This window comes from Mycoplana sp. ABR4_002 (assembly GCF_056159645.1).
In genome coordinates this window covers 3,520,263-3,576,951 of the sequence record NZ_JBSWVO010000001.1, presented here as the reverse complement: position 1 = coordinate 3,576,951, position 56,689 = coordinate 3,520,263, and the positions used below count along the sequence as shown (strand labels likewise).

Annotated in this window: 51 protein-coding genes (2 of these 51 only partly in view); 27 read left to right on the top strand and 24 right to left on the bottom strand. The window is 65.6% G+C overall.

Annotated features, from left to right (window positions below):
* The 6 genes from ACXAGF_RS16955 to ACXAGF_RS16930 form a co-directional block, all read right to left on the bottom strand.
* Positions 1–525, bottom strand: partial view of an MFS transporter gene (locus tag ACXAGF_RS16955; protein WP_475018549.1) — the 5' end (the start) only. The gene continues 1,077 nt to the left of window position 1, outside the view; the window shows 525 of its 1,602 coding nt (coding positions 1–525); it begins with the start codon at positions 523–525; its stop codon lies beyond the left edge, outside the window.
* Positions 522–980 (bottom strand): DoxX family protein, encoded by a 459-nt coding sequence (locus tag ACXAGF_RS16950; protein ID WP_475018548.1) that lies wholly within the window; start codon positions 978–980, stop codon positions 522–524. Before ACXAGF_RS16950 ends, ACXAGF_RS16955 begins: the two co-directional genes overlap by 4 nt.
* A 13-nt stretch (positions 981–993) precedes the next feature.
* Positions 994–2,979 carry an amidohydrolase gene (locus ACXAGF_RS16945; RefSeq protein ID WP_475019332.1) on the bottom strand — a complete coding sequence of 662 codons (1,986 nt, stop codon included), beginning with the start codon at positions 2,977–2,979 and terminating at the stop codon, positions 994–996.
* On the bottom strand, positions 2,979–3,266 hold the full coding sequence (locus ACXAGF_RS16940; RefSeq protein ID WP_475018547.1) for a XapX domain-containing protein: 288 nt from the start codon (positions 3,264–3,266) through the stop codon (positions 2,979–2,981). The genes ACXAGF_RS16945 and ACXAGF_RS16940 overlap by 1 nt, the downstream gene beginning before the upstream one ends.
* A gap of 66 nt (positions 3,267–3,332) precedes the next feature.
* Complete coding sequence (locus tag ACXAGF_RS16935; RefSeq protein WP_475018546.1) at positions 3,333–4,022, bottom strand: hydrolase; 690 nt, start codon at positions 4,020–4,022, stop codon at positions 3,333–3,335.
* Between the two features lie 492 nt (positions 4,023–4,514).
* The gene (locus tag ACXAGF_RS16930; protein WP_475018545.1) at positions 4,515–4,937 is read right to left on the bottom strand and encodes a hypothetical protein; all 423 of its coding nucleotides are present in this window, start codon (positions 4,935–4,937) and stop codon (positions 4,515–4,517) included.
* Positions 4,938–4,987: 50 nt separating this feature from the next.
* On the opposite strand from ACXAGF_RS16930, the gene ACXAGF_RS16925 reads away from it, so the two are divergent.
* The 11 genes from ACXAGF_RS16925 to ACXAGF_RS16875 all read left to right on the top strand — a co-directional run bounded on the left by ACXAGF_RS16925 (position 4,988) and on the right by ACXAGF_RS16875 (position 19,682).
* Positions 4,988–6,952 (top strand): hypothetical protein, encoded by a 1,965-nt coding sequence (locus tag ACXAGF_RS16925; RefSeq protein ID WP_475018544.1) that lies wholly within the window; start codon positions 4,988–4,990, stop codon positions 6,950–6,952.
* Positions 6,953–7,390: 438 nt separating this feature from the next.
* Positions 7,391–9,469: a hydantoinase/oxoprolinase family protein gene (locus ACXAGF_RS16920; RefSeq protein WP_475018543.1), complete on the top strand. Its 2,079-nt coding sequence runs from the start codon at positions 7,391–7,393 to the stop codon at positions 9,467–9,469.
* Entirely contained in the window at positions 9,466–11,187 is a 1,722-nt protein-coding gene (locus ACXAGF_RS16915) for a hydantoinase B/oxoprolinase family protein (RefSeq protein ID WP_475018542.1), read from the top strand. The genes ACXAGF_RS16920 and ACXAGF_RS16915 overlap by 4 nt, the downstream gene beginning before the upstream one ends.
* Complete coding sequence (locus ACXAGF_RS16910) at positions 11,184–12,341, top strand: trans-sulfuration enzyme family protein (protein ID WP_475018541.1); 1,158 nt, start codon at positions 11,184–11,186, stop codon at positions 12,339–12,341. Before ACXAGF_RS16915 ends, ACXAGF_RS16910 begins: the two co-directional genes overlap by 4 nt.
* Positions 12,338–13,123, top strand: a complete 786-nt coding sequence (locus ACXAGF_RS16905) for a maleate cis-trans isomerase family protein (RefSeq protein ID WP_475018540.1) — start codon at positions 12,338–12,340, stop codon at positions 13,121–13,123. The genes ACXAGF_RS16910 and ACXAGF_RS16905 overlap by 4 nt, the downstream gene beginning before the upstream one ends.
* A complete protein-coding gene (locus tag ACXAGF_RS16900) occupies positions 13,120–13,608 on the top strand; it encodes a RidA family protein (protein WP_475018539.1) in 489 nt (162 codons plus the stop codon). The genes ACXAGF_RS16905 and ACXAGF_RS16900 overlap by 4 nt, the downstream gene beginning before the upstream one ends.
* 60 nt (positions 13,609–13,668) lie before the next feature.
* Complete coding sequence (locus ACXAGF_RS16895; protein WP_475018538.1) at positions 13,669–15,243, top strand: ABC transporter substrate-binding protein; 1,575 nt, start codon at positions 13,669–13,671, stop codon at positions 15,241–15,243.
* 60 nt (positions 15,244–15,303) lie between these two features.
* Positions 15,304–16,275, top strand: coding sequence for an ABC transporter permease (locus ACXAGF_RS16890; RefSeq protein ID WP_475018537.1), 972 nt, complete (start codon positions 15,304–15,306; stop codon positions 16,273–16,275).
* Positions 16,276–16,318: 43 nt separating this feature from the next.
* The gene (locus ACXAGF_RS16885) at positions 16,319–17,128 is read left to right on the top strand and encodes an ABC transporter permease (RefSeq protein ID WP_475018536.1); all 810 of its coding nucleotides are present in this window, start codon (positions 16,319–16,321) and stop codon (positions 17,126–17,128) included.
* A gap of 26 nt (positions 17,129–17,154) precedes the next feature.
* Complete coding sequence (locus ACXAGF_RS16880) at positions 17,155–18,810, top strand: ABC transporter ATP-binding protein (RefSeq protein ID WP_475018535.1); 1,656 nt, start codon at positions 17,155–17,157, stop codon at positions 18,808–18,810.
* Positions 18,747–19,682 (top strand): LysR family transcriptional regulator, encoded by a 936-nt coding sequence (locus ACXAGF_RS16875; protein WP_475018534.1) that lies wholly within the window; start codon positions 18,747–18,749, stop codon positions 19,680–19,682. Before ACXAGF_RS16880 ends, ACXAGF_RS16875 begins: the two co-directional genes overlap by 64 nt.
* A gap of 366 nt (positions 19,683–20,048) precedes the next feature.
* On the opposite strand, the gene ACXAGF_RS16870 is transcribed toward ACXAGF_RS16875, so the two are convergent.
* On the bottom strand, positions 20,049–20,636 hold the full coding sequence (locus tag ACXAGF_RS16870) for a TetR/AcrR family transcriptional regulator (RefSeq protein ID WP_475018533.1): 588 nt from the start codon (positions 20,634–20,636) through the stop codon (positions 20,049–20,051).
* A gap of 180 nt (positions 20,637–20,816) precedes the next feature.
* On the opposite strand from ACXAGF_RS16870, the gene ACXAGF_RS16865 reads away from it, so the two are divergent.
* Positions 20,817–21,365: a carboxymuconolactone decarboxylase family protein gene (locus ACXAGF_RS16865; protein ID WP_475018532.1), complete on the top strand. Its 549-nt coding sequence runs from the start codon at positions 20,817–20,819 to the stop codon at positions 21,363–21,365.
* A gap of 74 nt (positions 21,366–21,439) precedes the next feature.
* A complete protein-coding gene (locus tag ACXAGF_RS16860; protein WP_475018531.1) occupies positions 21,440–21,904 on the top strand; it encodes a nuclear transport factor 2 family protein in 465 nt (154 codons plus the stop codon).
* 97 nt (positions 21,905–22,001) lie between these two features.
* Here the strand turns inward: ACXAGF_RS16860 and ACXAGF_RS16855 are convergent, their stop codons facing one another.
* Entirely contained in the window at positions 22,002–22,907 is a 906-nt protein-coding gene (locus ACXAGF_RS16855) for a LysR family transcriptional regulator (RefSeq protein WP_475018530.1), read from the bottom strand.
* Positions 22,908–23,087: 180 nt separating this feature from the next.
* On the opposite strand from ACXAGF_RS16855, the gene ACXAGF_RS16850 reads away from it, so the two are divergent.
* The 3 genes from ACXAGF_RS16850 to ACXAGF_RS16840 all read left to right on the top strand — a co-directional run bounded on the left by ACXAGF_RS16850 (position 23,088) and on the right by ACXAGF_RS16840 (position 26,017).
* A complete protein-coding gene (locus ACXAGF_RS16850; protein WP_475018529.1) occupies positions 23,088–23,831 on the top strand; it encodes an oxygen-binding di-iron domain-containing protein in 744 nt (247 codons plus the stop codon).
* A complete protein-coding gene (locus ACXAGF_RS16845; protein ID WP_475018528.1) occupies positions 23,828–24,694 on the top strand; it encodes an MBL fold metallo-hydrolase in 867 nt (288 codons plus the stop codon). Before ACXAGF_RS16850 ends, ACXAGF_RS16845 begins: the two co-directional genes overlap by 4 nt.
* Positions 24,695–25,015: 321 nt before the next feature.
* Entirely contained in the window at positions 25,016–26,017 is a 1,002-nt protein-coding gene (locus ACXAGF_RS16840) for an ABC transporter substrate-binding protein (RefSeq protein WP_475018527.1), read from the top strand.
* A 125-nt stretch (positions 26,018–26,142) separates the two neighbouring features.
* On the opposite strand, the gene ACXAGF_RS16835 is transcribed toward ACXAGF_RS16840, so the two are convergent.
* The 9 genes from ACXAGF_RS16835 to ACXAGF_RS16795 form a co-directional block, all read right to left on the bottom strand.
* Positions 26,143–26,724, bottom strand: a complete 582-nt coding sequence (locus tag ACXAGF_RS16835) for a dienelactone hydrolase family protein (RefSeq protein ID WP_475018526.1) — start codon at positions 26,722–26,724, stop codon at positions 26,143–26,145.
* Positions 26,725–26,997: 273 nt separating this feature from the next.
* Positions 26,998–27,318: a 2Fe-2S iron-sulfur cluster-binding protein gene (locus ACXAGF_RS16830; RefSeq protein ID WP_475018525.1), complete on the bottom strand. Its 321-nt coding sequence runs from the start codon at positions 27,316–27,318 to the stop codon at positions 26,998–27,000.
* A 64-nt stretch (positions 27,319–27,382) separates the two neighbouring features.
* The gene (locus ACXAGF_RS16825; RefSeq protein ID WP_475018524.1) at positions 27,383–28,618 is read right to left on the bottom strand and encodes an NAD(P)/FAD-dependent oxidoreductase; all 1,236 of its coding nucleotides are present in this window, start codon (positions 28,616–28,618) and stop codon (positions 27,383–27,385) included.
* Between the two features lie 19 nt (positions 28,619–28,637).
* A complete protein-coding gene (locus tag ACXAGF_RS16820) occupies positions 28,638–29,573 on the bottom strand; it encodes a 3-hydroxyacyl-CoA dehydrogenase NAD-binding domain-containing protein (RefSeq protein WP_475018523.1) in 936 nt (311 codons plus the stop codon).
* The gene (locus tag ACXAGF_RS16815; RefSeq protein ID WP_475018522.1) at positions 29,573–30,328 is read right to left on the bottom strand and encodes an SDR family NAD(P)-dependent oxidoreductase; all 756 of its coding nucleotides are present in this window, start codon (positions 30,326–30,328) and stop codon (positions 29,573–29,575) included. The genes ACXAGF_RS16820 and ACXAGF_RS16815 overlap by 1 nt, the downstream gene beginning before the upstream one ends.
* A 15-nt stretch (positions 30,329–30,343) precedes the next feature.
* Positions 30,344–31,765 carry an aminobutyraldehyde dehydrogenase gene (locus ACXAGF_RS16810; RefSeq protein ID WP_475018521.1) on the bottom strand — a complete coding sequence of 474 codons (1,422 nt, stop codon included), beginning with the start codon at positions 31,763–31,765 and terminating at the stop codon, positions 30,344–30,346.
* Positions 31,765–32,694, bottom strand: coding sequence for a 3,5-dioxohexanoate:acetyl-CoA acetone transferase (gene kce, locus ACXAGF_RS16805; RefSeq protein ID WP_475018520.1), 930 nt, complete (start codon positions 32,692–32,694; stop codon positions 31,765–31,767). Before kce ends, ACXAGF_RS16810 begins: the two co-directional genes overlap by 1 nt.
* A gap of 174 nt (positions 32,695–32,868) precedes the next feature.
* The gene (locus ACXAGF_RS16800; RefSeq protein WP_475018519.1) at positions 32,869–34,005 is read right to left on the bottom strand and encodes an aromatic ring-hydroxylating oxygenase subunit alpha; all 1,137 of its coding nucleotides are present in this window, start codon (positions 34,003–34,005) and stop codon (positions 32,869–32,871) included.
* Positions 34,006–34,140: 135 nt separating this feature from the next.
* On the bottom strand, positions 34,141–35,151 hold the full coding sequence (locus tag ACXAGF_RS16795; protein WP_475018518.1) for a GlxA family transcriptional regulator: 1,011 nt from the start codon (positions 35,149–35,151) through the stop codon (positions 34,141–34,143).
* 292 nt (positions 35,152–35,443) lie between these two features.
* Here ACXAGF_RS16795 and ACXAGF_RS16790 point away from each other — a divergent pair, with 292 nt between their 5' ends.
* Positions 35,444–36,469 carry a GlxA family transcriptional regulator gene (locus tag ACXAGF_RS16790; RefSeq protein ID WP_475018517.1) on the top strand — a complete coding sequence of 342 codons (1,026 nt, stop codon included), beginning with the start codon at positions 35,444–35,446 and terminating at the stop codon, positions 36,467–36,469.
* Positions 36,470–36,900: 431 nt separating this feature from the next.
* Positions 36,901–37,407, top strand: a complete 507-nt coding sequence (locus ACXAGF_RS16785; RefSeq protein WP_475018516.1) for a thermonuclease family protein — start codon at positions 36,901–36,903, stop codon at positions 37,405–37,407.
* 229 nt (positions 37,408–37,636) lie between these two features.
* On the opposite strand, the gene ACXAGF_RS16780 is transcribed toward ACXAGF_RS16785, so the two are convergent.
* Positions 37,637–38,113 carry an Lrp/AsnC family transcriptional regulator gene (locus tag ACXAGF_RS16780; RefSeq protein ID WP_475019331.1) on the bottom strand — a complete coding sequence of 159 codons (477 nt, stop codon included), beginning with the start codon at positions 38,111–38,113 and terminating at the stop codon, positions 37,637–37,639.
* A gap of 103 nt (positions 38,114–38,216) precedes the next feature.
* Here ACXAGF_RS16780 and ACXAGF_RS16775 point away from each other — a divergent pair, with 103 nt between their 5' ends.
* On the top strand, positions 38,217–39,416 hold the full coding sequence (locus tag ACXAGF_RS16775) for a diaminopropionate ammonia-lyase (RefSeq protein WP_475018515.1): 1,200 nt from the start codon (positions 38,217–38,219) through the stop codon (positions 39,414–39,416).
* Positions 39,417–39,778: 362 nt separating this feature from the next.
* On the opposite strand, the gene ACXAGF_RS16770 is transcribed toward ACXAGF_RS16775, so the two are convergent.
* Together ACXAGF_RS16770 and ACXAGF_RS16765 are read right to left on the bottom strand one after the other, a co-directional pair.
* Positions 39,779–40,786, bottom strand: coding sequence for an amino acid ABC transporter substrate-binding protein (locus tag ACXAGF_RS16770; protein WP_475018514.1), 1,008 nt, complete (start codon positions 40,784–40,786; stop codon positions 39,779–39,781).
* A gap of 86 nt (positions 40,787–40,872) precedes the next feature.
* The gene (locus tag ACXAGF_RS16765) at positions 40,873–43,923 is read right to left on the bottom strand and encodes an aminotransferase class III-fold pyridoxal phosphate-dependent enzyme (RefSeq protein ID WP_475018513.1); all 3,051 of its coding nucleotides are present in this window, start codon (positions 43,921–43,923) and stop codon (positions 40,873–40,875) included.
* 126 nt (positions 43,924–44,049) lie between these two features.
* On the opposite strand from ACXAGF_RS16765, the gene ACXAGF_RS16760 reads away from it, so the two are divergent.
* On the top strand, positions 44,050–44,484 hold the full coding sequence (locus ACXAGF_RS16760) for an Lrp/AsnC family transcriptional regulator (RefSeq protein WP_475018512.1): 435 nt from the start codon (positions 44,050–44,052) through the stop codon (positions 44,482–44,484).
* Between the two features lie 16 nt (positions 44,485–44,500).
* Here the strand turns inward: ACXAGF_RS16760 and ACXAGF_RS16755 are convergent, their stop codons facing one another.
* Together ACXAGF_RS16755 and ACXAGF_RS16750 are read right to left on the bottom strand one after the other, a co-directional pair.
* On the bottom strand, positions 44,501–46,288 hold the full coding sequence (locus ACXAGF_RS16755; protein WP_475018511.1) for an SLC13 family permease: 1,788 nt from the start codon (positions 46,286–46,288) through the stop codon (positions 44,501–44,503).
* 262 nt (positions 46,289–46,550) lie between these two features.
* Positions 46,551–47,483, bottom strand: a complete 933-nt coding sequence (locus tag ACXAGF_RS16750; protein WP_475018510.1) for a LysR family transcriptional regulator — start codon at positions 47,481–47,483, stop codon at positions 46,551–46,553.
* Positions 47,484–47,574: 91 nt separating this feature from the next.
* Between ACXAGF_RS16750 and speB the strand changes: the two genes are divergently transcribed.
* The 6 genes from speB to ACXAGF_RS16720 all read left to right on the top strand — a co-directional run bounded on the left by speB (position 47,575) and on the right by ACXAGF_RS16720 (position 54,792).
* The gene (gene speB / locus ACXAGF_RS16745; protein WP_475018509.1) at positions 47,575–48,552 is read left to right on the top strand and encodes an agmatinase; all 978 of its coding nucleotides are present in this window, start codon (positions 47,575–47,577) and stop codon (positions 48,550–48,552) included.
* Positions 48,553–48,610: 58 nt separating this feature from the next.
* Positions 48,611–50,119 carry an aldehyde dehydrogenase family protein gene (locus tag ACXAGF_RS16740; protein ID WP_475018508.1) on the top strand — a complete coding sequence of 503 codons (1,509 nt, stop codon included), beginning with the start codon at positions 48,611–48,613 and terminating at the stop codon, positions 50,117–50,119.
* Between the two features lie 131 nt (positions 50,120–50,250).
* Entirely contained in the window at positions 50,251–50,418 is a 168-nt protein-coding gene (locus ACXAGF_RS16735) for a hypothetical protein (protein ID WP_475018507.1), read from the top strand.
* 1 nt (position 50,419) lies between these two features.
* Positions 50,420–51,883, top strand: a complete 1,464-nt coding sequence (locus ACXAGF_RS16730) for a purine-cytosine permease family protein (protein WP_475018506.1) — start codon at positions 50,420–50,422, stop codon at positions 51,881–51,883.
* 16 nt (positions 51,884–51,899) lie between these two features.
* The gene (betA, locus tag ACXAGF_RS16725; RefSeq protein ID WP_475018505.1) at positions 51,900–53,588 is read left to right on the top strand and encodes a choline dehydrogenase; all 1,689 of its coding nucleotides are present in this window, start codon (positions 51,900–51,902) and stop codon (positions 53,586–53,588) included.
* 685 nt (positions 53,589–54,273) lie between these two features.
* Positions 54,274–54,792, top strand: a complete 519-nt coding sequence (locus ACXAGF_RS16720; protein ID WP_475018504.1) for a transglutaminase-like cysteine peptidase — start codon at positions 54,274–54,276, stop codon at positions 54,790–54,792.
* A 43-nt stretch (positions 54,793–54,835) separates the two neighbouring features.
* Here ACXAGF_RS16720 and ACXAGF_RS16715 read toward each other — a convergent pair whose 3' ends face one another.
* Both ACXAGF_RS16715 and ACXAGF_RS16710 read right to left on the bottom strand, forming a co-directional pair.
* Positions 54,836–55,318, bottom strand: a complete 483-nt coding sequence (locus ACXAGF_RS16715) for a hypothetical protein (RefSeq protein WP_475018503.1) — start codon at positions 55,316–55,318, stop codon at positions 54,836–54,838.
* 209 nt (positions 55,319–55,527) lie between these two features.
* The gene (locus ACXAGF_RS16710; RefSeq protein WP_475018502.1) at positions 55,528–55,800 is read right to left on the bottom strand and encodes a hypothetical protein; all 273 of its coding nucleotides are present in this window, start codon (positions 55,798–55,800) and stop codon (positions 55,528–55,530) included.
* Positions 55,801–56,286: 486 nt separating this feature from the next.
* Here ACXAGF_RS16710 and ACXAGF_RS16705 point away from each other — a divergent pair, with 486 nt between their 5' ends.
* Positions 56,287–56,689, top strand: partial view of a sugar transferase gene (locus ACXAGF_RS16705; protein WP_475019330.1) — the 5' portion only. The gene runs 194 nt beyond the window's last position; the window shows 403 of its 597 coding nt (coding positions 1–403); its start codon is at positions 56,287–56,289; the stop codon falls past the right edge of the window.

Sequence of the window (56,689 nt, the reverse complement as noted above, 5' to 3'; positions counted from 1 at the left end):
CCCGAACCAGGCGAGCAATACACCGCCGATCGCGGGGCCAATCGCTCGCGCGATATTGATGCCGAGCGAATTCAGGGCTACGGCGCCTTTCACCTCGTGTTTGGGTACAAGTTCCGGAACGATCGCCTGCCATGTCGGCGCCATGAGGGCGGCGCCTATGCCGCCGACGAACGTCAGGGCAATGAGCGAGCTGATCGATTGCAGCCCGCTGGCAGACAGCAGCAGCAGCGTCGTGCTGACACCGGCGAGCATGAGTTGGATGACGATCAGCAGCTTTCTTCGGTCGAGGATATCCGACAGCACGCCCGCAGGGATCGCCAGAAGAAAGATCGGCAGCGTCGCCGCGGCCTGTACCATGGAAACGGCGGCCGGTGAGGCGGAAAGATCCGCGACCAGCCATGAACTGGCGACATCGCGGATGAAACTTCCGGTATTGCCGATGATGGTGGCAACCCACAGCACGGCGAAGACGCTGTGGCGCAGCGGCGCAAAGCCACTCGTCGAAGGGGCGGGCGAGTCGCTCATAAAACCCCTGCCTTGGCCGGACTGCTGTGTTCACGGAGATCGTGCCAGGCAACGACAACGAAGGCGCCGGCAAGGCCGAGATGCTCGAAGAAGGCATTCGTCGCCATCATTCTCTCCTGGCCGACTGGCAATTCCCAGAAACGCAGCGCCAGAAAGGTGGCCAGGACAGTGAATGCGGCAAGCGCGAGCGCCGCTATCCAGCGGAAGCGGCCCGTGAGGACGAGGGCCGACATCGACAGTTCGAAGATGATGACGACGACCGCGAAGACCGGTGCCGGCGACAGCCCGAAATGGTTCATCTCGGCGACAGCGCCATTGAAATCGAGGATTTTTGTGAGAGGCCCCTGGATATAGGCCGAGCAGAGCGCCAGCAGGGCGATGACGTACAGCCCGCGAGACGTCAGAAGTGGCTGGACCCATGCGGCAAGACGGCGTTCCATGGATATCGATGTCATCGATTTTTCTCCTTCAGACGGCCCAGCACGCGCAGCCCAGCGCCCCGAAGAAGCCCTTGAGATCGGAGATCGGCAGCTTCGATGCCCAGGCACCGGCGTGGTCGTGTCCATGGATGTTGCAGTTGTTGGCGCAGCCGCATGTCGAGAGTGCCGTGCGACGAAGCGAGCGGGCGCCTGCGCCCTCCGGCTCACCCCAGGCGGCATAGCCACCGAAGGTGCGCACCGGCGACCAGTCGGGCATGGCGGGCGGCACGTCGTTTTCGTTCAACGGCTCGAACGTGCCGGCACCGTAGACGATCTTGCCGCCCACCATCGTGAGTTCCGATGTCAGGAAGGAGATCTCGTCCTCGGCGCAGGCGAAATAGTCCTTGTCCGGTACGATGAGGTCGGCAAACATGCCCTTCTCGATCCGGCCCTTTTTTCCCTCCTCGTTGGAAAACCAGGTGACGTTCTCCGTCCACATCCTCAGCGCCGTCTCGCGGTCCAGGCAGTTGCGTTCGGGATAAATGCGCATGCCGCCGACGGTCCGGCCCGTCACCATCCAGGAGAGCGAAACCCAGGGATTGTATGAGGCAACGCGAGTCGCGTCGGTGCCGGCCGAGACATGGACGCCTTTCTCCAGCATCTTTGCGATCGGCGGAGTGGCTTCCGCCGCACCGATGCCGTATCGCTCCACGAAGTACTCGCCCTGATAAGCCATGCGATGCTGGACGGCGATGCCGCCGCCGAGTGCGGCAATCCGGTCGATCGACTGGTCGGAAATCGTCTCCGCATGGTCGAAGAACCAGTTCAAGCCTTCAAGCGGAATATCCTGGTTGACCTTCTCGAAGACGTCCAGCGCCCGGCTGATGGTCTCGTCATAAGTTGCATGCAGGCGCCATGGCCAACGGTTCTCCGCCAGAATGCGCACGACGCCTTCGAGATCGCCTTCCATTTCCGGCGGCATGTCCGGTCGCGGTTCCCGGAAATCCTCGAAGTCGGCAGCAGAGAAGACCAGCATCTCGCCGGCCCCGTTGTGGCGGAAATAATCCGTGCCCTGCTTGTATTTGACCGACTTTGTCCAGTTGAGGAAGTCCTCCTTTTCCTCCTTCGGTTTCTGGGTGAAAAGGTTGTAGGCCAGCCTCACCGTCATGTGGCCGTCGTCGGCGAGCTTCTGGATGACGGCATAGTCGTCGGGATAGTTCTGGTACCCGCCGCCGGCATCGATCACGCCTGTCACGCCGAGACGGTTCAGTTCGCGCATGAAATGGCGCGTCGAATTGACCTGGTAGTCAAAGGGCAGCTTCGGTCCCTTGGCCAGGGTTGCATAGAGAATGCCGGCGTTGGGTTTGGCAAGCAGCATGCCGGTCGGATTGCCGCTGGCGTCGCGCATGATCTCGCCGCCCGGCGGGTTCGGCGTATCCTTGGTGTAGCCGACCGCTCTCAGCGCTGCCGCGTTCAGCAGTGCCCGGTCGTAGAGATGGAGAAGGAAGACCGGCGTGTCGGGCGCCACGGCATTGATCTCTTCGAGGGTGGGCAGCCGCTTTTCGGCGAACTGGTGTTCGGTGAAGCCGCCGACCGCACGCACCCATTGCGGCGGCGGGGTGATCGCCACCTGCCGTTTGAGCATGTCCATCGCATCGGCAAGCGAGCGCACGCCGTCCCAGCGCAATTCCATGTTGAAATTGAGCCCGCCCCGGACAACGTGGGTATGGTTGTCGATCAGGCCCGGGAGAACGCGTTTGCCCTTGAGGTCGATGATCTTCGTGTCGGGGCCGGCGAGCGCCATCACTTCCTGATCGTCGCCGACGGCGAGGAACAGCCCATCCTTGATGGCGATCGCAGAGGCATTCGGGTTGCCTCGATCGAGTGTCGTGATCAGGCCGTGATGCAGGATGACATCGGCGGTCATGGAGGAATCTCCTGTGGAGGTTGCAGGCGCAGCGGCGCGCGCCGGAGCGAGCGACGCCGGCAGTACGAGGCTCGACGCGGCTCCGAGAAAGGTTCGGCGGGTTGGCATCATCCGACCTTTCTGTCCGTGTTGGTGCCGTCGGCTGGCTGCCTCTGCGCAGTGCCTGCCGGCAACTCGCCGAAGACGTGCGGCACGCAATGGCTATTGAACCACGACACGTTGACGGGCGCGCCGGACATCAGGCGCTTGACAAGCGGAACGGCCTGTTCGCCGAGGAGAATGCCAAGCAGCCCGACGAGTGCGATGACCGGCGGAGCGGGGGACCGGACGTTGAGCAGGCTGTAGACAATACCGACCAGCAAACCGGCGCCGATCGACATGAGATAGAGCTTCATCGGATCAACCTCGCTGAGATGGGGATGCCGCTCCGATTGGGGTTTGTCGGAGCGGCGCCATTGGACCTACCTGGCTGGGTTCGGTCCGATGCGCTTGCCGTGCGTGACGCGCTCGCCGGCCTTGTGGACCATGGTGTAGGCATAATCGATGCCCATGCCGTAGGCGCCTGAATACTCCTTCACCAGGGAGGTCACAGCATCATAGGTTTCCTTGCGTGCCCAGTCGCGCTGCCATTCGAGCAGGACCTGCTGCCAGGTCACCGGAATGACGCCGGCCTGAACCATGCGGTCCATCGCGTACTTGTGGGCGTCCGAGGACGTGCCTCCGGAGGCATCGGCTACCATGTAGATCTCGTAGTCGGCGACATCGTGGAGCGCCGAAAGCGCGAAGGTGTTGTTGCAGACTTCCGTCCACAGCCCGGAGACAACGATCTTCTTGCGGCCGTTGGCAGCGTTGCTGGCCAGCGCGTCGCGCACGTTCTGATCATCCCAGGAGTTCATCGACGTGCGTTCGAGAATGTCGTTCTCCGGGAAGACCGCGAGCAACTCTGGATAAGTGTGCCCCGAGAAGGATTCCGTTTCGACGGTGGTGATCGTCGTCGGGATACCGAAAATCTTCGCGGCCTTGGCAAGGCCGACGACGTTGTTCTTGAGCGTCTGGCGGTCAATCGACTGAACGCCGAAAGCCATCTGCGGCTGCTGGTCGATGAAGATCAACTGGCTGTTGGCAGGGGTCAGGACTTCGAGCTTGGACATTTGATATTCTCCTCTTCGGGGTGATTGGGGTTCTTGAAAACGGCCGGATTCCTCTCGGAACTTGCTATCAGCAAGCGCCGGTCTCTCGTATCCGTGCAGAACAGCGTCATCGTCGGCGAGTCGCGTCATGTCGAGGGCACAACAGGTCGCTCCTGCACTTCGAACAGCTTCCCAAGATTGTCGGCGTGTTGGGCCATATCCTTGACATCCCGAGTTTGATGCAATCCGAGGCCTGTCCAGTTGAGGGATAAGCTGGCGCTGGTAGGTTTGATACTAGTGGTGATTTGTGCGCGGAGCGACACCGGATCTGCCGTCGGGGTGCCGATCTTGCGGGTTCTTAATCCGCTGCATGGGATCAGCACTGCGAACCTCCTCAACAAGCGGGCAAGAGCGCGCCCGGGCAGACATGAGGCAGCAAAGAGCGTTCTGTCGCAAACTTTTCGGTGGTTTTGCCACCGGTTTCGGGCTGCCGACAAGTTCTGCCCCTTGATTTCATGTTGGCCACTGCGATGAGGCCGCGGTGAGCACTTTCTTGGCCCGCTTGGTCACGCTGACGCTATGACATGATGTGACGAAACCGGGCAGCGTGAACGTACTGCCGGCGTGGACGGTCCAAATGTCGGCGTCGTGATGGCGAAGCTTCGTAACGATATTCGCCCTGTGCTCCGTGTCGCGCGAGCGGCGATCGACGGTGCAAGGGGGAACATCGATGCGTTCGCGCGCCACATGCGCGAGAGGCTGCTGGATGCTGGGGCGCTGGTTTCGCCAGTTGCAGCGCCGGAACAGATCGCCACCAGCTTCCAACGGTGTTTCTCGGCAACCGACTTGCCGAGTTCGATCTGCGTTTCGGTCCTGTTCTCCGGCACGCTGGGCATGCGCCGCGCGCAGGGCAGCCGCAATCACGGTTTTCAGCACGGCGGTTCCGGGGTAGTCTCACGTGGCCCACTGGGGCAGGAGGGGCGGCGATGCGGACGGTTCGGTTCCCGATCTGGGTGGGTGCACTTCTGCTCGGCGCGGTGCCTGCCGCCGCCGAGGGTGATCTCTCCGGGCGCTGGACCGGGAGCTATCGCTGCGACCGGCAAGCCGAGGCCACGATGGTGCTCGAGTTCTCGACGGGAGGCGGCCCACTGAAGGAGGGGACGCTGAGCTTCGAGGTCGGCGGTTCGAAGGGTAGCTACGCCGTCACCGGGCGGATGCTCAGTCCCGTGAATTTTCGCATCGTGCCGAAGGGTTGGATCGAGCAGCCGGCCGGCGCCGTCGCGCTGGGGCTGAGTGGAAGCCTCGACCGCGACGGACAGGCGATGGACGGTAAGCTGCAGGGCTGCCGGCGCGGCAGTTTCCGCGCGGCGCGCGCGGGCGGAGCGGCCGCCGCGACCGCACCTGCTGATCGCGGCCCGCAGGGCGACGCGACCCCGCGCGTGGCCTTCGGCGGCGCCATCGGCGGCGCTTTGGGTGGCGCCACCTCGGCCGAGGCACAGTGCCGGGCGCTGGCCGCCTGGTACGCGCCGGTCGCCGCGCCCGGCGCCTTCGACGGACTGCCGGCGCACAAGATCAAGGAGAAGATCGCGCCGATCTTCACCGACGCAGCCTTCGTTCCGGTCTTCGGCGTGCCGCTGGCGCTGCTCGACCAGCGCGAAGGGCGGGCGGTGGCCGAGTTCCTGCGCCGGACCTGCTATGGCAGCTTCGGCATGGAGCCCCTGCGCAACGTCTTCGTCGACGTCTTCCGCTCGCCGATCCATGCCCGCGACATCCTTGCGCTGCAGGAACGCGCGGCCGAGGCCGACCGATGGACCGAGGCCACCCGCGGCGAACTGGCGGCAATTCGCGCCGCGGGACATAAGGCGCTGGGCCGGCTCAGGACGGTGGAGAACGATATAAGGCGAATGGCCTCGCGCGTGCCGTCCGAGACGGCGGCGGATCTGGCCGCTGAAGTGGCCGCGCTAGGCGCCGCGCTCGAGGCCGCGGCGCGGCAGGCCGAGGCCGACGCGCTGATCGCCCGGCTCGACGCGGTGGGGAACGACTTCGACCATCTCGGCACCGCGCTCAGGGTCGCGGACAAGGCGGTGGCATCCGGCATGTCGCGCGACCAGATCTACCGCGTGGTCGACGCAGCGCGGAGCAAGGCGGCCGATATCCTCGGCCCGAAACGGCGCGCCGCCGCGGCGCTGGCCACGGACCTGCCGGCGACGCTCGACGGGTTGATCCTGGCCCGTACCGTGCTCAATCCTCTGGAAGAGTACAGAGCGGCGATGGAGCGCAGCTTCGGCTCGCTCGATCCCGACGGGGAACTGCGGCCGCTCTACGAACGGCTGCGACAGATCGAGGGTGACGAGGCGGTTCTCGCCGAACTGCGCATCGCGCTTCATGCGGCGGCACGCGCGAACGACGGGCAGGCCGCCGTCGACCGACTTGCCGCGCAGGTTCTCGGCCCTGATTTCGCGACACGGAACCATGAGATCGCCGGAATGGTTGCCGATGCAAACGACATGGCCGAAGTCGCCGCCGTCGCCGTCGAGGACCGCTCGACGGGCGGCGACCCGGCCGAACCCTCGGCCGCGGAAATCGCCGCCTTCGCCATGCAGCGCGTGAGGGAGGCCAATGCGCAGATGGAGGCGGCCGAGCGGGCCTGCCTCGGCGAGCCTGTCGCCAATCCCGTGCAGGCGCTAGGCTGTCTGACCAACCCCGCGACCCTGACTGGCCAGCCAGGCCCAAGGGCGCGGTTGCTAAAGGTCACCAAGATCGGCTGCGAGACCGAGGCTGCGGGGCGGCAGTATCTGTGCACATTCGTGCAGGAGATCCGCATCGACGCTGCCGGCTCCATTGATTGGGGGGCGCTGACGCAACAGATGTCGAGCGGCGAAGCGGTCGACGCGCACTTCATCCGCGCCGCTGACGGCGGCTGGAGCATCCTGACTGGCGACCTGCGCTGACGCGCGCGGCTCTACGTGCTCCGGGGGAAGTGAACCTTGGAACGCGAGCGGCCGCCTACCGCTGCCTGACGAGGTGACGGCCAGCGAACAGATGACGACAAACGAGCCTGGCAGGTTTGTCGCGGTTGGCGACGCCGGCGTCAGCCAGGCACCGTATGCCCGGGGCCGGCTGGCGCTGCCCGGAGAGCCACTTCCTCGTTACCTGAGCCGCCTTCTCGTCTCAGGCTCCAGCCGCGCAGTTACACGCGTCGGACGGATACTCGAAGGCGCCGCAGGCGCGCTTGCCCGGCCGATGAGTTTTTGGTGCGGATTGCTCTCTATCTAGCTGTAATTTAAAAACTATCGAAATCTTCGATCGGGCGAAGAAAACGTTTTGTTTCCAATCCCGAGCCGTGTCCGCCCATATTCGCTGCAACGAATTTGGAGCACGCAATCACCGTGAAAACACATCATCAGAACCGACTGGCCGCAGACATCGGCGGTACCTTTACCGACGTCGTCCTCGAGACCCCGTCCCGGCGATATACGACGAAGGTTCCGACCGACATCGAGAACCCTGAGAAGGGCATCCTCGCGGGCGTTGCCGTCGTCCTGGGGCAGGCCAAGATGCGCGCTGCCGACGTTGATGTCTTCGTCCATGGAACGACACTGGCGACCAACGCGCTGATCGAGCGCAAGGGCGTCAAGACCGCCTTGATCACGACCGATGGCTTTCGGGACAGCCTCGAGATCGCATACGAGAGCCGGTTCGACCAGTTCGACCTCTTGATCGACAAGCCCCAGCAACTCATCCCCCGCGACCTTCGCTTCCCGGTGGTCGAGCGGATGGACGTCAAGGGGCGGGTTCTGTTGCCGCTCGATCGTGAAGCGGTGGCAGCGCTGGTGCCGGAACTGTCACGCCTGGGCATCGAAGCGATCGCGGTCGGGTTTCTCCACTCCTATGCCAACCCCGCGCATGAGCAGGCGGTCCGCGAGATCCTGGTGGCGGAGGGCTGCACCGCGGAAATCACGCTTTCCAGCGAGGTCTGCCCCGAGGTCCGGGAATACGAGCGCCTGATGACCACGGCCTGCAACGCCTATGTGCAGCCGATCATGGCTCGATATCTGCGGGCGCTGGAGTCATCGCTGAAGGAAAGCGGATTTGCTTGCCCGCTGTTCCTGATGACCTCCGGCGGCGGGATGACGACGCTGGAATCGGCGATCCGATTTCCGATCCGTCTGGTTGAATCGGGCCCGAGCGGCGGTGCGGTTCTGGCCAGCAAGATTGCCGAAAGCCTTGGCGAGCAAAGGGTCGTCTCCTTCGACATGGGGGGCACGACGGCCAAGATCTGCCTGATCGAGGACTACCAGCCCCAGACGGCGCGCAATTTCGAGATTGCCCGCGCCGCCCGTTTCCAGAAGGGCAGCGGCATGCCGGTCCGCATCCCCGTGGTGGAAATGATCGAGATCGGCGCGGGCGGCGGGTCGATCGCGCAGGTCGATCGCATGCGACGGCTGGCCGTCGGACCGGAAAGCGCGGGGTCGGTGCCGGGTGCCGCCTGCTACGCCAAGGGCGGTACGCGGGCGACGGTCACCGACGCCAACGTCCTGCTGGGCCGCATCGATCCCGATACCTTCGCCGAAGGAACGATGAAGCTGGATGTGATCGCCGCGGAACAAGCGGTCGGCAGCGATGTCGGCGCGCCGCTGTCGGTCGAGGTTCCGGAAGCCGCGTTCGGCATCATCGAGATGGTCGAGGAGAACATGGCCAATGCTGCCCGAATCCACTCGGTCGAGCATGGCAGCGACCTGTCGAAGTTCTCGATGATCGCTTTTGGCGGCGGCGGTCCGCTGCATGCGGTGCGGCTGGCGGAAAAGCTCGGCATCGGGCGGGTCATCGTTCCGCCGAATTCCGGCGTTGGCTCGGCCGTGGGTTTTCTCTGGGCGCCGATTTCATACGAAGTGGTGCAGAGCCGGTACATGACGCTTGCGCATTTCGACGCCGAGGACGCCAACCGCGTCATGACCCAGATTGGGAGCGAAGCGCGCGCAATCGTCTCGAGCGGCGATCCTCAGGCCGAACTCGTCGAGACGCGAACCGCCTATATGCGGTACGTCGGACAGGGCCATGAGATCCAGGTCCCGGTCCCGTCGCGGCGGCTCGAGGCAGCCGATGCCGCGGTCATCCAGGCCGCTTACGAGGAAGGCTACAGTCAGCTCTATGGTCGCACGATCCCCGAACGCGACATAGAGATTCTGTCCTGGTCAATCGTGGTCTCGACGGCAACCGAGGCGCCTCCCAGCGTGTCCGGCGAGGCTTCCGCTCACGCGGCGACGGCCCAGTCGTCGCGGCGCGTGTTCCAGCCCAGCCAGCGCAAGCACGCGGACGTGCCCGTCTACTGGCGCCCCGACCTGGCCGCGGGCGCAATTTTCCGGGGGCCGGCGGTGGTGGCCGAACCACAGACGACCACTTTCGTGACCGCGGCCTTTTCCGGACGCATCGACGCAAACGCCAACCTGATCCTGGAAAGGGCATGATCGTGGCTCGCAACGTACTTAGCGAAATTGAAAAGCAGATTCTCTGGAACCGTCTGATCGCCATCGTCGAGGAACAGGCCCAGACGTTGATGCGGACGGCGTTCAACCCGATCGTGCGCGAATCCGGCGACCTGTCAGCAGGTCTGTTCGACCTCAAGGGCCGGATGATCGCACAGGCTGTCACCGGCACGCCGGGGCATGTCAACACGATGGCAGAGTCGGTCCGATACTTTCTCGACAAATACCGACCCGAGGACATGCATCCCGATGACATCTACCTGACCAACGACCCTTGGAAGGCCGCGGGGCACCTGAACGACTTCATGCTGGTGCGGCCCTGTTTCCACAACGGGGTGCTGGTGGGCTACACGTCGTGCACCAGCCATCTCGCTGACCTCGGTGGCCTGGGGTTCGGTCCGGACGGCACCGACGTGCTGGATGAGGGGCTGTTCGTGCCGATCTTCAAGCTGGTCGATGCCGGCAGGTTGGACCAGACCTTCATGACCATCCTGAAGGCCAACAGCCGCGTGCCGATCGAGGTCGAGGGCGATACCTACGCGCTGATGGCCTGCGTCGAGTGCGGCAGCCGGCGGACCTCCGAATGCATGGCCGACATCGGCATCGACACGCTGGAGGACATTGCCGACTATATCATCGATACCTCGCGCGAACGTACGCGAGAGCTGGTTCGGGCCCTGCCCGAAGGCGTCTACCGCAACGCCATGCGGGTGGACGGCTACGACGAGCCGTTGGACCTTGTGGCGACGATGACGATCGCCGACGGCACGATCGTCGTGGATTACGCGGGGTCTTCGGGTTTGTCGCGCAAGGGCATCAACTGCCCGCTCAATTATGCCAGCGCCTATTCCTGCTTCGCGCTGAAATGCGCGATCGCACCGGACATTCCCAACAACGAGGGCTCCCTCGCACCGCTGCGGATCACCGCGCCCGAGAACACCATCGTCAATGCCCAATACCCCGTTCCGGTGGCCATGCGCCATGTGGTCGGGCAACTGCTGCCGGATCTGGTGTTCGGTTGCCTGCATTTCGCCGTGCCCGGCCTGGTCCCAGCGGAAGGCGCGTGCTGCCTTTGGGATCTGCCGCTGCGCGGAGGCTACTCGGTGGAAAAGGGCCTTGGGAAAACCAAGTTCGCCACCGAGCTGGTGCACAACGGCGGCACCGGGGCTCGGCCGTCGAAGGACGGGCTTTCCGCGACCGCGTTCCCGAGCGGCGTCATGGGGTCGCTGGTCGAGATCACCGAAAGCGTCTCGCCGCTGATCATCTGGCGCCGCGAATTCCGGCCGGACTCCGGCGGGGCCGGCAAGTATCGCGGCGGCTTCGGCCAGGTGCTTGAGCTTTCGAGCAGCGAGGACGCGCCCATCTCCCTGTTTGCGGCGCTGGATCGCATCCACCATCCGCCGCGCGGGCGCGAGGGCGGCGCCAACGGCGCGGCCGGGATCCTGGCGTTGTCGGGCGGCACGACGCTGAAGCCGAAGGGCGAGCAGGTCATTCCCGCCGGCGAGCGACTGATCGTTCTGACGCCGGGCGGGGCCGGCTACGGCGACCCGTTGGAACGCGACCCGGCAGCGGTTCAGCGCGACGTGGAAGCCGGGCTGGTCAGCCACGAATGCGCAGAGGTCGATTATGGCTTGCGGTTCTTCGAGGACGGCTCGTTCGCCGCCTGCGGATTCCGCGCAAATCCGGTGGCAGCACAATGAGCAGAACTCTCCGCACCGAGACCCTGACCGCGACAGCCCTTGGCTGGGTCGATCGCGAGACCGATGCGATGGCCGCTCCGTTGCGGCCATCGACCTCCTTCCTGCGCGATCCGGACGAGCTGGACCGCGCCGGACGCTTGTTCACCCGGGACGACAATCCGACCTACCTTCAGCCCGAAGCGCTGATCAACCGGCTAGAGGGGGGCATAGGCTGCCTCTTGTTCTCCAGCGGAATGGCGGCGATGACGTCGGTCTTTCACCGCCTCCGTCCCGGCGACCATGTGATCCTGCCGGTGCGGGTCTATTCGGGCCTGCGCGACTGGCTCAACAAGCATGGCCGGCGGTGGGGGATCGAAGTCAGCTATCTGCCCGACTACGACCGCACTTCGGTCTCCGCTGCACTGCGGCCGGGCACGACCAAACTGGTGTGGCTTGAAACGCCGAGCAATCCGACCTGGGTCGTCTCCGACATCGCCGCGATCTCGGAAGCTGCGCACGCCTGCGGCGCCCTCGTGGCAATCGACAACACCGTTTCCACCCCGATCCTGACGCGGCCGATCGAACACGGCGCCGACATCGTGCTGCATTCCTGCAGCAAGTACATGAACGGCCACGGCGACCTCATTGCCGGCGCGGCTGTCGTCGCTCCCGGCCGCGAAAACGTGCTCGGCGACCTTCTGAAACTGCGCAACGAATATGGCGGCGTCCTTGGCTCGTTCGAGGCCTGGCTGCTGCTGAGGGGCATGCGTACCCTTTCGCTGCGGGTGAGGACGGCGTCGGACAGCGCGCTGCGGATCGCGGAACACCTCGCACAGCATCCAGGCGTGGCGGAGGTGCTGTACCCCGGCCTGCCGAGCCACCCCCAACACCAGATCGCAACCCGGCAGATGACCGGCGGATTTGGCGGCATGCTTTCGTTCCGCATGAAGGGCGGCGAAGCCGCCGCCCAGCGGGTCGCCGGCGGGGTCGAAGTGATACGGCAGGCCATTTCCTTCGGCAGCACCGAGACGGTGATCGAGCACCGGGCGGGTATGGAGGGACCCGACTCTCCAACCCCGCGCGACCTGCTTCGCCTGTCGGTCGGCCTTGAGAACCTGGAGGACCTGATCGCCGACCTGAACCAGGCACTCGACACAACGGGAGAGGACGAATGACCAAGGTGCTGGCTGACGTCGGCGAAAAGATCGCCTTTGCCCCCCGCACGACCCGGATCGGCTTGATCGTTCCCGCGTCGAATACCAATGTCGAGCCGGACTGCATGCTCCTTGCGCCGGCCGGGGTGACGATCCATTCCGAACGGAGTGGCGGCTACGATCCGGAGGCCGTTCCCGATTCGGGAGAAATGCGCCGGTTCGTCCGGCAGTCCATGGACGGGCACGTGCGCAACCTCCTGGATGCGCGCGTCAGCCTGATCGCCTATGGCTGCACGTCCGCGACCCTGTCGGATGGACCAGAGTTTGATCGGCAGTTCCGCGAAGACCTCGAAAGGTGGGCGGGTTGTCCGGCCATCACCACGGCCGGGGCGCTCATCGACGCGATCCGAAGCGTCGGCGCCCGAAAGGTTGCATTCACCTCCCCCTATGTTCGCGCGTTGAGCAGGGAGTCGGTCGATTTCATCCAGGAATGTGGGATCGAGGTTGTCAGCGAGGTTGCGTTCGACCGTGAACTGACCAGCTTCGAGCAGAATGCGCTGACGCCCCAGGACGCCTACGACATGGCCCTGCGGGCCGACCATGGCGATGCACAGGCGATCGTCATCTCGTGCACGGACTACAGGGCCCTGGAGGCGGTTCCGGCGATCGAGGCGCGGCTCGGCAAGCCCGTCATCACCAGCAACCAGGCGCTCATGTTCGCCTGCCTGCGCCGGCTCCGGCTCGAGACCCGAGCGATCGGCGCCGGCGGCAGGCTCTTCACGCGCGAAGGGCTGCCGCAATGAAGCCAGTCGAGGTTGTGCCGCAGAATGATCTGCAACTGCCACCGCCGCCCGCCGCGGCGGCACAGTACCTGCCATGGCTCGTGGACGGCGACATCGCCTACGTCGCCGGGCAGACGCCGAAAGACGGCAGCGTCCTGCGCTATCGCGGAAAAGTGGGGCTCGATCTATCGACCGGGGAGGGCAAGGAGGCGGCCCGCCTTTGCGCATTGCGCCTTCTCTCGGCGCTACGGGCGGCGGCCGGAAGCCTGGACGAGGTCGCGCGGATCACGCGCCTGACGGTGTTCGTCAACGCGGCGGGCGATTTTTCGGATCACTCCGCCGTGGCCGATGGCGCCTCCGACCTCATCGTTCAGGCTCTCGGGGATCGCGGGCGCCATGTCCGATCGGCCGTCGGCGTCGCCAGCCTGCCGGGCAATGCCGCCGTCGAGGTCGAAATGACCGCGCGGCTCCGCTCGCCGGCGCCGGCAATGCACCGGGGAGAATAGGACCGGGTGCCGTCGCTTTCTCACCCACGCTCGAACTAATCAATGAAAGGGGAAATGAAGATGAAACGCATTCTCGGTAGCCGTCACGAACTCTCGCTTGGTCGGCGCGACTTCCTGAAGCAGAGCGCGGCCGTCGGACTGGCCGCGGCATTCGGCGCCAGCGCGCTCGGCAGCAGCGCGTTCGCGCAGACCCCCAAGCCCGGCGGCAAGCTGGTCATCGGCGTGACGGGCAGCGCAACGGACCGGCTGGATCCGGCCACGTGGGCCGGGCACGCGTCCCCGACCTTCGGCAAGACCTGGGGCGAGACACTGGTCGAGCCGCACCCCGTCGACAAGTCGGCCGTCCCGGTTCTCGCGACTTCCTGGGAGAGCGACAGCGAGGCGAGGGTTTGGACGTTCCATCTGCGGCAAGGCGTCTCGTTCCACAACGGCCAGCCGATGACATCGGATGACGTGGTGAAGACGCTCAAGCGCCATGCCGACGAGAAGAGCCAGTCGGCGGCGCTCGGCGTGCTGCGTGACATCGCCAGCATCGAGGCTGACGGTCCCGACCGCGTCGTTGTCACGCTCAAGGGCGGGAATGTCGACCTGCCGTTGCTGCTGTCGGATTATCATCTCATCATCCAGCCCGGCGGCGGCATCGACAATCCCGATGCGGGTATCGGCACCGGGCCGTACCGGGTCGTCAAGGCCGAGCCCGGCGTGCAGTATCTCAGCGAAAAGGTGCAAGGCCACTGGCGCAGCGATGTCGGCCATGTCGACGCGATCGAATTGCTGATCATCAATGACAACGCGGCCCGGGTCTCGGCCCTGCGGTCGAAGCGTGTTCACATGATCAACCAGGTGGATCCCAAGACGGCGCGCCTGATCGACGGGGTCAAGGGGCTTTCGGTGCAGAGCGCGCAGGGCGGCGGTCACTACGTGTTCGCCATGCAGACCGACGTTCCGCCCTTCGACAACAACGATCTGCGAATGGCGCTGAAGCACGCGATCGATCGCCAGGAATTGGTCGAGCGCATCCTGCAGGGCTACGGCTCGGTCGGGAACGACTTCCCGATCAACTCCTCCTATCCCTTCGCACCCGAAAGCATCGCGCAACGGACATACGATCCCGAGCTTGCGCGCTCCTACTACGAAAAGTCGGGGCACAGCGGACCGATCGTGCTCAATGTGTCCGATGTCGCGTTCGCGGGCGCTGTCGATGCGGCCGTCCTGTTTCAGGCTTCCGCCGCCAGGGCCGGCATCACCATCGAGGTCAAGCGTGTCCCTTCGGACGGCTACTGGAGCGATGTCTGGGCCAAGACGCCGTTCTTCGCCTCCTATTGGTCGACTCGGCCGGTGCAGGACCACATCTACTCCACCGCCTACATGTCCGGCGTGGACTGGAACGAAACCAACTGGATTCGCCCGCAGTTCGACCAGTTGGTGGTCGACGCCCGAACCGAGCAGGACGGGGACCGGCGCAAGCAGATGTTCCACGATATGGCGGTGATGGTGCGTGACGATGGTGGTGTGATCCTGCCGATGTTCAACGACTACATCGACGCGATCTCCGACGATGTCCAAGGCTATCAAAAGGACAGTTCGGGTTCTCTGTCGAACTACTTCGCGCCGATCCGCTGCTGGTTGGCCTAGGCGACAGTCCGGCTCTTTCCCGAAAGGGAAGGAGCCTCACCCCATGGAAGTGACCAAGAAATGCATCATGTCGGCAGATATCCTCTGACCGCTCTCGTCTCGCAGCGCGTCGCAATCAGCCTTGCACTGCTCCTGGCGATGTCGGTCCTAATCTTCGCGGGCACGGAGCTGCTGCCCGGCGATGTTGCGGAGAGCGTGCTGGGACAGTCAGCAACGCCCGAGGCGCTCGCCAACATGCGCCAGCAGCTCGGGCTCGATCGACCTGCCACCGCGCGCTACCTGGAATGGCTCGCCGGCCTGCTGCAGGGCGACCTCGGCATTTCCCTGTCAGGGCGGCAGGATATTGCCGAGATAATCTCCGGGCGGCTGGGCAACACGCTTCTGTTGGCCGCGATGGCCGCACTGGTCTCGGTGCCGCTGGCGATCCTGCTCGGGCTGATTGCCGTTCTCTATCGCGGCGGCTGGGTCGACAAGCTGATTTCCATTTTGACGCTGTCGGCGATCTCCTTGCCGGAGTATTTCATCGGCTACACCTTGATCATGGTGTTTTCGATCACCCTGGGCGCCCTCCCATCGGACGCGATCGTCTATGACGGCATGACCATCGGCGCCAGGCTCATGTCCATGGTGCTGCCGTGTGCGACCCTGTCGCTCGTCGTGCTCGCGCACATGATGCGCATGACCCGCGCGGCGCTGATCGGGGTCATCTCGAGCCCCTACGTCGAAACGGCCGAGCTCAAGGGGCTGGGTCCGTTCCGAATTCTCACCCGCCACGTGCTGCCGAACGCGATCTCTCCGGTCATCACGGTGGTCGTCCTGAACATGGCCTACCTGGTCGTGGGCGTCGTCGTGGTCGAGGTGGTCTTCGTCTATCCGGGGCTGGGCCAGCTTCTGGTGGATCATGTCAGCAAGCGCGACGTGCCCGTGGTGCAGGCCATCGGGCTGACGTTCGCGGCGACGTACATTGTCCTCAACCTGCTTGCGGACATCCTCGCCATGACGACCAATCCACGTCTTCGGCATCCGAAGTGATCCGAAACGGTGTGCTAGGGCAGATATCACGATGCGTAACAGAATGACCTTGGGTCCGCTTGTCGGGCTCGCGATCCTGAGCCTGATGATCGGCGGAGCGCTGCTGGCGCCATGGCTGGCGCCCTATGGCGAGAATGACATTGTTGGCGGCACTTGGGAGCCGATGTCCGCCCGGTATTGGCTCGGGACCGACCAACTGGGGCGCGATTTCCTGACGCGCCTGCTTTATGGCGCGCGAACCACCTTCTTCGTCGCCGGCCTTGCGACCCTGATTTCCTTCGGACTCGGGTCCTTCCTGGGTTTTGCGGCGGCGACACTGCGGGGCTGGACGGACCAGGGCCTGAGCCGGCTCAACGACCTGATGATGGCGGTGCCGACGCTGATCTTCGCGCTCGTCGTCCTGTCGGTGCTGGAGGTCAACCTGGTCAACCTCATCCTGGTGATGGCCGCTCTCGACAGCACCCGCGTCTTCCGCCTGAGCCGGTCCGTCGCGCTCGACGTCACCGTGAACGACTATGTCGAGTCGGCGCGCCTGCGCGGCGAGGGCACGGGCTGGGTCATCTTCGCGGAGGTGCTGCCCAATGCGCTCTCGCCGCTCCTGGCCGAGTTCGGCCTGCGTTTTGCGTTTGCCGTGCTTTTCCTGAGCAGCCTGAGCTTCCTGGGCCTGGGCATCCAGCCGCCTCACGCTGACTGGGGAAGCATGGTTCGCGAAAACAAGGAAGGCATCGCCTTTGGCGTCCCCGCGGCCTTGCTGCCGGCCGCCGCGGTGGCACTGTTGACGATCAGCGTCAACCTGGTCGTCGACGCGCTTGTGGACAGGACTTCCAGCCTCAAGGGAGGGCGTGACCTATGATTGGCCAGAACCGCGCAGGGTCGGGCATGCCCCAAGACAAGCCGGTGCTTGACGTGCGCAAGTTGCGGGTTGCCGTCACCACTTCTTCTCCTGAAGGCAGACCCGTCGACAAGATCATCGTCGACGACATCAGCTTCACGCTGAACAAGGGCAGGGTCCTCGGCTTGATCGGCGAGTCCGGAGCCGGGAAATCATCCCTCGGGCTTGCCAGCATGGCGTACGGCCGGGGCGGATGCCGCATCGTCGGCGGCGAAGTCTGGCTTGACGGGACAAACCTGGTGTCGAAGGGCGCAGCCGTGGTCCGCGCGAAGCGAGGCCGGCGGGTCACCTATGTGGCGCAATCGGCCGCCGCCGCCTTCAACCCGGCACTTCGCCTGGATGAGCAGATCATCGAGTCCGCCATCCATCACGGCGTCATGTCGCGCGCCGAAGCGCTGGAATATGCGGTCGACCTGTTTGCGGAACTGCAACTTCCAGATCCGAAGGGCTTCGGCCGGCGATATCCCCACCAGGTCTCGGGAGGGCAGTTGCAGCGCGCGATGACCGCGATGGCGCTGTGCCCGCGGCCCGATCTGATCGTATTTGACGAGCCGACGACGGCACTGGACGTGACCACGCAGCTTGAGGTGCTCGCAGCGATGCGCCGGGCCATTTCCGCCACCGGAACCGCTGCCCTCTACATCACTCACGACCTCGCCGTGGTGGCGCAGATTGCCCACGACATCATGGTGCTACGCCATGGCCGGATGGTGGAGTATGGCGAGGCAAGCGAGATCATCACCCGGCCGAAAGAACCGTACACCCGGGAGTTGGTGTCGACCCGGTCTCAAGCTCTTCCGGGGCGCGAGGATGGCGGGCAGGACAGCCTGTTGCGCATCGAGCAGGTCACCGCGGGCTACGGTCGCGGGCTGACGGTCCTCTCGGAGGTCTCGATGGACCTGCCGCGCGGACGCACGCTTGCCATTGTGGGGGAATCAGGATCGGGAAAATCGACGCTTGCCAGGCTCGTCGCCGGTCTCCTGCGGCCCCGGAGCGGCCGGGTCGTCTTCCGCGACGAACTGCTCCCTGCCGCCCTGTCTGACCGCAGCAAGGATACGCTCCGGCGCCTGCAGATGATCTACCAGATGGCGGATACGGCGATGAACCCTCGTCACACGGTACGTCGCATAATCGGGCGCCCGTTGAGCTTCTATTTCGGGATGAAGGGCCAGGCGCGCGAGCGACGGATCATTGAACTGCTGCGTCTGATCGAACTCGACGAGACCTATCTCGATCGATATCCCGGGGAATTGTCGGGCGGGCAGAAGCAACGAATCTGCATTGCGCGAGCACTTGCGGCCGAACCGGACCTGATCATCTGCGACGAGGTGACGTCGGCGCTGGATCCGTTGGTGGCGGACGGAATCCTGCGGCTGCTGAAACGCCTGCAGGCCGAAACCGACGTCTCCTACATGTTCATCACACACGATATCGACACCGTCCGCGCGATTGCCGACACCGTCGCGGTCATGCACAAGGGTCGCGTTGTCCGCTTCGGGCCGAAGGCGACGGTTCTGGCGCCGCCGCTCGATGACTATACCGGCCAGCTTCTTGCTTCGGTGCCGAAGCTGGAAATCGGATGGCTCGATGCGGTGCTTGCATCTCGGAGGGCTTCCGTGAAGCATGGGATGGAATCGCCGTAGCCGGCGGCCTTGCAGAGGAGATTGCAACCCTGAACGTCGACGCGATCCGTACGTTTCTTGAACTTTCGCGGCTGCGCAATTTCAGCCGCGTTGCCGAACAGATGCATCTGACGCAATCGACGGTCAGCGCCCGGATCAAGGTTCTGGAAGATCACCTCAATTGCAAGCTGTTCGAGCGGACCTCCAGCGGCGTCAGCCTGACCAGTGCGGGCAAGCGATTTCACCGCTATGCGGCGTCGATGCAGCAGCTTTGGCAACAGGGCCGGCAGGAGGTCAGGCTGCCGCCCGGCTTTTCGGGTTCGATCGGCGTCGGGGTGCACATGACCATGTGGCGCCGCTTCATGCCGGGTTGGCTGCTGTGGATGCGGGATCGGTACCCCCATCTGGCCCTCCATGTCGAAGCCGACTACTCCGAGCGACTGACCGACTACGTGACCCAGGGGATCCTGGACCTGGCGATAACCCACATGCCGCAGGTCCTGCCTGGCCTGGTGGTCGAGCCGTTCACGGTGGATCGCCTGGTGATGGTGTCGCGGGAGCCGATGGGCTTGGACGACTGCAAGAACGACGAGTACATCTACGTCGACTGGAGCTATGGCTATCGCGAGGAGCACATGGAGAAGCTCCCCGGTTTGCAGGCTTCCCCGTTCAACATCGGGTTTGGCGAGATTGCGCTGGAGTATCTGTTGCAGAGCAGGGGCTTTACCTATCTGCCGGCAACGATCGTCGCCGACTACGTCGAGAGCGGTCGACTGCATCTGGTCGCGGACGCGCCGTCGTTGCAAAGGCCGTCGTTCCTGGTCTATCCGGAGGTATCAACCAATCCAGAAAGCATGGCCCAAGCAATCGAGGGGTTGCGAGCGCAGCTTTGACCTCTGGCGGGTAAGGCCGGTACGTCGGGTGCGGACACCCTGAGAGGCTTCGCGGCAGCCGGCAGCCGGCAGCCGGCAGCCCGCTGCTGAACCCGGACGGTCGACAACCGGTGCCGCCGAGCCTAGATCTTGCACCTTCGTTCAACGGTCAATGGGCTGTCTCTCTCTCTCTCTCTCTCTCTCTCTGTCTCTGGCATTTGACGTATCCCAGCAGTTCGGCAGTCAGGGAGCAGAAGCGGTCTGTCGGCGCGAAGAGCAGGATGACCGTTCGTTCTTGCACCGAGCGTCGTTGCTGGCGGGTTAGATGGCTAGCCGGCTTGGCGCCTGTTGGCTTCGCCGCCGCCCAGCATGGGGGCCTCAGGCTGGCTACTCGGATGCCTTGCCACATTTGGCATCAATCAGTCTTGCCGCGATGGCTTTCGCCGTCAGGGCCGCCTCCGGCATGCCGCGAACATGGGCCGTGGCGATGGCGCCTTCCTTCAGGAGCGCCAACTCTTCCGCCAGGTCTCGTGGCGCATCCGCTCCGGCCTCGGCGCACAGGCCCTCGAGATGGTCGACGATGCGCTGCTTGTGTGCGGCGGCTGTCTGGTGGGCGGGATGCTGTTGCTCGCCGAACTCGCTGGCGGCGTTGATGAAGGCGCAGCCGTTGAAGCCGAGCGGCTTGAAGGCCTCGCCGTTGAACCAGCTCGCCAGCGCGTCGAACATGGCCAGTAGCTGCTTGCGCGGATCGGGCCCGGCCTTTTCCATCTCGCCCGCCAGCCAGGCACGGAACTGCTCGTCCCGGCGTTCCAGCACCGCCAGGATCAGATCGTCCTTCGAGGGGAAATGCTTGTAGAGCGTCATCTTGGCGACGCCCGCCGCGGCCAGGATCTTGTCGATACCCGTGGCGTTGAAGCCGCCGGTGTAGAAAAGCCGAAGGGCCGTATCGATGAGGTCGTCACGACGTGACTTCACTTTGTTGCTCCATTGGGCAGACAGTTCTGTCTAGTTAAGCCAGGATTTAACAATAGTTTCAACCACGTTCAAGAGCACGGATCGCTGATCATCGTTGCAGCTTGACAAATAGACAGACCGGTCTGTATATATTAGGCGACGCCGGAAGCGTCAGACCCCGATCCAACAGGAGACACGAAAATGGCCCGTATCAATCTGCCCGGCTCCATCGAGGCCGCCCCCACCGCTTCCCGCCCGCTGCTGGAGGCCGTTAACAAGATGTTCGGTTCGGTGCCGAACCTGTTCCGCCTCACCGCCAACAGCCCGGCCGCGCTTGAAGGCTACCTGGGCCTGAACGGTGCCCTTGCGAAGGGGAGCCTCCAGCCGCAGACCCGCGAGCGGATCGCCCTGGCAGTCGCCCAGATCAACGGCTGCGCCTATTGCCTGTCCGCCCACACCTATCTGGCGAAGAACCTGGCCAAGCTCGACGACACGGAAATCGCCGCCAACCGGGACGGCACGTCCTTGGACCCGAAAGCGGAGGCCGCCGTCCGCTTCGCCGTGAAGCTGGTTCACGCTCGCGGCCGAGTTTCCGCGGCCGACGTCACCGAAGTGAAGTTGGCGGGCTACAGCGAAGCCGAGGTCGTCGAGATCGTTGCCCATGTCGCGCTCAACACGCTGACCAACTACCTCAACGAGGCGTTCGAGACGCCGATCGACTTCCCGGTCGTCAGCGCGAACGCCGCCTGAGCCGATCGGAGCGCCGCGGAAGGTCAATCCCCCGGCCTTCCGCGGCCCGCAGAGACCCATCAAGGATGTGCCCCATGACCCGCCCGCCCCTTCCTCCGTTTGATGCCGACACCGCCGCCGACAAGGTCCGCAGGGCCGAAGATGCCTGGAACACCAGGGCACCGGAACAGGTTGCCCTCGCCTATACGACGGACAGCCGCTGGCGCAACCGCTCTCACTTCCTCACAGGGCGCGAGGAGATCGTGCGCTTTCTGACCGCCAAGTGGGCCCGCGAACAGGACTACCGCCTGATCAAGGAACTCTGGACGTTCCACGACAACCGGATCGCCGTGCGCTTTGCCTATGAATGGCACGATGCCACCGGCGCCTGGTTCCGCTCCTACGGCAATGAAAACTGGGAGTTTTCGCCGGACGGACTGATGCGCTTGCGCATCGCCTCCATCAACGACCTGCCTATCCGGGAAGCGGACCGGCTGTTCCACTGGCCGTCCGGGCCTCGCCCCCACGACCACCCCGGCCTTTCTGATCTCGGTCTCTGAGCCCGCCGAATCCGCCAGGCGGAGCGGATCCTCAAGGACAGGCGGCGGGGAATACCAATCCAGCACCCTGACCAGTGTTTGGCATCGAGTGGCCAGGCTACCGCGCAGGAGTGGAAAGAAATCCCACGCACTTTTGCGCCACCGGCTTCGGCAACCCGTTCGGGGTCAGGACCGCGTAGAGCTTGGGGCCGCGTTTGAACCAATTGTCGCGCAACGGGACGAGCTGGCCGCTGTCCAGATAGCGATCGGCAAATCCACGCCAGGCCAGCACCAGCCCTTCACCGCGTGTCGCCGCCTCCAGCGCGTAGATGTAGTTGTCGAACATCAGCTGCGGGGCGGGCGGTGCCGAGACGCCTTCGGAGGCGAACCAGTCGTCCCAGGTCGCCCAGCCGGAATTCTCCTTGGTGAGCGACAATCTTGGAATGTCGCTCCATTTGTCGGGCGACTGGCGGAGTATCCTCTCCTCTGCTGCGGCGAGGGCAGGCGCCGCGGCCGGGACGATCTCCTCGGTCACGATGGCGGCCGACGGTTGCCGCGGGCGCGAGCGGCGGTACTCGAACACGATGTCGGCCCCGGCGTCGATCATGGCCGGAATCGCGGTGTATTCGCAGGTCAGGATGCGCACGTGGGCGTCGCGCCCCAGCGCCCGCTTCAGGGCGCCGTAGCGCGGCATCAGCAACAGGTGCGAAACCTCGTGCGTGCAGGCGATGGTGAGGTCGTTGCGGCTGGCCGATGCGCGCGCGGCCGCGGCGCGCAGCTTCGACAGCGCCTCCGAAACCTCCTGCGCATAGGCCTGCCCGATCGGGGTCAGGACGATGCCGCGGCCGTTGCGGGTGACAAGGGTGGCGCCGAGCTCTTCCTCGAGCTGATGCAAATGGCGACTGACGGCCGCCTGGGAGGTGTTCAGCTCCTCGGCCGCCCGCGTCACGTTGCCCAGCCGGGCGACGCGCTCAAGCGCGGCCAAGGCGCGGATCGAGGGGAGCTTCTGAACCGGTGAACCCATATCAGAACTGATATCAAAATCGCTACAAATGGCAATGGATTCCAGCTCCCCGCGCCACGAAGATCACCTGGCTAGAGGGGGACCCCGGACGATTGCGCATCCGGCGCGGCCAGCGGCCTTAACGCCCGGTGCGCGCAAGACGCCGAAACCCCGGTCCTGACGCAGAAATGGGAGGTGCGCTTGCTGCGCCATGTTGTTGACGATCTATATCAGATTGGCGAAAGTGTTGCCGGTGACGACGGCTGGCACGAGGCGGTCCGCGTCTATGTCCTGCTCAACGACGGCTGTCCGTTGTTGTTCGATTCCGGCTCGCACATCCATCGCGGCCAGATCATGGATGAGTTGAAGGAACTGCTGGGCGATACCGCGCCGGGCTATGTCTTCCTGACGCACACCGAACTGCCGCACACCGGAAACATCAGCGCGATCCTCAAGACCTGGCCCGAGGCGAAGCTGGTGGTGTCCAGCGCCATCCTGCCCTATTGCGAACTGCCGTGGTGGGTGAAGAAGGAGCAGGTGCAGTTTGCCCATGCGGGGACGGAGAAGGCCTACGGGGGCCGCCACATCTCGTTCCTCGACGGCATCCTGAAGGACCAGCCCGGCACGCACTGGATGTTCGACGCGCGAACCGGCGCGTTGTTCACCGCCGATGCGTTCGGCTATTTCTTCCTGCAGGCGGACGGCCTGAAGTTCGACGACGAACTCGACGACGGAATTCCGGCGGAGTGGCTGCGACGCTACCACAGGAACGCGTTCCGCTTCCTGCCCCTGGTCGACCGGACCAAGGTGGTCAAAGACATCGCCAAGGTGTTCGGCAACAGGGACGTCCGCGTCATTGCCCCGACCCACGGCAACGCGATGCGCAGCAACGTCGCCCAGTGCGTCGAGCGGTTCAATCAAGCAATTCTGGAGATCCGCGAATGAATGTGAAGATCTATGGTCATGGGACCAGCCGGGTGGGCGTGCGCCAGATCACGCCGAAGATCTACTGGATCTGCCATTGCATCGGCGAGAATGCGGCGCAGTACAATGGCGGCTTTGCGGCCGAGTTCGCGCGCCTCAATCCCATGCTCGATCCCGAGGCGAGCGACATCATCTACAGCTCGTTCCTGTTCCTGGACGAGAAAACCTTCCTGATCGACACCCTGTCGCCGGGCCAGCACGACACCATGCTCGCAGCGCTGGACGACATTCTCGACGGGCGAAAGCTGGACTATGTCTGGATCAGCCATACGGAATTGCCGCATGCGGGGAACATCGAGGCGATCCGCCGCGCCCATCCCGAGCTGCAACTCCTCACCGTCGGCGGGCACGATCACTACGAGGTGCATGGGCTTGATGGCGCACGCCTGCTCAACTACGGCGACAAGCTGGAACTTGGCGAGCATGTGATCGAGATCATCGAACCCCTGTTCGTCGACCATGCGCTGACGCAGTGGCTCTATGAGCACAAGACCGGCTTCATGTGCCCGGTCGACTGGGGCCTGAATGTGCACAACCAGCACCAGTGCTTCCGCTTCATGGATGAGATGGAGGAGGTCGGCTATTCCGCCGAACGCTTCATGCACGAGGTCGCGACCACGAACCGCGTCGTGTTCTCGTGGCTGCGCTGGGCCGACCCGGACCAGACCGTCGCGGCGATCGACAAGTTCCTGGAGACCTATGACATCCGTATCTTCGCCCCGAGCCATACGAATGTCATTCGCACCGAGATTCCGAAGTACATGGCGGCGCTGCGCGAGGCGATGCGGATGGCGATCACGGGCAAGTATGAGCTCGTCTACTAGGCGGCGACAGCGCCGCCTCCTCACCCGCGCCGTCGGCCCGCAGCGGCGCAGGGGACAGGGGCCGGCGGCCGCGGCGAGATCATCCGCGTCGCGGCCGAGGTCGACGGGCGGTCGCATTTGCGCGCGCCCGGCGGTCTGAATTTTCTTAGTTACCGAACGCCCCGACGCTGGGCCAGCACTGTGGGCGATGGCGCGGCGGCTGTCGCGGTCGAGGCCGGTGGCAAGGCAAATCGACGGCCCCTGCGAAGAATGAGCCTTCATCGGGCAGGAACCCGCGGCACCCTTGCCCTGCACCAATGCCGCAAACTAGAGGGAACGAGAATGAGTAAACTGCTTGTATCGACTGGTCTCTTGATGGTTCTTTCCGGCGCGTCCGTGCCAGCGATTGCCGCCGATTGTGGCGACGTGACCCTTGCGGTCTACAACTTCCAGAGCGCGGAAGTTCTCACTTCGGTCGACAAGTTCATTCTGGAAAACGGCTACGGCTGCAACGTCGAGACGGTCTCCGGCGACACCATCCCGACCATGACGTCGATGATCGAAAAGGGACAGCCGGACGTATCGTCGGAGCAGTGGGTGGACCTTTTGCCGGAAGTGATTCCGCGCGCTCTCGAAGAGGGCAAGCTCGTCATGGCAGCGCCGGCCCTGACCGATGGCGGGGTCCAGGGATGGTGGATTCCAAAGTACCTGGCCGATGCCCACCCCGACATCAAGACGGTCGAGGACGCGCTTCAGCATCCGGAGCTGTTTCCCTACCCGGAAGATCCCGGCAAGGGCATGATCATCAATGGTCCGCAGGGCTGGGGCGCGACCGTCATCACCGCCCAGCTGTTCAAGGCCTACGCGGCGGACGACAAGGGCTTCATCCTGCTCGACCCGGGCTCCACCGGCGGGCTCGACGGAGCGATCGCCAAGGCCTACGAGCGCGGGGAGGGCTTCATCACCTACTACTGGGCACCGACGGCGATGCTCGGAAAATACGACATGGTGATGTTGCAGCCCACCGTGGCGCATGACGCCGCCGAATGGAAGCGCTGCAACACGGTGCCCGATTGTCCGGATCCCAAGGTCAATGCCTGGACGGTGGACAGGGTCCACACCGTCCTCGCCAAGGGCTTTGCCGACCGCACGAGCCCGGCCGTGGTCGCCTATTTCGACACCCGTGGCTGGAGCAACGACACCGTCGGCAAGCTGATGGCCTGGCAGACGGACAACCAGGCGACCGGGGAGGAAGGCGCCATCCACTTCCTCAAGGAGAACAAGGACATCTGGTCGAAGTGGGTCCCGGCGGACGTGGCCGAGAAGGTCGAAGCCGCGCTCTGAGGCGATCGGCGGCGCGCCTTCTACACGGCGCGCCCCTACCCAGGCCGCTGGCCCATCGCCAGCGGTTTCGGCAAGCGGCGGCGCGGGGCCACTGCCACCGTCCGCTCGCCAGGACGCGGCAGGGATCAGATTCGATCCAGGAAGTCGAGCACCCGCCCGGTGAGCCGTGCGGCCGCATCGGCGTCATGCGCCGGGAGCGAACTGTCGGCAAAGCAGTGCCGATCGCCGGGATAAAGGAACAGCTCCGCGCCCTCGACCTGCTCCACGAGCTCGCGGGCGGCGCCGAGGTCGCCCTCGCCGGCGAAGAACGGGTCGTTCTCCATGCCGTGAATCTGGACCGGCACGCCGTCCGGCCAGGGGCCGAACGCCCACTTGCCGGTGATCGGCAGGCAAGCGTCGAACAACAGGGCCCCGAGGGCTCCCGGCCGCGTCTGTGCCAGCTTCTGGGCCGGCAGCACGCCGAAGGAGAACCCGGCATAGACGAGCCCGGCAGGCATTTCGTCGGCGACCCGGACGCCAAGATCGCGCATGTCCTCGAACCCGATCTTGCCGATATAGGCAACGCCCTCATCGATGCTCTGGAACGTGCGTCCGTCGAACAGGTCCGGCGCGTGCACGCTGTGACCGGCGGCCCGCAAGACGTCGGCGAACGCGCGCACCCCCGGGGTCAGCCCCTGGGCATGGTGGAACAGCAGGACTTCGGCCATGCGGGGTCTCCGGCCCGGATGATCAGGGTTCGGGCAACCTACATCGCCGATGACCCGCCGGAAAGAGCGCGACGCGCTCGAGCCATGTCAGCGGCGGGGACGGGTATCCAGCTTCGGCCGACGATGTCTGCGCTCTTGCGCCGCCGCCCTGAGTCTCGTGCGCTGCGCTGCCAATGGGTCATCCGGCCGCCGTCTGGAAGGCCGTGCCGGCGACGGCGACCGGATCGGCACGCGACCCAGCGCCGGAAACCGGCCAGCTGGCGTCTGGCCGCGTCAGGACTGCGTTTCCGGCACGTGAACCACGAGCCCGTCGAGCCGGTCCGCAAGCACTATCTGGCACGCCAGCCGCGACGTGGCGCGAACCCCATCTGCGAAGTCGAGCATGTCCGCTTCGATAGCAGTTGGCGGCCCGACGCGGTCCAGCCACCGGGCGTCGATATAGACGTGGCACGTCGCGCAGGCGCAGGCCCCGCCACACTCGGCGATTATGCCCGGCACCGAGTTGCGGACGGCGTTCTCCATGACGGTCGAGCCGGTTTCGGCGGTGATTTCAAACGAGGTGCCGTCGTGGGCGATGATCGAGATGCTGGGCATGGCGTGTTACCGGGTTGAACAATCTTGGGTTTGGATTCCGGCCCCGGCGACTGCAGAGGGGCGGCTATTGCAGCAGCGCTTTCAGGTCCGTCCCGGGATCGCCGATCGCCGCCGCCGGCGGGGATTTGCCCGATTCGATCAGCCGCTTGGCGACCATGTAGACCCGGGGGTCGTTCATGGCGTCCACGGCGAGCAGTTCGCCGCCGCGATAATACCAGTAGGAGACGCTGTTCCCGGCGCCGGCCCGCGTGGCCACGGCGTCATATCCGAGCGACAGGCCGGCAATCTGCAGCTTGACGTCGTACTGATCCGACCAGAACCACGGCCTGGCCTCGTATGCGACCGCCTGGCCCATCAATGACCTTGCGGCCACGTCCGCCTGGTCGATTGCATTGCCCACGCTTTCGAGGCGGATGCGGCGAGAGCGCCAGGGAAACGAGGCACAGTCCCCGGCCGCAAGGATGGCCGGATCGGAGGTCCGGCATCTCTCGTCCACCGCGATGCCGTTGTCGATGGCAAGCCCTGCCGCCTGGGCCAGTTCGATGTTCGGGATCACGCCGATTCCGACGATCACGAAATCGACCGGCATCGTGCTGCCGTCCCCCAGCCGTGCCGAACGGACATGCCCGTCCTCGCCCACAAGCGCTTCCAGCGCAGCGCCCTCGCGGATGCTGACCCCCATTTCGGCGTGGAGGGCCCTGAAGTAGCTTGACGTCTCCTGGCAGGCTACCCGTTGCAGGATACGCGGCGCCGCCTCGATGAGCGTGACCTCCAGGCCGAGCTTGGCGGACACCGCCGCGGCCTCAAGGCCGATGTAGCCGCCGCCGACGATGAGCACGCGCTGGCCCGGGTGGAAACGCCGAGCCATGGTGTTGATGTCGGCCAGATTTCGAACGCAGAAGACGCCGTCAAGGTCGCCGCCGACCGCGGACGGCAATGCCCGCGGCCGCGCGCCGGTGGTCAGCACCAGGCGGTCGTAGGGGACGGTCGAACCATCCGCCAGCACGACCGTGCTGTTCTCGCGATCCAGACGCGATGCGACCTGGGACAGGCGCAGGTCGATGTCGCGCTCCTGATAGTAGCCCGGCGGGCGGAAGTAGAGACGATCGGCGGTGGTCTCGCCGAGGAGGTAGCCCTTGGACAGCGGCGGCCGCTGGTAGGGCGGATGGGCCTCCTCGCCGATCAGCGCGATGGGGCCAGGATGCCCGAGGTCGCGCAGTTTGGCGCAGGTGGTGAAGCCCGCCTGGCCGGCCCCGATCACCACGATGCGGGCAGTTGGATCGATTGCGTCACCACTCATGCAAGCCACCGTTGTCGTTTCAGTTCGAGCGAAGCGGCGCCATCGCCATCTGGATGCTCGCGATCAGCGCGTCGCGGTGCGCGGACAGCGCCGCCTGCGACTGGCCGTTGGCCTCCTCCGTCACGCCTGCGACGAGCGTTTCCGCAACCGCGGGATCGAGGTGAAGGACCCCGAGGTCGTCCCACCAGCGGTTGAAGCTGTCGCTGTAGCGTTCGCAGAAGGCGGCAAGGCCGCCCTCGCCGGCGCCGAGGTGGAAGAGCATGGTCGGCCCCATCGCGGCCCAGCGCAGGCCGGGTCCGGCCCACATGGCCTTGTCGACGTCCTCGACGCTCGCGACGCCGGATGTCACGAGGTGGATGGCCTCGCGCCAGACCGCGGCCTGGAGCCGGTTCGCGACATGGCCGGGCACCTCGCGGTTGACGCGGATGGTGATCTTGCCCACCGCGTCGTAGAACCGCTCCGCCGCTTCGACGACGCCGTCGGCGGTACGCTCGTTGCCCATGACCTCGACCAGCGGAATCAGATGGGGCGGATTGAACGGGTGGCCGAGCACGAATCGGCCGGGATCCTGCCAGCCCTTTTGCATCTCGCCAAGCGTGAGGCCGGAGGCCGAGGTCGCGACGACGGCACCGGCGCTGAGCGACGGCTCGATTTCGGCGTACAGCGCGTGCTTGATCGCGATTCGCTCGGGGACATTCTCCTGCACGAAGGTCGCGCCCTCGACCGCTTCGGCGGCCGAGCCGCAGAAACGCACCCGGTCGGGGCTTCCGCCCTTGACGAGACCGAGGTTCTCGAGGGTCGGCCAGGCGCGGGCGATGTAGTCCCGAACGTTCTTTTCTGCGGTCGGCGAAATGTCGTGCACCGCAACATCCCGGCCGGAAGCGAGGAAGAGCGCCGTCCAGCTGGCGCCGATCACGCCGGCGCCCAGTACTGCAGTCTGTTTGAACTCGGTCATCAGAATAATCCAGGTTGGAGAGGGGAGGCGACCGTCAGTCCGCCATCGATGGTGATGCACTGGCCGGTGACGAAGGCGCTCTCATCGGAGACGAGCCAGGAGACGACCCTGGCGATGTCGTCCGGCTGGCCGAACCGGCGGGCCGGATGCCGGGCCAGGGCGTCGTTCCGGGCCTTTTCCGGATCGCCTGCGAGGGCAAAGCCGCTGTCGGCCATTTCGGTCATGATCCATCCGGGGCTGACAGCGTTGCACCGCACCTTCGGGCCGTGATCGACGGCAATCGACCGCGTCAGGCTGTGAACGAAGCCCTTGGACGCATTGTAGATGGCCATGGAAGGGTCGGCGACCATGCCGGAGATTGAGCCGAGGTTGACGATGTTGCCGCCGCGCTCGGCCATCCTCGGCAGCGCCTCGCGGCACATGTTGAAGACGCCCCTGCAGTTGACGCCGATGAGCCGGTCCCAATCGGCGTCGTCCGTGTCGGGCACGGTCTTTTCGATCTGAATGCCCGCATTGTTGACGAGAACGGCGAGTTCGCCGTGCGCCGCCGCGGATGCGACGATCCGCCTTGCGTCCTCCGGTCGCGCGACATCGCCGGTGACCCAGGCGATGTCAGGGTCGAGGTCGGACGGGCGGTCGCCGCGCCCGCAGGTCACGACGACGACGCCGTCCCGCCGCAGGCGGTCGGCGATGGCGCGGCCGATCCCCCGGCTGCCGCCGGTTACGATGGCGACCTTGTTGCTGGGCTGGGTCATGGTCTTGGGCTCCAATCAGGCATGGGAAATCATCACGTGGCGCACGGAGGTATAGGCATCGAGCGCATGGATGGACATGTCACAGCCCGTGCCCGAGCCCTTCATCGCGGCCCAGGGCATTTCCGGCGTGGCCACGCCATGCGTGTTCACCCAGGTGAAGCCGTAGCGCAGGCGGCTCGTCACCTCCATCGCCCTGCCGACGTTGCGCGTCCACACCGAGGAGGCGAGCCCGTAGCGTCCGGCATTGGCGACCGCCAGCGCCTCATCGGCCTGCGAGAAGCGCGAGACCGTGACCACCGGTCCGAACACCTCGTCGGTCGCGATCTCCGCGTCATGGTCGACGTTGGCGATGACGGTCGGCTTGTAGAAGAAGCCCGGGCCCTCCTTGCGCTCGCCGCCAACGACGATCTCGCAGGTCTTGCGGGCACGCTCGACGAAGCCGGCCACGCGGTCTGCCTGGATGGCCGAGACGACCGGTCCCATCTGGGTGCCCTCCGCTTTCTGCGCGCCCATGCGGATATCGCCGACCTCGCGCGCGATGGCCGCGACAAGCGCGTCATAGATGCCGTCCTGGGCGATGATCCGGCAGGGCTGGGCGCAGTCCTGGCCCGCGTTGAAGAAGCTGCCGTAGCGGATCGTCTGGGCCAGGGCGTCCACGTCCGCATCGTCGAACGCGACCACCGGCGCCTTGCCCCCCAGTTCGAGGTGGACGTGCCTGATCTGCCGGGAGGCCGCCCGCATCGCGGCCATGCCGGTCGCCGGCGATCCGGTGACGGCGATGCCCTCGATCTGCGGCGCGTTCATCAACCTGTCGCCGATCGAGGCGCCCCGGCCGTGCACGACGTTGAGAACGCCCCTGGGCAGGATGTCGGCGAAGAGTTCGGCCATCCGCAGCGTCGAAAGCGGCGTGATCTCCGAAGGCTTCAGGACGATCGTGCAGCCGGCCGCGATGGCCGCGGCGATCTTCCAGGCGGCCATCATCAGCGGGTAGTTCCACGGCGTGATGGCGGCCACCGGGCCGATGGCCTCGCGCCGGATCATGCTGGTGTGGCCAGTGACATATTCCCCGGCAACCGGGCCCGTCACCGTGCGCGCGACGCCGGCGAAGAAGCGGAACGTGTCGATGGTGAGCGGCATCTCGTCGTCATGCGCCGACGGCCATGGCTTGCCGACGTCGAGGCTCTCGAGTTCGGCCAGTTCATGGCTGTGCCGGTCAAGCACATCGGCCATTTTCAAGAGCATCGACGCGCGCTCGGCGGGCGTCGTCCGGGAGAACCGGTCGAAGGCGGCGGCCGCAGCGGCGACGGCGGCATCGACCTGCTCCTCCGTCGCTTCCCGGATCGCCGCGATCTCGCGCCCGGTGGCGGGATCGAGGACCGAGAGGGGCTCGCCGCGACCGGCGACGAGGGCACCGTTGATCAAGAGTTCCGTCTGCATCAGAACGCCACCTTGTCGCCGCCCTTGAGACCCAGCCGCGAACGCGCCTCATCGGCGGTCGCGACCTGGAGGCCCAGGTTTTCGATGATCGACCGGATCTTGCGCACCTGCTGCGCACTCGATGTGGCCTTCTCGCCGGGCCCAATGTAGAGGCTGTCCTCCATTCCGACCCGGAGGTTGCCGCCAAGAAGCGCGGACTGGGTCGTGAACGGCATCTGATGGCGGCCGGCCGCAAGGACGGACCATTCGTAGTCATCGCCGAAGAGCTTGTTGGCGATGGTGTGCATGTGCATGAGGTTGTCGAGGTCGGGGCCAACGCCACCCAGAATCCCGAACACCATCTGCACGAAGAACGGCGGCTTCACCCAGCCCTGATCGACGAGCCACGCCAGATTGTAGAGGTGGCCAAGATCGTAGCACTCGAATTCGAACTTCGTTCCGTGCCCTTCACCGAGCTCCTTCACCGTGTACTCGATGTCGGCGAACGTGTTGCGGAAGATGAAGTCGCGGGTCATGTCGAGGAATTCCGGCTCCCACGCATGCTTCCAGTTGGAATACTTCTGCATCATCGGGAATATGCCGAAGTTCATGGAGCCGACGTTCAGCGAAGCCATCTCCGGGCTGGCCCTGGTCGCCGCCCGCAGGCGCTCCTCGCGCGTCATTCCCAGCCCGCCGCCGGTGGAGACATTGAGGACCGCGTCGCAGGACTGCTTGATCCTCGGCAGGAACTCCATGAACAGGTCGGGGCTGGGATCCGGCTTGCCATTCTCGGGATTGCGCGCGTGGAGATGGATGATCGCCGCCCCGGCCGCGGCCGCCTCGATGCTTGCCTCGGCGATCTGCGAGGGGGTGATGGGGAGGTGTTCCGACATGGTCGGCGTGTGAATACCCCCGGTCGGCGCACAGGTGATGATGACGGATTTCGACATGTCGGTGCCTCGATTGTCGGACCGGGCCCGGGGGCCTTCGTCCAATGCCCATGATTGTTGTTCGCGCGTGCCGGCCGCGGGGAGGGGCCGGAAGGGCCCGCCTGCGGCCGGTGCCGCCCTGCGGTTCCGCAGGGCGAAGGCCTGTCGGGACAGCGGGGCGTCAGGTCCTGCCAGTCAGCTCGCCTTGGCGTAGGCGTCGAGAACCAGGCCGTGGAAATGATGCACGGCATGCTCGGACTGGCCGGAGCCGTCGGGGTCGTTGACAATGCGGCCCTGGGTGAATGCCGGCGTGCTCATGCCCTTCTGGACGCTCTCGACGATCGCGATATCCTCGGCCTGGAGCACGGTATCGAGATACTTGATCGTCTGGAGCTCCATCTCGTTCGGCTCCGGCGTCTCCAGGTAGAAATCGTAGGTCTCGAGCGTACGGTCGGGGCCCGCCGGGATGATGTTGAGCACGATCATGGAAGAGCGGCCCGGATAGCGCATCAGGCAGGTGTTCGGCCAAAGCCACCAGACGGCGTGGGTGGTAACGGTCGCGTTCGAGACGTCGTAGGCGCTGTTGCTGTTCTTGCCGGCATCTGCCATGTGGCTGGAGTAGATCCCGTGCGTGGTCACCTTGTAGCTGTCCATGTCGACGAGCGTGCAGAAGTCCTTGTGCGCGGTCGGGCAGTGGTAGCACTCCAGGAAGTTGTCGACGACGTTCTTCCAGTTCGACTTGATGTCGTAAGTCAGCCGGTGGCCGAAGGTCAGCTTGTCGATATCGGGAGCCCAATGGCGGATTTCCGTCTCGAGATCGCCCGTCATCGAGCTCAGCGAGGCCGCATTCGGATCCAGGTTGACATAGATGAAGCCGCAGAACTCCTCGACCTGCACCTGGTCGAGACAGATCTCCTTCGTGTCGAACTCCTCGAGCGTTTCGGTGTGCGGGGCCCGCACCAGCTGGCCGTCGAGGCGGTAGACCCAGGCATGGTAGGGGCACATGATCCGGTTGGACTTGCCCTCGCCCTGGAGAAGCGCATGCGCCCGGTGCTTGCACACGTTGTAGAAGGCGCGCAGGACGCCATCCCGATCGCGGACGACGGCAATCGGCTGGCCGGCGATTTCCGCCGTCATGTAGGACCCCGGCTCACGAACCTTCTCGACGTGGCATACCCATTGCCAGGTCTTGGCGATGATCTCCTGCAGATCGACGGCAAACCAGCGCGGATCGACATAGGCATTCGAATTTAACGACAGCGAGCGCGAGGCATTCGGCGAATAGCCCTTCTGAATGGCCGCAAACTCGTCCTTCGACGGAAGCAAGGTCATGGTGGCGTCTCTCCCAGCTCAGAGGCAACTCGTTTGTCGCCGTTCACGATGGCCAAGCTTCCTACCAACCGATGGCCACTTCTATGCGCCGTGCGCCATTGGTTTAGCTTTTTTCGCCGTGGCCGGTTCGGTCCATCAGTTGCCGTCGAATTTCCGATGCATGGGCCAGGCGCGAAACTCGAAGGGAATCCTGCCATCGACGCGGTCGGTCCGCGGCGACAGCCCGAACCGCCCGCGGTAAGCCCGGCTGAAATGGACCTGGCTTGCGAACCCCGACGCGATCGCGATCTCGGACATCGGCATGTCCGTCTGCGTGACGAGGCCACGTGCCCGGTCCAGCCGGATGTCGCGATAGTAGATGGCGGGCGATTTCCCGACATAGCGGAGGAAAAGACGGTTCAACTGGCGATGGGAGATCTTCACCCGGTCGGCGATCTCGGGGATCGACAATGCATTTTCGAGGTGCTGCTCCATCACGACAATCGCCTGGCGGATCGTTGCCGGGACATGTGTGCCAAGCGGCTCGGCATTGGCCGGGTTCTGCGAGGTGCCGGCCGGTCGCAGCGCCGGGTGGAAGATGTAGCGCGCCGACGCACTGGCGAGGGCGTCGCCGCGGGTCGCCCTGATGATGTGCAGGGCGATGTCGGACGACGCGATTCCCCCGGAACAGGTGAAACGCTTTTCGTCCTTGACGAAGATGTCCTCGGACACATCGAGGTCGCCATGCAGTTCCTTGAGGGCGTCGATATGCTCGTAGTGTACGGTCGCGCGATGGCCACGCAGCAGACCCGCATCGGCGACGATGAAGGCGCCGGTGTCGAGGGCGCCGATGACGCTGCCGGCGCGCGCCCATTTTCTCAGTGCCGCAAGAAGCTGGGGTGTCCTTCCCGTCTCGGGAGTCCAGCTGGCGGACATGACGACGATGTCGAACTGGTCGTTCTGCAGGTCCGCAAGCTTCTGGGTCTCGACGACAAGGCCGTTGCTCGCCTGACAGGGGCCGCCGGCGACCGACGCCAGGTGCCAGCGGAAGTGTGTGGCGCCCTCCAGATAGTTTGCCGCCCTGAAGGGGTCGATGAAGGCGGTCGTCGCGGCCAGATTGAAATTCGGCGTGACGAGGATGACGATCTGCATCGCGTTCTGACCCATAGGCAGTTTGGTCCAGATATGTAAACTTGATGGCGTCAAATGCTAAAAGGCGATTTTCCATTGTGCAACACTTCACCGGCAACAAGGACAGTTGGGATACGGTTTTGCGCAATGTCTTCACGATCGGTTTCACGACCTGCCGGCCGGCAGCGGCGGCCAGGATCCGAACGGACTCGGCCAGCCGGCCGACCGTCGCAACCCGGCATCGCCGGCAGATGCCTGAGGCTTGCAAGGTCTGCCGGCGGCCAGGCGACCGGCGGCGGGGTCCAAACATAGAGCGGGATGAAATCGCATGAACATGGTCAGCACCGAAGCACGCGTATTCGCCTTCTATCTTGTGCCGGACTTCACGATGCTGGCCTTCTCCTCCGCGGTGGAGGCCTTGCGGCTGGCAAACGCGGCCATTGGCCACGAGGCCTATGCCTGGCGGGTGGTGTCTTCCGATGGCGCCGCGGTCCGCGCAAGCTGTGGCCTTTCGGTCGAAGCCGACAGCTCGGTCGCCGCCGAACGCCAGCACCTCAACACGCACCTGCGCCCGGGCGTGACCGTCGTGTGTGGCGGCAATCAGATCGAGCGCGCCGTTGACCGTGCGGCCGATGCATGGCTGCGCGAATGCCGCAACCGCGGCGTCGCCGTCGCAAGCTTGTGCACGGGGGCCCACGTGTTGGCCCGCGCCGGGCTGCTCGAGGGAAAGACCTGCGCCATCCACTGGGAAAACTACCCAAGCTTCGTGGAGCGCTTCCGGGCGACGAATGTCAGCACCAGGATCTACGAGGTCGACGACAAGATCCTGACCTGCGCCGGGGGCGCTGCTGCGTTCGACATGATGCTGCATATCGTCGGTCGTGAGTTCGACGAACGCGTCATCGGCCGTGTCTGCGAAATCGCCCTGATCGACCGCGTGCGCGATCCCGGCGAGCGGCAACGCCTGCCATTCGCCCAACGGGTTGGGGCGCAGGATCCCACCGTGATGGCGCTGGTCGAGAAGATGGAGCAGAGCCTGACCGAACCGATGCAGATCGAGGAGCTGACCGCTTCCATCGGCCTCTCGCGCCGCCATATCGAACGGCTGTTCCGCAAGCAGTTGGGCTGCTCGCCGGCGCGCTACTATCTGAAGCTTCGCCTCGAACGGGCACAACTGCTGCTGTCCCGGACAATGATACCGGTCATCGAGGTCGCCATTGCCTGCGGCTTCGTTTCCGCCTCGCATTTTTCGAAATGCTACCGCGAACTGTTCGGCTGTTCGCCTCAGGAAACCCGGGGCAGCAGGATCAGAGAACCGGCACAGCGTCCCGGTCCGTGCCCGGCGGCCGCATGACACGTTTCGACCCCGCGAACTGGCCGAAACAGGCCAGCGCGGCGGCATGGATGGCTAGCAGGCGCAGTCCGGCGCGCTGGCGCCGATTTTTCGTCCCAATCCGCATCCGATCTGTCCGCGCGCGACGTCTGACAGTATCCGCAGCGCCGCGGACGGTTGTTAACCGCGTAGGTTAACCAGGTCTAAAGATTAACCAAAACCATCCCGGATCGATGTTCTACACTCTGTCGTGTCGATGGGGCCTCAGGACTGCATTCCGGCAGGGGCTTGGGGTGTAATACGGTCCAATGCGGATCGAATTGTAGGCGGTTTCCGACCGGATGACGGCAATTCTTCCGGTTGACCTGTCGGGGCCGGTTGATCCCGGCAACGCCACAGCACTCGGTCCCCTTTACGGCACCCCGGCCGGTGGGCTGAAGAGGAGAGTAGACATGGCAAGGGCCGTCGAGTTCGGGCAACGCAGACTGCGGTTGAAGCCGAGGATCAGATCGGTCGGACCATCCAGACTGCTGCTGTGGCCGTGGCTCGCCGGCATCCTGCTGATCGCCGTCGGCTATGGCTGGTCGCCCCTGGCGCCGAGCGATGACGTCGTCGCGTCGTTCTCCACCTGCAGCGGTGCGGTTCGCACCAGTTGTGTCGTCGATGGGAACTCGTTCTGGCTGAAGGGCGCGAAGTATCGGGTAGCCGACATCGATACGCCGGATGTTCGCGACCCGAAATGCAGCCGGGAGCGGGAACTCGGAGAACAGGCGAAGCACAGGCTGCTGGTACTGCTCAACGACGGTCCGTTCGCCCTGTCGCGCGCGCTGCGCGACGAGGACAAGTACGGCCGCAAGGTCCGCACGGTGTATCGTGACGGCAAGTCGCTCGGCGAGACGCTGATCGAGGAGGGGCTCGCCCACCGCTGGATCGGCCACAAGCAGACCTGGTGTGGCTGACAACAGCGGTCTTCGCCCTATGCCTCCGCTGCAGCAGGGCGGATCTTACACCCGATCCCGATCCCAATCCCGATCGCCGCGCGCAAAGGGCCCGCGTCCGGCCCTGAACGGGGATCTGGAAGCGCAGCGGGCGGCAAGAACGATCCACGGCGCGGGGCGGGGCGAGCCGGTGATCCGCCGACGCATCGGTTCGTGCCGTCGTCCATCACGGTCATTGGCCGCCGGCCGACTAGATATCGATCCGCAGCCCCACCTTGATGCGGTCCATGGCGACGAAGGTGCGGAAGCGCTTGACGTTGTTGTTGCCGAAGAACAGGCGGCGGGTGAGGGCTTCGTAGTCGGCCATCGAGGGCAGGACGATGACGAGGACGAAATCGGCTTCACCGGTAACGTAGTAGCACTGCTGGATCTGCGGTTCGGCCGCGAACTCGCGCTTGGCCTGCTCGATCTGCGCCGCCGTCTCGCTGATGACCTCCACCTCGACGAAGATGGTGATCGCCTGGCCGACCGCCGCGGGGTCGATCACGGCGACATTGGCGGCGATCACGCCATCCTCCGTCATGCGCTTGATGCGTCGCTGCACCGCTGGCGCCGAGAGACCGACAGCCTCGCCGATCGTCCTTTGCGGCGTGGTGTTGTCCCGCTGCAGGATGTCGAGGATCTTGCGGTCGAAGGCGTCAAGCCGCGAGGGTAAGGGGGCCGGCAGGGCGTGCTCCACGAAACAAACTTGCAAATCCGCCCGGGAATATCAGCGCCTTTTTCGCCAATGCTGCAATATGTTTTTGCGCAGACAGCAAGCAAGGTTTTCCATGTTTCTCCTCAATGGCCATCCCGAGCATGACCGGCGCCTCGAACCCGGCGATGCAGAAACACTCGGTGTCGAGGCAGCCGCGGCCGTGGCGCGCCATCTGCGCTATCGCGACCACAATGGTGAGACGCCTCTCGTGTCCTTGCCGGGCCTTGCCGCGGAAGCGGGCGTCGGGGCCGTTCATGTGAAGGATGAGGGGCAGCGGCTCGGGCTCGGCAGCTTCAAGGCGCTGGGGGGCGCCTATGCCGTCATCCGACTCGTGCTGGAGGAAGCCTGCGCCCGGCTCGGCAGGGCGGTGGATATCGACGCGCTGCGTGCCCCCGATGTCAGGCAGGTGGCGCAGGGCATGACCTTCGCCTGCGCCACCGATGGCAATCACGGCCGGTCGGTCGCGCAGGGCGCCCAACTCGTCGGCGCGCGGTCGGCAATCTTCGTGCATTCCGGCGTCAGCGACGAGCGCGTGGCGGCCATAGCCCGCTTCGGGGCCGAGATGATCCGGGTGGCGGGCAGCTACGACGATTCGGTGAGGGAGGCCGCCCGCGCCGCCGAGGCGCGCGGCTGGACCGTTGTCTCCGACACGTCCTGGCCCGGCTACGAGCGTATTCCTGGCCTGGTCATGCAGGGGTACACCGCCCTCGTGCGCGAGGCGCTGCGCCAGATCCCGGCGCCGCCGACCCATGTCTTCATCCAGGCCGGCGTCGGCGGCATTGCAGCGGCCGTCGCCGGGCATCTTTCGATCGTGCTGGGTGACGAACGTCCGGTCTTCACTGTGGTCGAGCCCGCCCGCGCGGCCTGCCTGTTTGAGACGGCTAGGGCCGGCCACCCTGTGACGGTGCCGCACAACGAGCCGACGGTCATGGCGATGCTCGAATGCTACGAGCCGTCGCGTGTCGCCTGGCGCATCCTGTCGCGCACCGCCGATGCCTTCATGACGGTCGACGAAGAGGACGCGGTCTCGACGATGCGCCGGCTCGCCCATCCCGCGGCGGGAGACCCGGCCATCGTGTCCGGCGAAAGCGGCGGCGTCGGGCTGGCAGGGTTTCTGGCGGCGGCTGCCGACCCCGCAAAAAAGGTAGCCCTTTCCCTTGATCGGCAGTCGCGCATCCTCGTGGTCAATACCGAGGGCGCCACGGACCGTGTCCGCTATCGGGAGCTCGTCGGCGCCTCGCCGGCCGAGATTCTCTCGCGAGGCGCCGCATGACGACCTTTCTCGTCGCTGCTGCCCCGCGACTCGGGCGCTTGCGTGAACTCTGACATCGGGGCGGGCCGGCGAACCCGCCCCGCCGTGTCCGACAGCGCGCGCAGGCCGCACCCGGTTCGTTGCCTGGCTGGCAGCGGCCGGGCTCGGGACCGCGGTCGGCAGCATCGGCATCCTTTCTCCATCTGGCCCCCGCAGGGCACGCAGTACCGCCCGCCGTTGATGCCCGTTCGCACATCCTCTCGGCCGCCAAGTGCGGCATTCACGACGGATGTTACGGCGTGCTCTCCGGGCTGGAGGTGATCGGACGCCGACGGCAAGGCCGCCGCACAGGCGCGGCGACCTTGCCGGTTCAGGCGCCGGCCTCAGCGTGCCGGCGGGGCGTAGATGAGGCCTCCGCCGTTCCACAGGCGGTTGAGGCCGCGGTCGATCTTCAGCGCGCTGTCCTTGCCAAGGTGGCGATCGAAGATCTCGCCGTAGTTGCCGACGGCGGAAACTGCCTGATAGGCCCACCTGGCGTCGAGACCCATGGCCTTGCCGGCCTCGCCCTCGCTGCCAAGGAAGCGCTTCTGGGCGGCGGTCCCGCGTTCGAGCAGCGAGGTCGCGTTCTCCCTGGTGATCCCCATCTCCTCCGCCTCGATCAGCGCGAACAACGTCCAGCGCACGATCTTGAACCACTGGTCGTCCCCCTGACGCACGGCCGGGCCCAGCGGCTCCTTGGAGATGACCTCGGGCAGGACGACGAAGCGGTCGGGATCGTTGAGGGTCAGGCGCTGGGCATAGAGCGCCGAAGCATCTGTGGAATAGACGTCGCAGCGACCGGCGTTGAACGCCTGGACCGTCTGGTCCGGCGTCTCGAAGGCGATGACCTCGTACTGGATCCGGTTGGCGCTGAAATAGTCGGCCATGTTCTGTTCCGTCGTCGTGCCCGTCTCGGTGCAGACGGATGCGCCGGAAATTTCCGTGATGCTGCCGACGCCGACGCCCATGTCGACCATGAAGGCCTGGCCGTCATAGTAGCTGACGCCGACGAAACTCATGCCGAGATCGGTGTCGCGCGAGAGCGTCCAAGTCGTCTGGCGCGAGAGCAGATCCACCTCGCCCGAATGCAGCGCCGTGAAACGGTCCTTGGTGGAAAGCGGCACGTAGGTCACCTTGTCCGGGTCGCCGAGCGTGGCGGCGGCGACGGCGCGGCAGAAGTCGACGTCGAAGCCGCTCCAGACACCGGTCTTGTCCGGGGCGGAAAAGCCGAGCACGCCCAGGCTGACCCCGCAGCGGACCTCGTCGCGCTGCGTCACGACGTCGAGGGTGCCGGCGTTCGCCGTACCGGCCGCGAGCGTTGCTGCGGCGATCGCCAATATTCTCAGTTTCATCGGGTTCTCCTCCTCGGTTGATCCAAGCGCCATCCGGGGGAGCGGCTCTCCCGGGCCGGCAGGCTTCGTTGCGGTGATCTCTCGCCCTAGTCCGGCGTTCTGCCGACGTCGGCGAAGGTGTCCTCGAGCACGGCGATCAGGTGGTCGGCGTCGCGCCGGGAAAAGATCATCGGCGGGCGCATCTTGAGCACGTTGTCGTGCGGGCCTTCCGTGCCGATCAGCACCCCCCGGCGGCGGGCGCCATTGGCGACGGCGCGGGCGATCTCCGTCGCGGGCGTCTTGCGCGCGCGGTCCGTCACCAGCTCGATGCCGAGAAACAGGCCGAGGCCGCGCACGTCGCCGATCACCGGATAGCGGTCCTGCATGTCGCGGAAGGCGTCCATCAGATAGTTGCCGATGGTCAGCGCGTTGCCGCGCAGGTCCTGCGTCTCGATGACGTCGAGCACGGCAAGGCCGACGGCGGCGGACACCGGATTGCCGCCGAAGGTGTTGAAGTACTCCATGCCGTTGTCGAAGCTGCCGGCCACCTCGCGGGTCGTCACCACGGCGGCGAGCGGATGGCCGCCGCCGATCGGCTTGCCCATGGTCACGATGTCGGGCACCACGCCCTGCGTCTCGAAGGCCCACCAATGGCTGCCGACGCGACCGAAGCCGACCTGGACCTCGTCCGCGATGCAGACGCCGCCGGCGGCCCGCACGAGCCGGTAGACCTCGTCGAGATAGCCTTGCGGCAGGAAGACCTGACCGGCGACGCTCGGGATGGACTCGGCGATGAAGAAGCCCGGCGCCTCGCCCTTCGCGCGCATGGCGGCGACAAGTTCGGCGACGCTCTCGGCAAAGCGCCTGCCGTGCTCGGCGACGGGCCAGTCGTCCGGTGCGCGGTAGCTGTCGGGCAGGGCCGCGACATGGACATGCGCCTTGCGTCCCTGGCCGCCCTTGCGGCGGAACTTGTAGGGGCTGATGTCGATCAGTTCCTGCGTCGTGCCGTGATAGGACCAGTCGAGGGTGATGGCGTTCTCGCGGCCGGTGTGGGCGCGCATCATCCGCAAAGCGAGGCTGTTGGCCTCCGAGCCGGTGTTGACGAAGGCGGCGACCGCAAGCTCCTTCGGCAGCGTCGCCGTCAGACGTTCGGCATAGGCGACGACGTTGTCGTGCAGGTAGCGGGTGTTGGTGTTGAGCGTCGCCGCCTGGCTGGCCATCGCCTCCACCACCGCCGGGTGGGCATGGCCGATGTGGCAGACATTGTTGAAGCAGTCGAGATAGGCTCGCCCGCCATCATCGATCAGCCAGACGCCCTCGCCGCGCACGAACTTGATCGGCCTGTCGTAGGAGATGGAGAGGTTCGGCAGCAACAGTTCGCGCCGCAACCTGACGATCTCCTCGGGCGAGCGACCCCGCCGCTGGTAGAATTCCGTCGCGACGCCGCCGAAGCTGCCGGGGTCCGGGAAGAGTTCGGCCCAGACATCCAGGTAATGCGGCTCGCCGACGCCGAGGATTTCGGCGGCCGAGAGGTTCGTGTCGGTGGAAAGCTGGAGATGGAGATGTGGCGCCCAGCCGCCGTTCTCCGCCGGCGCACCCATCTCGCCGACGCGCGCGCCGGCCTCCAGCCGATCGCCGGGCCTGAGACGCGCCATCGCCTCATGGGCCAGATGGCCCCAGAGCGAGACGAACGGCGGGCAACCGTCGGGTTCGTGCCGAAGCGCGATCAGGCAGCCATAGCCGAGCGGCTCCCTTTCGATCTCGACGCTGAGCACGGTGGCGGCGAGCGGCGTGAAGACCTTCGTGCCGGCCGCCATGAAGACGTCGAGGCCGAGATGGCGGGTGCGGCGCTGCTTCTCGACGAAGCGCGAGACGAACATCTCGCCGGCATAGACAGAGCGTTCCTCGCCCCAGGGGCCGATGCCGAGCGCGATGCCGTTGTCGCGGCAATGGCGTTCCCAGACGCCCTGCGCCTCGTCCGGCTGCCCGGCCGCCGACCTCACCGTCATCGGATCGGCCGGATCGCCGAAAGGCACGAGGGCGGCCGGATAGGTGGCGACGGGCCGCTCGAGCAGGGGGGCGAGCGACCCTCGGTTTTCGGCGATCCAGGCGCTCACGGCGCGGGCGCCGGGCGCGGCCGGAAGGTCGCAGGCCTTGCGCAGGATGGCGGTGACAAGGCGCGGGTTCATCCGGTCGAGCTTGCGCAGCAGCGCCCAGGCCGGGCGTTCGCTGATCGCCAGATAGGGGTTGTCCTCGGTGTGGACGCGGCGCGAAGCGGACATCGTGACCGAGATGACCAGCCGGGCCGCGATCAGGTCGTAAAGGAGGGCGATTTCCTCCTCGAGCAGCGGATATGCCGCGTGGAAGCCGCGGACGATGGCAGCGGTCGCGCCGATCGGGTTGGGATGGTCGAGGCCGGCATAGGCGGCGGCGATCGCGACTTCCGCGATCAGCGGCGCATGGAGCGCGTCGCCGAAGTCAATCAGGCCGGACATGCGGTCGTGGTCGGCGGCGTCGACGAGCACGTTCCAGTCATTGGCGTCGTTGTGGATGACGGCGGCGCGCAGGGTCGCAAGGCTTGGCTCGATGACGGAGAAGCGTGCGAGGAACCGCTCCAGCAGGGCGCGGTCCTCGGCGGATGCGACGTGCCGCAGCCGCCCGGTGGACCGCCCGGCCTTGCGGATGTCCCAGTCGAGATCGCGCAGTGCGCCGGCATGGATGAAGCCCTTGAGCGCCGCATCGAAGCGGCCGAGCAGGCGACCGAGCGCCTCGAGCGCGGCGTCGCTGCGGCGCGTTTCGGCGAGCGGCTGGCCGTCGATCCAGGTAACCAGCCTTGCGCGATGGCGGACGCCGTTCGGGGCCGTGGTGCCGGCAAGGCTCGCCCCGGCCAGCGTCGGACGGATGCGCGGCACCGGCAGATCGCCGGCATGGGTGGCGGCATGCGCGAGCAGGGCCGTCTGGAAGTCGCACTCGCGCTCCGGTTCCGCGGCGTTGACGATCTTCAGGATGAAGGTTCCCTCGGGCGCCTGCACCTTGAAATTCTGGTCACGCTCGCTGGCGAGCGGGGAGAGCGTGCCGCCAAGCCCATAATGCTCGGCCAGCAGGGCGGCGGCGGCGTCGATGGAAAAGTCCGGTGTCGTGCTCAGCATGTCGTCCATGGCAATCCCCTTGTCGGATGAAAGAGTTGCATGGACGGCCGCCAGACGCATCCGGCATCATGCCGGTTGTGCCGGCACACCGTTCATAATAACCGTCATCTTGTCGGCGATATCCCGGGAGGGACCATGCAGGTTACGGACACGATCGATCGGACCATCCTCGGCATTCTCTCGCGAGAGGCGCGCATTCCCATGAAAACGCTCGCGGGGCGGATTGGACTGTCGCGAAGCGCCACCACGGAACGCGTGACCCGGCTGGAAAAGGCGGGCGTGATCCGCGGCTACCGCGCCGACATCGGCCAGCTCGACGACGGGCAGATCCAGGCCTTCCTGCTGGTCACGCTGAAGCGGACACCCTCGATCGGCGTGCTCGACCGGCTGGCCGGGTTTTCCGCCGTGCGCAAGGTCTCCTCGGTCAGCGGCCAGCTCGACCTGGTGGTTGAGGTCGAGGTCGGCTCGATCGACGCGCTTAACGAACTGCGCAACGAGGTTTCGACGATGGACAATGTCGATGACCTGACCACGTCCATCGTGCTCCGCCGCGATATCGAACGGAGCTGATGGCGGCGTTGCGACGTCACAATGGCCAGAACATCGGGATCACCAGGGTTGCCGCCAGCCACATGAGCACGTTCAGCGGCAGGCCGATCCGCAAGAAGTCGGCGAAGCGGTAGCCGCCGGCATTGTAGACGAAGGTGTTCGTCTGGTAGCCGATCGGCGTGGCGAAACTTGCGCTTGCCGCGAACATCACCGCCACCACGAACGGCCTGGGGTCGACGCCAAGCGCATTGGCAAGCCCCGCGGCGATCGGCGTGAGCAGGATGGCGGCGGCATTGTTGCTCATCACTTCCGTCAGCGCCGAGGTGATCAGATAGACGGCCGACAGCACGGCGAGTGGCCCCAGCGTGCCGACCAGGCCGGCAAAGGTCTCGACAACGAGCAGGGCGGCGCCGGTCCTTTCCATGGCCGTGCCGAGTGCCAGCATGCCGAAGATCAGGAACAGGATGTTCCACCGGATCGATGTATAGGCCTCTTCCGCCTCCAGGCATCCGAAGGCAATGACCGCCACCGCCGCCATCAGGGCAAGGGCAACGATCGGAAGGACGTCGAACGCGGCCAGTCCCATCACCAGCACGACCGCGCCGATGGCAATCGGCGCCTTGCTGCGGCGCAAGGGCTTTTCGCTCGGCTGAACCAGGTTGATCAGTTCCCGATAGTCGAACATCCGGCGCATGCTCTCGGCCGGGCCTTCGAGCAGGATGGTGTCGCCCATCCGCAGGCGGACGTCATTGAAGTTGCCGCCGACATTCTCGCCATGGTGATGGATCGCCAGCATGTAGGCGCCGTAAAGGCGCCTCAGGTTGAGCTCGGCGGCGCGGCGGCCGATGAAGCGGGACTGCGGCCCGACGACGCCTTCCATCACCACGGTCTCGCGGGCTCCGATCGGCTCCACCGCGTGCGTCTCGCCGGTGCCGAAGGCGACGTCGCTGGCCTCCCGGAGGGCAAGCATGTCCCCGACCTTGCTGCGGACCACGACCCGGTCGCCGGCCGCAAGCGCGAGATTGTCGAGTTCCCAGCGATGGGACGCGTCGCCGCGCAGCACGTCCACCACCCTGAAGCCGCGCTCCGCGGTGAAGCCGGCGTTCCTGAGCGTCTTGCCGACCAGGCTGGAGTCGACCGGGATCAGCACCTCCGCCAGGAACTTTCGATCCTCCGACTTGGGCAGCAAGGCGGTCAGGCTGTCACGTTCGGGCAGAAGCCAGCGCCCGGCGATCGCCATATAGGCAACGCCGACGGCCGCCATGATCGTGCCGGCGGCCGTTATCTCGAACATCCCGAACGCGGCCATTCCCAGCCGCTGCGCGACGCCGTCCACGAGGATGTTGGTCGAGGTGCCGATGAGCGTCGTCGTGCCGCCGAAGATGCTGGCAAAGGAGAGCGGAATCAGGAACTTGGAGGCGGGCTGCTTCAACGTGGTGGCGAGACTGATCACCACCGGCGTGAGGATCACGACCACGGGCGTGTTGTTCATGAATGCCGACATCACGATGACGCCGACCATCATGGTGACGAGCGCCACCAGCGGCGACCAGTTCGCCGCGCGTGATACCACGCGCCCCATCCCGTCGACGACGCCGGTGCGCTCCAGAGCGGCACTGAGAACAAACATCGCCCCGACCGTCACCGGCGCGCTGTTGCTGAAAACGCTCAAGACGTCGTCGGTCTCGAGGATCCCGAGCGCGACCAGAAGGGCCACGGCGCTCATGGCGACCACGTCAGGGGGAAGCAGTTCGCGGACGAAGCCGAAGAAGACGACGACCACGAGGATCAGCACGATGGCGATCTGTATCGAATTCCAGTCCATTCTTCACGATCCAGGGTCTCGGGGGCGATCGATCACCGGTCGCCCATGCCCCAAAGGTTTCGGGCGCGACTGGCGGTTGCGACAGGGAGCGAGTCTTGTCCGGAAGAGACCATATTTCAATAGGCACGGCCCGGAAGTACTGGCGGCGGGGCGCAGGGGTGGGGATGCGGCCGCCGCGCGCAGACGGACGGGCATGACGCCGGCTGTCGGGGCAAGGGGGACCCGGCCATCGGGCAGGCGTGCCGGCGGACGGGACGGCAGATCAGGGCGGCCTGCGGACATTCCCGGTGATGGCCCGCGCCAGGGTTTCGGCGGCGCGGGACGGCCGGTTGCGCGGGTAGGCGATGTGGAACTCGTCCTCGAAGTGCATCCGCTCCGGCGCGAGCACCCGCAGGCGGCCGGTGCGGACCCATTCGTCGGCGTAATGGTCGGGCAGAAAACCGATGTAGGCGCCGGAAATGAGGAGCAGCAGCGTGCCCTCCATGTGCGGCGTGGCGGCGGCCCACGCAAACCTCACGCCGCAGATCGTCTCGTCGAGCATGTAGGTGCGGCCGGCGAAGGGTTGGGCCGCGAGCAGCGCGTCCGTGAGTTCCGCGTCGGGCCGGGAAAAGAGGGGGTGGCCCTCGGCACAGTAGAGTTTCTGCATTTCGGAAAAAACCGGCTGGCTGCGGAGTTGCGGCGTGACGCCGCCCACCGAAGGCATCAGCACGATCTGGTAGGAACCGTTCAGCAGCCCCTGATGTAGCACCTGCGGTGCGGCGACGTCGATCTCCAGATGCACCCGCGGCGCGGTCGCGTGGAAGGCGGCGAGCGCGCCCTGCAGGTCGAGATCGCGGTTGGTGATCATGGCGTCGACGGTGCCGAAACTGAGATTGCCGGAGAGTTCACCTGACGCCTCACCGATGCGACTCTGGAATGTCTCCAGCGACCCGAACAGATCGAGTGCCGCGTCATAGACAATCCGTCCCTCGTCGGTCAGCTGGAAGCCGCCGCGCCCGCGGCTGCACAGGCGCAGGCCCAGCCGCTCCTCCAGATGGCGCATATGGGTGGAAATCGTTGCCTGCGTCATGCCGAGCGCCGATTGCGCGGCCGAAAATCCACCCTGCTGCACCACGGAGGCGAAGACGCGCAGCAGCCTCAGTTCGGCATCGCCGAGCGAGAGGTTGAGGACACGATTGCGGACCTTGTTGATCATTCATTGATTAATGCACAAGTGAACATCCAATCATAGATGCTTTTAAATATATCGGGCTTTGCCACAATCCCATCGCCTGCGGAGGGGTGACATGGCCAGCAATTCTTATGAAACAGGACGTCTGAACCTGCCGTTCGTCGGCATCTGCACCTTCGGCAAATATCCCTATCAGCCCGACTGGGATGCCATCGACGCCGACGTCGCGATCCTCGGCGCCCCCTTCGACTGCGGCACGCAGTGGCGCGCCGGTGCCCGCTTCGGGCCGCGCGCGATCCGCGAGGCCTCGACGCTGTTTTCCTTCGGCCACGGCGGCGCTTACGATCATGAGGACGACATCACGTACCTGCCGAGCGGCGCGGTCTCGATCGTCGATATCGGCGACGCCGACATCGTGCACACCGACACGGTCAAGAGCCATGCCAACATCGAGCTCGGCGTGCGCAAGATCCTGGCGGCGGGCGCGCTGCCGGTGGTGCTCGGCGGCGACCATTCCGTCAACATCCCCTGCGTCAACGCCTTTGCCGAGGACTGTGCGGCCAGCGGCCCGATCCACATCGTGCAGATCGACGCCCATCTCGATTTTGTCGACGAGCGCCATGGCGTGCGTTTCGGCCACGGCAACCCCATGCGCCGCGCGGCGGAAAAGCCCTATGTCAGCGGCCTGTCGCAGCTCGGTATCCGCAACGTCTCCTCCACGGCCAAGGAAGGCTACGAGGCCGCCCGCGCGATGGGTTCCGACATCCTGTCGGTGCGGCAGATCCGGGCGCTCGGGCCGGAAGCCGTGGTCGGGCGCGTTCCGGCAGGGGCGCGCTACTACGTGACCATCGACATCGACGGCTTCGACCCGTCGATCGCACCGGGCACGGGCACGCCGTCGCATGGCGGATTCATCTACTACGAGGTGCTGGAGATCCTGGCGGCCCTGGCCGAGCGCGGCACCGTCGTCGGCATCGACCTGGTCGAGGTCGCGCCGGACTACGACCATACCGGCGGCACGTCGGTTCTGGCGGCGCAGGTCCTGATGAACCTCATTGGCCGCGTCATGCATGCAAGGGCGAGACAACGCTGACCGAGCAACCCGGCAGCGCCGGCGCATCGACTGCGACCGGCTGGCGAGGAGGAATGGCATGGACGAAAGCGTCCGCAAGTATCTGGATCACTATGGCGTCAGCGACGCGACGCGGCGGTTTCTGGCCAAGTCCCAGAAGATGTTCGTCGACGGCGCCTGGACCGATAGCGCCGACGGCGCGACCTTCGACATCTTCGAACCCTCGACCGGGGGGCGGATCACCCGCGCCCCCTCGGGCACCACGGACGATCTGGAGCGGGCCGTCCGCGCCGCGCGCCGCCAGTTCGACGGCGGTGCCTGGCGCCGCCTCAAGCCGCTCGAGCGCGAGCGCCTGCTGCACCGCCTGGCCGACCTGATCGAGGCGCATGGCGATGAGCTGGCCGAGATCGAGGCGATCGACATGGGCAAGTCCGTGACCTTCGCCCGGGAGATCGACATCCAGGGCACGGTCGACACGTTGCGCTATTTCGCCGGGTGGGCTTCCAAGCTGCACGGGCGCACGGTCGAGCCGTCCATCCCCGGACACTATCTTGCCTATACGCGCAAGGAGCCGCTCGGCGTGGTCGCCGCCATCGTGCCGTGGAACTTTCCGCTGCAGACCATGGCCTGGAAGCTCGCGGCAGCGCTGGCCGTCGGCTGCACCATCATCGTCAAGCCGGCCGAGCTGACCTCGCTCTCGACCCTGCGCTTTGCCGAACTGGTCCAGGAGGCCGGCATTCCGGACGGCGTGGTCAATGTCGTGACCGGCCGCGGCAGCGTGATCGGCGCCGCCATGTCCGCCCATCCCGGCATCGACAAGGTGACCTTCACCGGCTCGACGCCCGTCGGGCAGGAGGTCGGCCGCACGGCGGCCGGCAACCTCAAGCACGTCACGCTGGAACTTGGCGGCAAGTCGCCGGTGCTGGTGCTGGCCGACGCCGACCTCGCAAGCGCCGCCCGCGCGGTGGCGAACGGCGTGTTCTTCAATTCCGGCCAGGTCTGCGACGCCGGCACCCGCGTCTATGTCCAGCGGTCGGTGCATGACGCCTTTCTCGACGAACTGGTCGACGTCACCCGCGGGCTGACGATCGCGCCGGGCCTCGACCGCGACTGCTACATCGGCCCGCTGGTCTCGGCGCAGCAGAAGAAGGTCGTCTCCGCCTATGTCGAGGCCGGCCGCCGCCAGGGCGCCGAGTTGATCTATGGCGGCCGCAGCCCCGACCGGCCGGGCCACTTCCTCGAACCGGCCATCTTCGCGCACTGCAAGCCGGAGATGACGATCGTGCGCGAGGAGATCTTCGGTCCCGTGCTGGTGACCGCCGCCTTCGACGACCTCGACGACGCGGTGGCGCTGGCCAACGATACCCCCTTCGGCCTCGCTGCCGCGATCTATTCCAATGACCTGTCGCGCGTGCACACGCTCATCCCGCGCCTGCACGCGGGCTCGATCTACGTCAACGCGCACAGCACGATCGACCCGTCCATGCCGTTCGGAGGGTTCAAGGCCTCCGGCTTCGGCAAGGACCTTGGCCCGGAGCAGCTCGACCACCTGATGGAGACCAAGGCCGTGTGGATCACCTTGCCCTGAGCGGCCGATCTGCATCGAGGCGTTGCCCGGCCGTCGTCCATGGGCGGCCGGTTCGCAAGAACGGCGGCTGATGGGGCCGCATCGCATCGCACAAAGACGCCTGAAGGCGCGGACGCGATAGGGGAACGACAATGGAAAACGACACCGCCTGGCAGAACGAACTGGCGCGCCGCGCCCGCATCTATGAGGACATCGAGGCGGGGCACCGCTTCGAGGGCACGATGACCGCCATCGACTATGCCGGCCTGGCCGCGCTGACGCTCGTGCTGGTCGTGGCCTTTGCCATTTGGGGGGCGTGAGATGACCGATCACGTCGCCAGCGGCGGGCTGTCCGGCGCCGCAACCGAACGGGACGAGGCGAACCGCAACCGCGCCGCGGCGGAGCGCGGGGATGCACCGCTCCTGCCATCCGAACGGCTCTGGGGCTTCTGGGAGTTCACCTACGCCAATTCCGCCCTCGCCATTGCCACCTGGGCCTTCCTCATCGGCGGCGCGGTCGGCCTGTTCGTCGGGCCGAAGGAGGGCATCGCCGCGATCGTCATCGGCAACATCGTCGGCGTCGTGCTGACGGCGCTTGCAACCACGCCGCTGTCCGGACGCTACGGCATCGAGCAGTTCGTCGCGCTGCGCAGCCAGTTCGGCTACAACGGCAGCCGCGTCGTCTACGTGCTGGCCGTCGTGGTGCTCACCATGGGCTGGCTCGCGGTGCTTGCGATGATGTTCGGCCGTTCGATCGACGGGCTCACGGCGCTCAGCACCGGCGAAGCGGCCAGCCCGACGGGGATCAAGATGATCATCGCCGCCGTCGGCGCGATCCTCCTTACCTGGCTGATCGTTGCCAGGGGGCCGACCTCGATAAAGTTCTTCAACAAGATCGTGTCGCCAGCGCTGGTGATCCTGATGATGGCGATGCTCTATCTCATCCTCGGCCAGCGCTCCTTTGCCGAACTGCTGGCACTGCCGGCGCTCGATCCGCCCTTCGAGGACAGCACCCTGAACTTCATCGTCGCCGTCGAGGTCAACCTCGCCGCCGGCTTCTCCTGGTGGCCCTATATCGGCAATCTGGCGCGCCTCACCAAGAACGAGCGAACCGCCTTCTGGCCAAACATCCTCGGCATCTTCGGCGCGGCCGTGCTGGGCGAGATCGTCGGCCTGCTGGCGGCGGTCGCGCTCGGCGACAGCGACCCGACGATCTGGATGACCAAGATCGCAGGCCCGATCATCGGCATCGTCGCGCTCGTCTTTGTCGCCTTCGCGAACATGACCTCCATGGCCAACATCCTTTACACCTCCATCGTCGGCCTCCGCCAGGTGGGCACGGCTTCGGTCCGGGCCATCTCCTGGGGCGCGATTCTGTTCCTGTTCTGCGTCATCCCGCTCGGGCTCGTCATCTTCTACCCGCAGATGTACGACGGGTTCTTCATCTTCCTGGTCTGGACCTCGGCGCTCAACTCCGCGCTCGCCGGCATCGGCATTACCGACTACTTCTTCCTGCGCGGCCAAAAGCTCGACATGCGCAGCCTGCACGGTCCGCAGCAGGGCGGTCCCTACCGGTTCTGGGCGGGCTTCAACCCGATCGGCCTCCTCGCCCTTGCCGTCGGCTTCGTCGTCTACGTGCTCGTCTTCAATCCGCAGACGCTCGAGAGCCTGCCGGCCTTCAAGTACCTCACGGCCTCCGTGCCCGCCTGCCTTGCGGCCGGCGCGGTCCACTATGTGCTGACCCGGCTGTTCGCCCGCGGGCGCGGCTGGGGCCTCTACCCGTAACAGCGGAAACACCGTCATGACTGAGACCTACGACTACATCATCATCGGGGCCGGTTCGGCCGGCTGCGTGCTTGCCAACCGGCTGTCGGAGGACCCGGCCGTGACGGTGCTCGTGCTGGAATACGGCGGAAGCGACAGATCCGTCTTCATCCAGATGCCGACGGCCCTGTCGATCCCGATGAACGGCACCAAGTACAACTGGAAATACATGACCCTGCCCGAGCCCGGTCTCGACGGCCGACGAGTGCACTGCCCGCGCGGAAAGGTGATCGGCGGCTCCTCCTCGATCAACGGGCTCGTCTACATGCGCGGCCATGCCCGTGACTTCGACGAATGGGAGGAACTCGGCGCACATGGCTGGCGCTACGCCAACTGCCTTCCCTATTTCCAGCGCGCCGAAGCCTGGCAGGACGGCGGCGACGCCTATCGCGGCGATGCCGGCCCGCTCGCCACCAATGCCGGCAACAGGATGAAGAACCCGCTCTACCGGGCCTTCGTCGATGCCGGCCGCGAGGCCGGCTACATCACCACCGAGGACCCGAATGGCCACATGCAGGAAGGCTTCGGCCCGATGCACATGACGGTCAAGGATGGCGTGCGCTGGTCGACGGCCAATGCCTATCTCAAGCCGGCGATGCGGCGCCCCAATCTTTCGGTCGTCACCCACGCCATGACACGACGCGTGCTGCTGGACGGAATGCGCGCCGTCGGCGTCGAGTACGAGCATGCCGGCGGCGAGCGCATCGTCGCCAAAGCGAACCGCGAGGTGCTGATCTCCTCCGGCCCGATCGGCTCGCCGCACCTGTTGCAGCGTTCGGGCATCGGCCCGGCGGCGGTGTTGCGGCGGGCGGGCGTCGAGGTCCGGCACGACCTGCCGGGTGTCGGCGAGAACCTGCAGGACCATTCCGAGGTCTACATCCAGTATGCCTGCAAGGAGCCGATCACGCTCAACGGCAAGATGGGGCTCTTGAGCCGCGCCCTGATCGGCGCAGAGTGGCTGCTGTTCAAGAAGGGGCTTTCGGTCTCCAACCATTTCGAGAGCGGCGGCTTCATCCGCTCCGACGCTGCGCTCGAATGGCCGGACATCCAGTTCCATTTCCTGCCCGCCGCCATGCGCTATGACGGCAAGCGGCCGCTCGACGGTCACGGTTTCATGGTGCTGACGGGGCCGAACAAGCCGAAGAGCCGCGGCCATGTGCGCCTGCGCTCGCCCGAGGCGCACGAGCAGCCGGACATCCTTTTCAACTATCTCGACCGTGAGGAGGATCGCGAGGGTTTCCGCCGCTGCCTGCGGCTGACCCGTGAGATCATCGCGCAGCCGGCTTTCGACCGCTTCCGCGGCGCGGAGATCGCGCCCGGGGCGAATGTGCGCAGCGATGACGAGATCGACGCCTGGGTGCGCGAGACCATGGAAAGCACCTACCATCCCTGCGGCACCTGCCGCATGGGCGAGGACGCCATGGCGGTGGTGGACAGCGCGCTGAAGGTACGTGGCCTGCAAGGGCTGCGGGTGATCGACAGCTCCGTGTTCCCTTCCGAGCCGAACGCTAACCTGAACGCGCCGACCATCATGCTCGCGGAGCGGGCCTCCGACATCGTGCGCGGCAAGCCGCTGCTCGCAGCCTCCAATGCGGAGGTCGGCATCGCGCCGGGCGTCGGCCGGTCCCAGCGCAGCCACCGGCCCGTGCGCACCGTGCGGCAATAGAGAGGGCGGGATGCCGAGGGGCATCGGTTACGTCGTCGCGCGCCGGGATCATGAGGACCCCGAGGCGCGGCACGATTGGGCTCTGGCCATCGAGGCTCTTCTTTCAAGCTTCGTGGCCGGTTTCGCCGGCCACGCCCGCCAGCGGCTGCCGTGGCCGCCTCCGGAGAGCGCTCGCGACCCGGATTAGGCCGCGGTGAGCCCGGCATCGCCGGTCTCGTTCTGCAGCCTCGCCAATGCGGCTGCTCGGCGGACGAGCCGGGCCATGCATTCTTGCCAGAACGATGCCGCCGCAATCGGCTGGTCGAGTGACCTGGGACCGGTTTCGGGCTGGCGATCGCCCATGTGTCCACCGGAATGCATACCCGCTCTGCCAGGCCGTCCTGCGTCTTGGGGACCCGGCACGGCATTGGCCGCGAGCCGTTTTCGCTCGCGGGCCACTCTGCGGGCGACCTGCGGCGATAGCGCCCGCTTCTCCAAGGGCGGGCAGGTCGGCGAGCCGGCGCTGACCGGGGCAGAACCTTGCCGTCACAAAACCCGCAAAATTTTAGAGAATGAAGGCATGCCCCATTAACTGCAAACCCAAGTCCTTGGCGCGAAAAGCTGATTCCGGCCGCATCGGACACCGGCCGGAACCAAAAATAAACGCCGTGCGTCCCAGGCTGCAGACCTCGATAGGAGGTTTGACATGAACAGAACTTTGGTCCTGGCACTGGCAGCTTGCCTGACGGCATCGATTGGCATCTCGGAAGCTGCCGCCGCAAGTTCGGGGCGGTCGGCGCCGCTGGCCTACCAGCTCTTCTGCCTGAAGTCGCCCGACCATTGCCGCGCCGGCAGCCGGCAGCAGGTCGATCTGACCAGCAAGACGATGGCCAAGCTTCACCGCGTCAACAGATCGGTCAACGGAGCGATCCGGGCGCGCAACGACAGGGGCGCGGATACATGGTCGATCGGTGCATCGTCGGGCGATTGTGAAGACTACGCACTCACGAAGCGGCGCCATCTCATCCAGCTCGGCATTCCGAGCGGCGCGCTGCGGATGGCGGTCGTGCGGACGCGCCGCGGCGAAGGGCATGCCGTGCTCGTCGTGCGCACCACCCAGGGCGACCGCATCCTCGACAACCGGACGAACTCGATCAAGAGCTGGCGCCAGACCGACCTGCAACTGGTCAGCATGGCCACGTCCAACCCGCTGAAGTGGCAATGAGCCGGGCGATCCGTTCGAACGCCCGATACTGCCTCGGCCGGGTTCAATTGGGGCTGGCGGCGCCCCTGCCGGCGGCGGCGAGCGCCGGTCCGTTGCCTTCGGCATTGTTGTCCACGGCATCATCGCCAATCGGCGTGATCGTGGCGGTCTGAATTTCCGCGCAAGCGGACACAGCCTCGGCGATGTCGGCGATCTGGCCGCGCTGCGCAGCGCTCGTTGCGAAACCCGAAGACTGGGAGATCGCCGCGCCAAGCTGCCTGTCGAGGTCGTTGCACTCGCCGTCCCCGCTGGCCGCGGTGGCAAGCGCGACGACGAGGTCGGCCACGCCCTGGTCGAAGGCTTCGCCCTGCAGACCGGACGACCGCATGCCGTCGACATAGTCATTCATCGCCTGGCGACATCCAGCCTCGCCGGCGGCACACGCCTCGGCGACGCCACGCGGCGACCCGGCTCCCCCCGACACCTGAGCGGCGGCCGGCAGGGCAAGAAATACGGACATCACGGTCAGATACGATAGTTTAATCATTGAAGCGGCTCCCAACCCCATCCAAAGATTGCTATAGGCTATCGCTTATTTCAGAACTTCGTCAATTGCGCAAATTGAATAATGTTTCAGTACTACCTGACGGATCTGTGACCCGTTGGGCGGATGACAGTTGATCAGGCGCCGCCGGTGCAGGACCTCAAAGGCTATCGGCCGCATAACTGGAATGGTCATGGCGGCGCGAAATAAACCTATGCAACGTCCCGCTCGGGCAACTTTGCGTTCTTTTGCCTGGCGCGCAACGAAGCCACCTTCGCGGCTCGCAAGAGCAGGGCCAGGAACAGCGCCGCATTGTAGGCGCCGACGGCGGCAGCAACCCAAAGCCAGGGGGCATCAGCGGCCAGCACGGTGGCCGCCCCGAGGCCGGCCGAGACGACTGCACCGGCGATCCAGGCGAAGGTCGCGCCCTTGACGCCGGCAAGAATGCCCAGGGACAGGCAGGTGAGGACCAAAATCTGAACCACGAGAAAAAATATCTCAAATGCTGGCGGTCACCGCCGCAATCTCGGCGGGACGCGGATGAACCTATCAATGACGAACAACGCCGGCGCTCTCCAAAAATGTCTTCAAACGGGCCACCGGAGCAGCGCAATGCCCCGAATTTGCACACTTGTACCGGAAGAATACCGTCGAACGCGTTAATCGATGCGCAAAAACTCCCTAATTTAGCAATGGGTTGACGCGAAGGTTACTCAAGTGTAAATCTGACCTTAGGTTAGGGACCGGGCAATTCTCTTGCGAGAATTCGGATGCTGCGGAGTATGCAGCGGAAACTTGCGCTTTGGCAAGAAGCGCGGGGCCCCCAGATTCGTGGGTGCTTTGTGTTTGGAGTAAGGCCCTTCAATTCGCCGCCGGCTCAGTGCAATGGCGCAAATTATCCGTCTTCGCCGGCAGGTTCCGTCGCGGGTCAATACAAGGCGGCCGGGCGCAAGGGCAGCAAAGATCTTCATCTGCTTGCCAAGCGGCTGATCGATATTGTCGTGTCCCTCGGCGCGCTGGTGCTTCTTCTTCCGGTATTTTTGCTGATCGCACTTGCGATCCGGCTGGAGAGCCCGGGGCCGGCACTCTTCACCCAATACCGATGGGGGCGCGATCTGAAGCCGTTTCGCGTCTACAAGTTCCGGTCCATGGCGACGCCCCCGGGCGATCCCGGCCTAAAGCAGGCCGTCCGCAACGATGCGCGCGTGACGCGGCTGGGTTCGATCCTGCGCCGGTCGAACCTCGACGAACTTCCGCAACTGCTGAACGTCCTGAAGGGCGACATGTCGCTGGTGGGGCCGCGATGCCACCCGATCGGCATGCGCGCGGCCGGCGTCCCCTACGAGACGCTCGTGCCCGACTATCATGCCCGCC

Excerpts from the sequence above, each read along its gene's own strand:
- ACXAGF_RS16720 (WP_475018504.1), top strand. The coding sequence starts at position 54,274 with ATGAACAGAACTTTGGTCCTGGCACTGGCAGCTTGCCTGACGGCATCG.
- ACXAGF_RS16820 (WP_475018523.1), bottom strand. The coding sequence starts at position 29,573 with ATGACCGAGTTCAAACAGACTGCAGTACTGGGCGCCGGCGTGATCGGC.
- ACXAGF_RS16750 (WP_475018510.1), bottom strand. The coding sequence starts at position 47,483 with ATGATCAACAAGGTCCGCAATCGTGTCCTCAACCTCTCGCTCGGCGAT.
- speB (WP_475018509.1), top strand. The coding sequence starts at position 47,575 with ATGGCCAGCAATTCTTATGAAACAGGACGTCTGAACCTGCCGTTCGTC.
- ACXAGF_RS16905 (WP_475018540.1), top strand. The coding sequence starts at position 12,338 with ATGACCAAGGTGCTGGCTGACGTCGGCGAAAAGATCGCCTTTGCCCCC.
- ACXAGF_RS16845 (WP_475018528.1), top strand. The coding sequence starts at position 23,828 with ATGAATGTGAAGATCTATGGTCATGGGACCAGCCGGGTGGGCGTGCGC.
- ACXAGF_RS16830 (WP_475018525.1), bottom strand. The coding sequence starts at position 27,318 with ATGCCCAGCATCTCGATCATCGCCCACGACGGCACCTCGTTTGAAATC.
- ACXAGF_RS16810 (WP_475018521.1), bottom strand. The coding sequence starts at position 31,765 with ATGCAGACGGAACTCTTGATCAACGGTGCCCTCGTCGCCGGTCGCGGC.
- ACXAGF_RS16770 (WP_475018514.1), bottom strand. The coding sequence starts at position 40,786 with ATGAAACTGAGAATATTGGCGATCGCCGCAGCAACGCTCGCGGCCGGT.
- ACXAGF_RS16855 (WP_475018530.1), bottom strand. The coding sequence starts at position 22,907 with ATGGGTTCACCGGTTCAGAAGCTCCCCTCGATCCGCGCCTTGGCCGCG.
- ACXAGF_RS16940 (WP_475018547.1), bottom strand. The coding sequence starts at position 3,266 with ATGAAGCTCTATCTCATGTCGATCGGCGCCGGTTTGCTGGTCGGTATT.
- ACXAGF_RS16885 (WP_475018536.1), top strand. The coding sequence starts at position 16,319 with ATGACCTTGGGTCCGCTTGTCGGGCTCGCGATCCTGAGCCTGATGATC.
- ACXAGF_RS16925 (WP_475018544.1), top strand. The coding sequence starts at position 4,988 with ATGCGGACGGTTCGGTTCCCGATCTGGGTGGGTGCACTTCTGCTCGGC.
- ACXAGF_RS16825 (WP_475018524.1), bottom strand. The coding sequence starts at position 28,618 with ATGAGTGGTGACGCAATCGATCCAACTGCCCGCATCGTGGTGATCGGG.
- ACXAGF_RS16730 (WP_475018506.1), top strand. The coding sequence starts at position 50,420 with ATGACCGATCACGTCGCCAGCGGCGGGCTGTCCGGCGCCGCAACCGAA.
- ACXAGF_RS16935 (WP_475018546.1), bottom strand. The coding sequence starts at position 4,022 with ATGTCCAAGCTCGAAGTCCTGACCCCTGCCAACAGCCAGTTGATCTTC.
- ACXAGF_RS16900 (WP_475018539.1), top strand. The coding sequence starts at position 13,120 with ATGAAGCCAGTCGAGGTTGTGCCGCAGAATGATCTGCAACTGCCACCG.
- ACXAGF_RS16890 (WP_475018537.1), top strand. The coding sequence starts at position 15,304 with ATGCATCATGTCGGCAGATATCCTCTGACCGCTCTCGTCTCGCAGCGC.
- ACXAGF_RS16875 (WP_475018534.1), top strand. The coding sequence starts at position 18,747 with ATGGCTCGATGCGGTGCTTGCATCTCGGAGGGCTTCCGTGAAGCATGG.
- ACXAGF_RS16860 (WP_475018531.1), top strand. The coding sequence starts at position 21,440 with ATGACCCGCCCGCCCCTTCCTCCGTTTGATGCCGACACCGCCGCCGAC.
- ACXAGF_RS16715 (WP_475018503.1), bottom strand. The coding sequence starts at position 55,318 with ATGATTAAACTATCGTATCTGACCGTGATGTCCGTATTTCTTGCCCTG.
- ACXAGF_RS16740 (WP_475018508.1), top strand. The coding sequence starts at position 48,611 with ATGGACGAAAGCGTCCGCAAGTATCTGGATCACTATGGCGTCAGCGAC.
- ACXAGF_RS16950 (WP_475018548.1), bottom strand. The coding sequence starts at position 980 with ATGACATCGATATCCATGGAACGCCGTCTTGCCGCATGGGTCCAGCCA.
- ACXAGF_RS16835 (WP_475018526.1), bottom strand. The coding sequence starts at position 26,724 with ATGGCCGAAGTCCTGCTGTTCCACCATGCCCAGGGGCTGACCCCGGGG.
- betA (WP_475018505.1), top strand. The coding sequence starts at position 51,900 with ATGACTGAGACCTACGACTACATCATCATCGGGGCCGGTTCGGCCGGC.
- ACXAGF_RS16910 (WP_475018541.1), top strand. The coding sequence starts at position 11,184 with ATGAGCAGAACTCTCCGCACCGAGACCCTGACCGCGACAGCCCTTGGC.
- ACXAGF_RS16895 (WP_475018538.1), top strand. The coding sequence starts at position 13,669 with ATGAAACGCATTCTCGGTAGCCGTCACGAACTCTCGCTTGGTCGGCGC.
- ACXAGF_RS16775 (WP_475018515.1), top strand. The coding sequence starts at position 38,217 with ATGTTTCTCCTCAATGGCCATCCCGAGCATGACCGGCGCCTCGAACCC.
- ACXAGF_RS16865 (WP_475018532.1), top strand. The coding sequence starts at position 20,817 with ATGGCCCGTATCAATCTGCCCGGCTCCATCGAGGCCGCCCCCACCGCT.
- ACXAGF_RS16765 (WP_475018513.1), bottom strand. The coding sequence starts at position 43,923 with ATGGACGACATGCTGAGCACGACACCGGACTTTTCCATCGACGCCGCC.
- ACXAGF_RS16915 (WP_475018542.1), top strand. The coding sequence starts at position 9,466 with ATGATCGTGGCTCGCAACGTACTTAGCGAAATTGAAAAGCAGATTCTC.
- ACXAGF_RS16755 (WP_475018511.1), bottom strand. The coding sequence starts at position 46,288 with ATGGACTGGAATTCGATACAGATCGCCATCGTGCTGATCCTCGTGGTC.
- ACXAGF_RS16800 (WP_475018519.1), bottom strand. The coding sequence starts at position 34,005 with ATGACCTTGCTTCCGTCGAAGGACGAGTTTGCGGCCATTCAGAAGGGC.
- ACXAGF_RS16735 (WP_475018507.1), top strand. The coding sequence starts at position 50,251 with ATGGAAAACGACACCGCCTGGCAGAACGAACTGGCGCGCCGCGCCCGC.
- ACXAGF_RS16785 (WP_475018516.1), top strand. The coding sequence starts at position 36,901 with ATGGCAAGGGCCGTCGAGTTCGGGCAACGCAGACTGCGGTTGAAGCCG.
- ACXAGF_RS16815 (WP_475018522.1), bottom strand. The coding sequence starts at position 30,328 with ATGACCCAGCCCAGCAACAAGGTCGCCATCGTAACCGGCGGCAGCCGG.
- ACXAGF_RS16840 (WP_475018527.1), top strand. The coding sequence starts at position 25,016 with ATGAGTAAACTGCTTGTATCGACTGGTCTCTTGATGGTTCTTTCCGGC.
- ACXAGF_RS16795 (WP_475018518.1), bottom strand. The coding sequence starts at position 35,151 with ATGGGTCAGAACGCGATGCAGATCGTCATCCTCGTCACGCCGAATTTC.
- ACXAGF_RS16880 (WP_475018535.1), top strand. The coding sequence starts at position 17,155 with ATGCCCCAAGACAAGCCGGTGCTTGACGTGCGCAAGTTGCGGGTTGCC.
- ACXAGF_RS16760 (WP_475018512.1), top strand. The coding sequence starts at position 44,050 with ATGCAGGTTACGGACACGATCGATCGGACCATCCTCGGCATTCTCTCG.
- ACXAGF_RS16945 (WP_475019332.1), bottom strand. The coding sequence starts at position 2,979 with ATGCCAACCCGCCGAACCTTTCTCGGAGCCGCGTCGAGCCTCGTACTG.
- ACXAGF_RS16790 (WP_475018517.1), top strand. The coding sequence starts at position 35,444 with ATGAACATGGTCAGCACCGAAGCACGCGTATTCGCCTTCTATCTTGTG.
- kce (WP_475018520.1), bottom strand. The coding sequence starts at position 32,694 with ATGTCGAAATCCGTCATCATCACCTGTGCGCCGACCGGGGGTATTCAC.